The sequence below is a fragment of the Bacillus paralicheniformis genome (genome assembly GCF_001042485.2).
GTDB classification, from domain to species: Bacteria; Bacillota; Bacilli; order Bacillales; family Bacillaceae; genus Bacillus; species Bacillus paralicheniformis.
Map to the genome: position 1 here is coordinate 288,358 of NZ_LBMN02000004.1, position 56,272 is coordinate 344,629.

The following is a 56,272-nucleotide window of genomic DNA, read 5'->3' on the forward strand; positions in this document are numbered from 1 at the left end:
TCGCGCCGCCGTGCAAATGTCCTTTAAGCGATGCAGCGGCGCCTGTGAAAGCACCGTATATGTCTGTGTTTGTCGATGCGATGACTCTTGCGGCAAATGTGGAGTTCGGCATTTCGTGCTCGCTGTACAGCATTAATGTCTGATCAAAGACGGCTGTTTCTTCCGGAGTCGGTTCTTTTTCCGTCAGCATGTATAAAAAGTTCTGGCTGAATGAAAGCTGTTTATCAGGCGTGATGACATTTTTCTGGTGAAGGATGCGGTAGCTGTTGGCGGTAATATTCGGAACCTGTGCGATCAAGCGCAGCGCTTTGCTTCTGTTTGCTGATGGAGACCTGTCATTCAATTCAGGATCATATCCAGCTAAAGCGGAAATCCCGGTTCGGAGCGCATCCATCGGATGGGTGTTATTCGGAAGCGCCTTCAGAATGGTATAGATTCCGCCGGGCAGTTCATACGAATTTTTTATAGCGCTTTCAATTCCTTGCAATTCCATTGGATCAGGCAGTTTATTTTGAAGGAGGAGATAGACGAGGTCAAGATATGTTTTTTGTTCTGCAAGTTCGATTAAATCATAGCCTTTAATGACGATTTGTTCCGCTTCCGTATCTAAGAAGGAAATGTTCGTTTCCCCAGCAATAACGCCTTCTAATCCCGGTTTAAATACACCTTGTTTGCCCATTTTTCCACCTCTTATTCGTTTTTTAACTTTTGTGTCAAAAACGTGCTGTGAGAATGGCATTGGCTGTTCGGCGGATTAGTATGAACGTTCCAGCGTTTCTTCAATGGAACGCAAGCTTCGTTTAATGTGGGAACGCATGGCGGCTTCTGCCAAAACGCTGTTTTTTTCTTTGACGGCATTAAAAATGTCCAAGTGTTCATTGAAAGATACAGACGGTTTGTAGTCAGGATTTTTGTATCCGCTGATTCTGCGATACCGTTCGATCCTGCTTTCAAGCTGATCCAGAAAACGTTTTGCGGTTGCGTTTGTGCTGATGGCGTGCAAGATGGAATGAAATTCTGATCCGTATTTGACCGTATCTGTTTTGCGGCCCTTTACGGCAGCCAGTTTCATCAGTTCGATGCGGTCTTCAAGCTGATGAAGGCTCTCCGGTGTCACCAGCTGTGCGGCTTCGGCAGTGAGCAGTCCTTCAAGCGCTTCCCGAACTTTAAAAACCTCTTTCGCTTCAGCGAGCGAAATCGGGCATACGCGAAGCCGGCCGTTCGGCTGTTTACTGACCAATCCTTCAAGCTCCAGCCGGTAAAGAGCCTGGCGAAGAGGAGTTCTGCTGATGTTTAAACCCTTTGCAAGACTGTCTTCAGCAAGCTGTTCAGAGGGAGGGTATTCAAGTTCGATGATCTTCGTTCTTAATTCATTGTAAGCGTAATCACTTGCAGACTGTCTTTTGACTGGATTTGAAGAGTGCATGAAAAAAGCTTTCGCCTCCTTTTTTCAGAATATAATTATTATTGTATACAATAATACAGATATGTCAATGTCATCCATGAAAGACTGAAAAATAAAATCAATGGGAGATCCTCATCTTAATCAAGGCACCTTCATTTTCTGGCATCCCGTCTGTCGAAAATGGTAAAATATATCACAATCGACAAAGAGGCATTTCGCCTTTGAGCAAAAAGGAGGCCATCCAAAAATGAATCCAGCTCACGAACCTCTCCCGCTCGAATTTTATAGCAAACCAACAATTGAACTCGCTCAATCCCTGTTAGGCTGTCTTCTTGTCAAGGAAACAGAAGAAGGGACTGCTTCAGGATATATTGTGGAGACAGAGGCTTATAGAGGGCCCGGGGACAGAGCGGCGCACAGCTACGGCAACCGCCGGACGAAACGTACGGAAATCATGTTTCATGAAGCCGGCTTGGTCTATACGTACACCATGCACACCCACACACTCATCAATGTTGTAAGCGGAGGAGCCGATGAACCTGAGGCCGTGCTGATCAGAGCGCTTGAACCCCATGAAGGCCTCGCGCTGATGGAGAAGCGAAGGAGCGGAAAGAAACCGCGCGATTGGACGAACGGACCGGGAAAGCTGACAAAAGCGCTTTCCATCACGATGAACGATTACGGCAGACCGCTGACATCGCCGCCGCTTTATATCGCAAAGGGATATGAACCTCAGAACATTTTGTGCGGCCCGCGAATTGGAATTGACAACTCTGGAGAAGCGAGGGAATACCCTTGGCGTTTCTGGATAAAAGAAAACCGCTATGTCTCAAGATAGTTAAAAGGTTTGGCTCCCGTTCAACAGGGAAAACAATAAAAAAACAGGAGGGAGTCAAGCTATGAAAAAAGTGTTTAAAAGCGCCGTCAAATGGGCGCCTGTCATCTATCCGATCGCATGGAAAATCATCAAAAGCCGAAGAGAGAAAAAGAATCTGAAAGCCGGGTAAACCGGCTTTTTTTCTTGGAGAAAGGCCAAATTGACTTGAAAGCGCAGCCATAATAGAATTTACTTAACTATGAGACAAATTTCACAAAAAGAATGAATATACCTGAGTGTATGGGTTTGGTCTCGGTTCAAGTATCTTAGTGGGAGGGTCTTTTTCTATGCTCAATGCTCGGCTTAAGCTTATCCTCGGCGAATTGATAGGAGCAGAATCACCGTTAACCAGCACATATTTGGCCAATGAGCTAAATGTGACCTCTCGGACGATCAGGTCAGATGTGAAAGAATTAGACCGGCTTCTCTCCAAAAACGGCGCTGCCGTCCAATCGATCAGAGGTGCAGGCTATCGGCTCTCCATCAAGAATGACCGCCTCTTTCGCCAGCTTCTGCAGCACACATTTCATGAAGAGCTTTCTACTCCCGTTTTTCCGAATGAGCGTATTCTCTATTTATTAAAAAGGCTTCTCTTAACTGAGGAGTATGTCAAACTTGAAGATTTAGCCGGTGAGATGTTTATCAGCAAATCGACGGTCCAAAACGATATGAGAGATGTGAAGAAAAGGCTTAAACCTTACGACATCGAACTGGAGATCAAACCGAATTACGGCTTTAAGCTGAAGGGAGATGAGATGAAGCTGCGATCCTGCATCGCAGAGCACCTTTTTCCAAAGCGGGAAACGGATATTGATATTATGAACACCCGGATATCCATCCTCCCAAAAGAAGAGCTGGCTATGATCCGTCAGACGATTTTAGAAAAAATAAGCGAAGATCACATTTCTCTTTCAGATATCGGACTAAACAACCTTCTCATTCACGTCGCCATTGCATGCAAACGTATTCGAAGCGGCAAACATGTTTCTCTTTATTCCAAAGATGTAAAGGAGATTATGAATCATAAAGAATATGAAGTGGCGAAGGAGATTGTCCGCACTCTTGAACAAAAGCTGCAAGTGGCATTTCCGGATAAAGAAACGGCCTACATCGCTATCCATCTGCTTGGCGCGAAAAGGACGGTTATGGCCTCCATTCGCAGCGATGCAATCGAAAATATGATGGATGAAGAGACAGACCGGCTGACGAAATTGATCATGAAAGCCATCGATCAAAAATTTACCCTTGGCATTGGGAATGACAAAGAATTAAAAATCGGTCTCGGTCTTCACCTGAAACCGGCTCTGAATCGCTGCAGATACGGCATGAATATCAGAAATCCGATGCTGGACGCAATTAAAGCCAATTATCCCCTCGCATTTGAAGCCGGGATTCAAGCTGGTGAAGTCATCAAAAAAGAGACGGGATTTGACATTCAGGAAAGCGAGGTCGGCTATCTCGCTCTGCATATCGGCGCAGCCATGGAAAGACGAAACATGAACAGGCCCTCAAAACGCTGCATGATTGTCTGCGCGTCAGGAGCCGGAAGCGCCATGCTGCTTCAAGACAGACTGCGGGCTACATTCGGTTCAAAGCTTGAAATCCTTGGAACAGTTGATTACTACAAGCTGAATCAAATGTCTCTCCATGCACTCGATTTTGTCATCAGCACCATACCGCTGTCCGCTGATCTTCCTATTCCGGTGATTCAAGTTAACGCCATATTGGGAGGGGGAGATTTAACGAAAATAGAACAGGTGCTTGCTGAAGATGACGGAATCGCTTCGACCTATACGAAAAAACAGCTCGTCTTTTTGCAGGAAAGTCTGTCTTCCCGAGAGGAGGTCCTCCGCTTTCTGTGCGGAAAAGTGATGCAATCAGGGCTTGCAGACGCTGGGCTTGAAGCCTCCGTCTTTGAACGGGAGGCCGTTGCGCCCACTTGCTTCGGTAATCTGGTTGCAATTCCGCATCCGATGGCACCAAAAACCGATTCGACTTTTTGGGCGGTTTGTACGCTGCAAAAACCGATAGTCTGGGAGAATAAGAGGGTTCAATTCGTTTGCCTTCTTTGCGTGGAAAAGGACAATACAGCAAATTTGCAAGAGATGTACAAATTTTTGGGCCGTGTTTTAGATGACAGGGTCATTGTCCGGGAGCTTCTGAAATGCAAAACGTACGGGGAGTTTATGTCCGTCTTCAAAAAAAGCAGGCCGGCTCATCGATATGCAAAATGAAGATGTCCCCTTGTCTTTTTTCCTCTTCACTGAGGAAAATCATTAAGTGTATATGAAAACGGTTTCATTGTATGATGGAACTGTAAAAGAGATCATACACGATACGTAAAAGGGGGACATATGAACATGAATATCTTACTAGCTTGCGCTGCAGGAATGTCAACGAGTCTGCTTGTGACGAAAATGGAAAAAAGTGCAGAGGAACAAGGCAAAGACTATAAAATCTGGGCCGTTTCCGGAGGAGAGGTTCAGAATCATATCGATAAAGCCGACGTATTGCTTCTTGGCCCGCAAGTCCGTTACATGCTCCCGCAATTAAAAAAATTAGGAGAATCGAAAGGTGTACCCGTCGATGTCATCAATACGGTCCATTACGGAACTTGTAATGGGGCAGAAGTGTTAAAATCCGCCGAACAGCTTGCCGGCTCTTAAAGGAGGCGGCACAAGTGAATAAGTTTAATGCGTTTTTAGAGGAGAAGGTCATGCCGGTTGCCGGCAGAATTGCCGCCCAGCGCCATTTGCAGGCACTCAGAGACGGTATTATTCTGACCATGCCATTAATCATTATCGGATCGCTGTTTCTCATCTTAGCCAATTTGCCGATTCCGGGATATCCGGAATTCATGGCGGGGATTTTCGGCGAGCAATGGGCTGATAAATTAAGCTACCCGGTTAATGTCAGCTTTGACATTATGGCGCTGATCGCAACGTTCGGCATCGCCTACCGGCTGGCCGAAAAATACGACATTGATGCTCTGTCATCAGGTGCCATTGCCGTAGCAGCTTTTCTGCTTGCGACCCCCTACCAGATTCCGTTCACACCGGAAGGCGCAACAGAGGAAATTTTAGTGTCGGGCGGCATCCCGATTTCATTAATGGGAAGCAAAGGTCTGTTTGTCGGCATGCTGATCGCGATGTTCTCGACTGAGGTTTACCGCTGGGTCGTTCAAAAGGATATTGTCGTCAAAATGCCGGACGGCGTACCGCCGGCTGTCAGCAAATCATTTATCGCTCTGATTCCGGGATTCGCCGTTATCGGCTCGATTTGGGGGGCGCGCCTTTTAATTGAGATGACGCCGTTTGGAAGCCTCCATAATGTCGTCAACGTACTTTTAGGCACACCTCTATCCATCCTTGGAGGCAGTCTCGGCGGAAGCCTTATAGCCGAAACTGTGAAAATGCTGCTGTGGTCCTGCGGCCTTCACGGAGCAAACATTGTCGGCGGAGTGATGTCGCCGATCTGGTACGGTGCGATGGACGAAAACCGCCTCGCTTTCCAAGCCGGTGAAGCGCTCCCAAACATATTTACGACACAGTTTTTTGAGATTTGGGTTAACATCGGCGGAAGCGGCGCCACTTTGGCTTTGGTCATTACGATGTTTGTTAGAGCGCGAAGCAAACAGATGAAACAGCTCGGCAGATTAGCCATCGGTCCCGCTATTTTTAACATCAACGAACCGATTATTTTCGGCATGCCGATCGTCATGAATCCGATGCTGCTGATTCCGTTCATCGTGTCGCCGCTGTTAATGTTAACGGCAACCTATATTGGAATGAGTACAGGTCTTGTCGCAAAGCCGGCTGGGATTGCGGTGCCGTGGACAATGCCGCCCGGCTTTTCCGGATATTTAGCAACAGGAGGGAAAATTTCCGGAGCGGTCATGCAGTTGATTAATTTGTTGATCTCGTTTGTCGTATACTATCCGTTCTTTAGAATGTGGGATCTACAAAAGCTGAGAGAAGAGAGCGAACTGGAGGCCGGAACGGCCGTAAGCGATGGTCAACAGGCCAGTGTATAGAAAAGGGGTGCCAAGATGTCCGAGGAATTGGAACGAACGATATTTCAAATTATCCTTCACGGAGGAAACGGCAGGAGCTTTTGCATGGAAGCGATAGCCGAAGCCAAAAAGGGAGATTTCGCCGCTGCAAAAGAAAAGATCCGGGCGGCTGACGAAGAACTGATCAAGGCGCATCATTTTCAGACAGCTTTGATTCAAAATGAAGCGAAGGGGGCGAAAACCGAACCCTCACTTCTCATGATTCATGCCCAAGATCATTTAATGAATGCGATGACCATGAAAGATTTGGCCGCGGAGATTGTCGAGCTGTATGAAAAAATGAATGTCCACGGAGGTGTCAATTGATGAAAAAAGGATTGAAAATCGTAACAATTGGCGGAGGTTCTAGTTATACGCCCGAGCTTGTCGAGGGATTAATCAAACGGCATGACCAACTTCCGGTCAGCGAGCTCTGGCTCGTCGATATACCGGAAGGGGAAGAAAAACTCAATATCGTCGGCACGCTGGCGAAGCGAATGGTCGAAAAAGCGGGCGTCCCGATCGAAGTCCATCTGACGCTCGACCGCAGGGAGGCTTTAAAAGACGCTGATTTTGTCACGACGCAATTCCGTGTCGGTTTGCTCGAAGCGAGGGCAAAAGATGAACGAATTCCATTAAAATACGGGGTGATCGGACAGGAAACAAATGGACCGGGCGGTCTTTTCAAGGGGCTCCGCACCATTCCGGTCATCCTTGAGATTGCAAAAGACATCGAAGAACTGTGCCCTGACGCGTGGCTTGTCAACTTTACCAACCCGGCAGGCATGGTGACTGAAGCACTGCTCCGCTACTCTAATTTGAAAAAAGTCGTCGGGCTCTGCAATGTGCCGATCGGCATGAAGATGGGGGTTGCAAAAGCGCTTGATGTTGATGAAAGCCGCATAAACATTCAATTTGCCGGATTAAATCATATGGTGTTCGGACTCGACGTTTTTCTGGACGGCGTCAGCGTCAAAGACAAAGTGATCGAAGCGATGGCAGATCCCGAAAATGCGATGACGATGAAAAACATCTCCGGAGAATCGTGGGAACCTGACTTTATCCGGGGTCTCGGCCTGATTCCGTGCGGCTACCACCGCTACTACTACAAAACGCAGGAGATGCTTGAACATGAACTGGAGGCTTCAAAAACGGAAGGGACGCGTGCAGAGGTCGTTCAGCAAGTTGAAAAGGAATTGTTTGAGCTGTATAAAGATCCGGAGCTGGCGATCAAACCGCCCCAGCTTGAAAAGCGCGGCGGCGCATATTATAGTGATGCCGCCTGCAACTTGATCAGCTCGATTTATAATGATAAGCACGATATTCAGCCTGTCAACACGATGAATAACGGAGCGATCGCAAGCATTCCGGATGACTCCGCAGTGGAAGTCAACTGTGTCATGACGAAAAACGGGCCGAAACCGATCGCGGTCGGAGATTTGCCTGTCACCGTGAGGGGCCTTGTCCAGCAAATCAAATCATTCGAACGGGTTGCGGCTGAAGCGGCTGTTACAGGTGATTACAACACCGCGCTTGTCGCCATGACAATCAACCCGCTCGTTCCGTCCGACAAGATTGCGAAACAAATACTGGACGAAATGCTTGAAGCGCATAAAGAGCATCTTCCGCAGTTTTTTAGATCTGTAGAAGCATAGGAATAAAATTGAGGTTCCGGTGTGTCAGCCGGAACCTTTTAATAGATATAGGCGCCGCCGTGTCCGAATGGCCCGGCGAAACAGCGGCCGTCCCATTCATGCCTACATATTTGCGCTTGCTTCTTTTTCTTTGACCAGATCTGACTGCCGGGCTTTGGCAAGCTGAGTGAATATGAGGATGCCGATGCCCGCAATGATTTCGATGAAGCCGCCGATTGCGATCACGCTTCCCGCGCCAAGCGTTTTTGCGGCATATCCGCAGGCAATTGCTCCTAAAGGAAGCGATAGATTTGTGATCATATGGATGACTGCGAACACTTGAGGCTGGTCATCCCCTTCGACAGATGTCTGGATAATCGTGAATTCGGGGACATTGATCGAACTGATGGCTGCTCCGAATGCAAAGGCTGCGAGAAATACGAGCGGCAGGAAAGTATTCAGTCCAGCGATAAAATAAGCCGCACCTTCAAGTATGCCTGCCGTGATGAAAAGGAGTCCGTACCTGTTGATTTTTACTTTTGCAAGGATAAAACCAAGTAAAAATGCTCCTCCTGCCGTCGTAGCCTTCAGCAGCGAGTGGATGAACGGCGTTCCGTTTAAATCCTCTGCAACATATACCGCAGAAAGGGCTTCCCAGGGTGAAGCCGCCAGGTTCATGAAGATGCAGTAAATCGCCAGCGGATATAATATTTTGTGGTTTTTCACCAATGTAAATCCTCTTTTTAATCTCGCAAAATATGTACCTCTTTGAGCAAGAGACTTAGATTGTGATTGATTCCGGATGATGGTGTATTTGATGCAAAGCACGAATAGGCCCGATATGATATAAAAGATAAATGAAAAGACCAAAGTCGTTGCAGGACCGATAAAAGTCAGCAGCACACCGCACAATGTAACGGCTCCCAGCCTGATGATTTCTGAAGAAGACTGGAGAATCGCGTTGGCTTTTTGGATGAGATTTTCGTTCACGATCTGCGGAATCAGCGTAATCGACGCCGGGTTATAAGTCGCACCAGTTGCCGAATGGATGATCATGAGCCCTAAAACAAACCACATCGGTGAAAAGCCGTTTAAGTAGCAAATCGGTATTGTAATGACGACGGCTGCTCTTGTTAAATCCGAAAAATACATCCAGAATTTCAGGGCGCTTCTTTTGACTAAAGGCCCTGTAACTGGCGCCAAAAAGGCTTCGGGGAGGAAAGTGACGGCAAGAAGCAGGGAGGTGCCGATTGCACCTTTTCCGTCAAAAATTAAGAACCATAAAATAGAGTTGAAGGCAAAACAGTCAGCCGAGATTTTGATTAGCCTGGAGATGAAAAGGAACGTGTAATTCTTTTCCCAGACGCTCAATTTTGTTTGATCCATTGTTCAGCGTCCTTTCTTGATTTGCATGTTACATGAGAACGGATAATCTCTCCTTTCCGGTGTAGTTATTGATAATTTTAACATAAAATATATAAAATGGAATCGTTTTGTGCGGGGGATTGACTAGGCGGAATGAAAAAGAGGGGCGAGCGGTGTGGAAACAGAGCCTGCCGCCGGTACATTTCGCGATAAGGGTGCAAGCCCTCTTTTTTGCAAAAGAGAGCTTAAACCGCTTAGCAGGATTGGCTGACTTTATCAACTTCAACTGTCCAGCCGAATGTGTCAGGCAAAGCGCCTTTTTGAATACCGGTGATCGTTTGGTAGAGCCTTTTGGCGATTTCGCCTGTTTGTCCGCTGTTGATCACAAGGCTTTCGTTTTTCCAGATCAGCTCGCCGACCGGGGAAATGACAGCGGCGGTTCCGGTGCCGAACGCTTCTTCAAGCAGACCGTCTTTGTGAGCCTGAACCAGTTCATCAACTGAAATTTTCCTTTCGGTTACGGAAAGTCCCCATTGTTTTAATAGATGAATGACGGAATTTCTCGTAATGCCTTCCAAAATACTTCCGTTTAGAGCCGGAGTGACAATTTCACCGCTGATTTTGAAGAAGATGTTCATGCTGCCTACTTCTTCAATGTATTTCTTTTCTACTCCGTCAAGCCAAAGTACTTGCGAGAAGCCTTTGCTTTCCGCCACTTCCTGAGCCTTCAGGCTCGCCGCGTAGTTGCCGGCCGTTTTCGCATTGCCTGTACCGCCTGCCACAGCACGGACAAATTCGCTTTCAACGGCAATTTTCACAGGGCGGATGCCTTCTTTGTAATAAGATCCAACCGGCGATAAAATGATCAGCATTTTATACATATTGGACGGAGCGACGCCGAGGTACGGTTCCGTTGAAATAATGAACGGACGGATATAAAGGGATGTCCCCTCAGCTTGAGGAATCCACTCTTTGTCGATCTGAACCAGCTGCTTCAGCCCTTCCAGAACGGTGTCAGGGTCAACCCGCGGAATGCAGAGGCGGTCGTTGGATTTATTGAGCCTCTCGACGTTTTTTTCAGGTCTGAACAGAAGAACGCTGCCTTCGCTTGATAAGTAAGCTTTTAACCCTTCAAAAACGGACTGCCCGTAGTGGTAAACCATTGCAGCCGGGTCCATTTCAATCGGCTGATAAGGAACGATTCTCGGATCGTGCCAGCCGTTTTCAGCCGTATAGTCCATGATAAACATGTGGTCGGTAAAGGTCCGGCCGAATTCGAGCCGGTCAGCCTCTGGCTTTTGCTTTTTTGCTGTACTGAGTTGTACGCTGATCGTTTGTTTTGTCATATTCATTCTCCCTGCCGTTTCTAGTCTTTTTCCAAAAAATATTTATCTTCTATTTTAAACCTTCTCTTGATAATCGCAATAGATTTCAGAGAAATTTGTAAAATAGAATTTTTGGAAACTTTAAAAATTTAAATCGGACAAAAAAAGGACTCCCCATGGGGGAATCCTTTTTTATGATGACTTTTTATAAAAGGATTCGATCTCCTGATCGACGTAAACCCAGCCTTTCCAGCCAAGGTGGAGCGTATCTTTCAAGAAGTATGGATCATATTCATGATTCGTTAAATCAGCAACTTGAAAGCCTTCTTGTTCGATTTCTTTTTTAATCTTTTTATAGAAATCTGTCCGGCCTTTTTTAGGGAAGCCGGTATAGTCGTAAAACTTGCCGTGGACCGGAACCGAGATGAACAGCGGTTCTGCGCCGGATTCTTTCAGAACATCCATCATGAGATGGAAATCGTGGAACTCGACTGACTCGGCATAGTTCATCTTTTTATTGTGGCCTTTAAGCTTTTTCAGCTTCGGCTTCAATTTCTTATAAACGCCGTTTGAAATTTTAAACTCATTGTTGCGGGATTCTTTGGCGCCGACCTTTTCGGCCATCTGCTTTAATTCATCCCACGATTTGTTTTTTACATCCTGGGAAATGGTCCGCTTCGGTCCGTTTCCTTCAACCATGGAATAGTAGATGTCCTTTTTCTCCAGAATGCTCCGGTAAGCTTTTGCCGGCGGCGTCAGAAGGGACAGCGCCACTTTGTCCTGATCGAGCTCGGCTTTAAAAAGGGCTGAAAGCAGAGCGTCGTTTGTAACTGCATGAAATTTAAGCATGCGTTTGATGATTTTTTTCTTCAGCTCGGGATCGACATTTTGATTGAACACAAGATCGTATGCCTGCAAAGCCGAGAAGTTCGGCGCAAAGTGGGATTCGTCCGAGCCGTCTTTTTGAAACCACTGCGGAGAAATAATGAAAACGATTTTCTTGCCCTTTAATTGACCAGACTGCGCCGCAAAGTTGATTGCATGAATCAAGGACTGTGAACCGCCTTTCCCGACCAGGTAAGGCGTGAACCCTTGGTTGTTTACTTTAAAATAGTTAGACGGATGAAAGGCATCTAATCGGGACAATTCCGATGATCCGTAAATCGGCAGATATTTCGGATCTTCAAGCGCTTTGCCTTGAAGATACATACCCTGGAACATCATCGGGTTTATTTCTGTAGCTGAAGTTTCGACACGATCTTTAGGAACCAGTTTTGCCAGCCATGCATTTGGAATCAAGATCGCGGTGAAAAAAAGTAAAAATGCCAAGATGATTGGCCCGAATAAAAAACGCTTTTTCATTATCTCAACTCATTCAGCTGCTTTATGATTTGATTTGGCGTGTTCCATGCATCCCGGTCAAACTCTGTAATCGGCACTGTGATGTTAAAGTGGCTTTCGAATGCAAGCAGCAATTCCACCGTGCCGAAGGAATCGAGGATTCCCTCTTCGAAAATATCAATATCCGGATTTTCCTTTACGATATCGTCCTGACATACCTCTGCTAAAACTGAAAGTACTTCTTGATTAAAATCCATTATGAAAATCTCCTTTTAGTGTATTAGTTTCCCTGAGAAAATTAAAAATCCAAAACATACGAAGTGGAAGGTCACCACGACTGAGACGGCTGTCGTCCACTTATTGTTCGGCCACCACTTGTATTTCTTATTCCATTTTTCAAAGAAGTTAAAGCCGACCATGAGCAGCGCGTGATACAGCCCGTAGACGATGTACTGAGGGGCAAGGCCGTGCCAGACACCCATCAGAAGGAACAGCAGCACATATCCGATATTGGAAACAGCCATCCGGTTTGTGATCCATTTTTTCTTCGTCATCCAAAGGACAAAGCGCATGAACACGTAGTCTCTGAACCAGAATGAAAGCGACATATGCCAGCGGTTCCAGAAATCTTTAATATTGCGGCTGATGAACGGCTTATTAAAGTTTTCAGGGGATTTGATTCCCATGATATAGCTGACGCCGACCGCAAAAGCAGTGTAGCCGGCAAAATCAAAAAACAGATAAAGGCTGTACGCATACATGTATGCCAAGCCATGCGAGATGCTGCCGGAAGTCAAAAACGGCAGTTTCATAATGACATACGTATTAATACAATAGCCGATAATGAATTTATATAAAAAGCCGAGAAAGATTTTATTGATTCCTTTGTAAAGCAGTTCTTCGTATTGCTCCTTCGTCCATACCGTCTGATCGTCTTTTTCAAAACGGCGGTACCTGTCGATCGGACCTGACGAGATGGTCGGGAAAAAGAGAATAAAGTAAAGCAGTCTGCTGATTGGGAGCTGCTTTTTAATGAGACCGTCGCGGGTTTCAATGATGAGCTGAACCCCTTTAAAAGTTAAATACGAGATACCGAGAAATGTTGCCCAGTTGTCAACGGCGAAAAACGGCAGCAGCTTTGACAGTGCCAGAGGCAGGATAGAAGCTGCTGCAGCGAGACAAAATACGATGCCGCTGTTCGCTTTGAGACGGTAAGCGATATAGCCTTTGATCAGAACCATCTGCCAAAGCGTAAACAGGCACAGCATGATCAGCCCGTGCAGGCTGTTTGAAAAAATAAGCGCCAGAACCAGAACGGAAACCGCCATGTTATATAAGCGGAAGCTTTTTCCGTTCAGTCCGAGAATGATGGTCGGCGCCAGTAAAATTCCTAATATGATGAAGAAAAGAAATGAACCATAGGGTGTCATACGGTTACCTCTTCTTTTAATCTCTTGCGGTCAATTTTACCGTTTGCTGTCATCGGAATCTCTTTTTGATACATGAATTTTCTCGGAATCATATATGCAGGCAGCTTGCTGCCCAAATCTTTCTTAATCGCGCTGGTTAACTGGTATTCCTTTTCGAAATCGTGTTCGGCAGGCACGATCATGGCGATCAGATACTCGATTTTCTCCTCGCGGTAGTATGGAATAACGACCGCCGACTGCACGTATCGGGACTGATTGATTTGGTATTCGATCTCTTCAAGCTCAATCCGGTAGCCATGCAATTTGATTTGGAAATCGAGTCTTCCGAGGAAGAACAGCTGGCCGTTTTCTTTGTACCCTGCGTCACCGGTGCGATAAGCAGGGGCGCCGTTGTAAGAGAAAAACGCTTTTTCCGTCAGCGCTTTTTCGCCTAAATAGCCTTTGCTGACGCTGGCTCCGGTAATAATGATCTCGCCTTTTTCCCCTTCTTGGACGGCTTTTCCGTCTTCATCGATGATCACGATCTCGGTTTCCGGCTTTTCAGAACCGACGGGAAGAGAAGAATACTTGTTTAATACGTCGTCTGTTACTTCGATGGAAGTGACGGCAACAGTCGCTTCGGTCGGGCCGTATGTGTTAAAAACACGAGCCTTCGGAAATCTCTCTTTAAGTTGTCTGGCGACTGACGCGGGAAGCGTTTCTCCGCAGAACATAAACAAGCTCAGTTCAGGAAGCAGCTCTTCAGAATAAGACGGATCCATCAAGCACATTTGTGCGAATGAAGGCGTTGATGTCCAGACGTTGACGTTGGATTGTTTCAGCGCTTCAAACAACAGTTTCGGCCGGTTAATCATATCTTTCGTAACCGTCCATAATGTGCCTCCGGACTGCAGGCACGGATAAAGGTCCATCACCGATAAATCAAAGGAAAACGGGGCTTGATTTAAGAACACTTGGCCGCTTTCCACCGGAAAGTCATTCGTGATCCAATCTGTGAAGCTCTGAAGATTGGCGGCTGAGATTTGCACGCCTTTTGGATTTCCCGTGCTTCCGGATGTGTAGATAATGTAAAAGGTATCTTCACCGTGAACCCAGCGTCCGGGATCTGTCTCCGGCACCCCGTCTCCTTCAAGAACGCCCGGTTCCACAACGGAAATGAGGGCATCTCCCGTGTCAACCGAAGTGCCTGAGTTATTGAGTATAAGCTCGGCTTTTGAGCTGTTGATGATTTTCAGAATCCGGTCTGCCGGAATCGATACGTCAACTGGAATGTACGGATGGCCGGCTTTCACGCAAGCCAGGAAAGAAACCGCCATGACCGGTTTCATATGTCCGTAGACAATGATCGGAGAAGCCTCTGTTAATGCTTCGCTTTGAATCCGCGCGGCAAGGCGCTCAGATTGTGACCAAAGCTCTCCGTATGTCAGCTTTTCTTCTTCATTCACAAAAGCAAGGGTATCGGGTTGTGTTTGCGCGTATTTTTTAATAGTTTCTATCAGTTTCATTGTTTTTTTCTCCATTAAAAGTCATTATAAATATATGAACCTGTATTTGCTGTGTGGAATCCGTAAATTAAAAACAGCAGTACGAGAATAAGAAAGTAATAGGAAGTGTTGAGCAGCCACTTCATTGTTGTTTTTTCATACAACATTTTTAGCTTATTTAACATTGATCTTTTCCTTTCCGTTATTGAATTGCCTTAACAACAGTATAAGACGAAAATGTTGTATAAAAGTTTCATTTGTGGGAGAGTTTTATTTCTGAGCGTTGTCAGCTCAGAGCCTATCCTATTATAAACATTTTTTGTTATTGTGGAAATAACTTCTTTTTAAATCACAAAAAAACAGGCTCATATGAAAAGCGGAGCGCTTTTCGATATGAACCTGCAGTTTGTCGGAAGTGCGTGAAGGAATTAATACTTTACAAAAGCGGAACCCACAATGATCAGCAAAATAAATAATACAACGATCAAAGCGAAGCTATTAGAGTATGACATATTCTCACCTCCGAAAAGTGGTAATACAGAATATGAATGTTTTATGACTTTTGAAAGGGAAATAAATTTATAAAAGTGGAAAATGATCAACCAGACCACTTTTTGATCTTGCGATTTAAGTCGAAACTTTACCGTGGATGTGCCCGTCTACTAACTGAAAAAACGATATGATGTCATAAGGAGAAAAATATAATGGATATGGCGATAGATAAGATGATAGGACTGCCTGAAGCCCAGATAGAAGATTTAAGAAACCTGATGGAGGACTGGAAGAACGAACTCCTTGTCTATAAATTTGCCTTGGATCAAATGGATACGAAATTTTCGATTATCAGCCAGGAATATAATTTAATCCATGGCCATAACCCGATTGAGCATACGAAATCAAGGGTAAAAAGCTTTGAAAGCCTGATCAACAAGCTTGTGCGGAAGGGCTGCGATATTACCACAAAGGCCGCTAAGGAGCACATCAATGATATCGCAGGTCTCAGAATCGTCTGCTCGTTTTTATCCGATATTTACAATATGGTTGAAGTGCTGAAGGAACACGAAGACATCAAGATTTTAAACATGAAAGACTACATTAAAAATCCGAAGCCGAACGGATACAGGAGCCTCCATCTGATTGTAGAAGTGCCTGTTTACTTGACCAACCGCGTCGAGCACGCCAAGGTGGAGATTCAAATCAGGACGATCGCGATGGATTTCTGGGCGAGCCTCGAACATAAAATCTACTACAAATTGAACAATGAAGTGCCGAACCAGCTCACGGATGAGCTGAAAGAAGCGGCTGACATCGCGAACTATCTGGATGAAAAGATGCTTCATATTCGAACAAAAGCGGATCAATAAAAAGCAGCCGGGCATTTTTTAGCCCGGCTGCTATTTTTTTCTGCCGCTTGACCCGAAGTTGTCAATCCTTGAATATCAACCTCATATGTAATATCGGATTCGGTGAAAATCTCATCCCATTTCCCTTCCGCTTTTCGATTCCAGAATTTCAAGACGTCCGTCCGGTATTCACCCTGCAGTTTGCCGAGCGCGCTCTTCATCCACACTTTCACCTGATCTCCGGCAAGACGCTCGACTTCTTTCCGCTTTTTGTTTTGGAAATCATGGCCCGGCGATGCCTTCGCGCTCTTCTTTTGTGAACTTTTCACTATGCCAGCTTCGTCAAATATGTTTTTCAACTAAAAGAAAAGAGGAAGAACGCTCCTTTGTATCAAAGGTTATGACTGTCATGAATCGAAAAAAGAAAACAAGAAAATGATAAGAGCACGAGGAGGTCTAAAAATGAAATCGGATATTGAAAAACTTGCGGAATGCGGTTTGCAAAACGGAGCGGCAGCGATGATGAACCGGGAGTCGCAACGGCTTGATGCTGCTTTATACGGGACCGTCGGCAATGCTTTCGACCGTGATGCGGGTGCGGAAGGTAAAGCGGACGGAGCTGGCGAAAGGCTGCTTTACCCTAAGTAAATGGCCGGATTGAAAAAGAACCGCGCCCTGTTTTTAACAGCCGTTGCATCAGGGACGATGCTGAATCCGCTCAATTCTTCAATGATTTCTTTGGCGCTGCACAGCATCCAGCATGAGTTTCATCTTTCATTTGCAACCGTATCGTGGCTGATTTCATCTTTTTATTTAGCCAGTGCGGTCGCGCAGCCTGTCACGGGAAAAATCGGCGATTTAATCGGTCGGAAAAAGATGTTTTTGTCAGGGCTTGTTCTCGTTGCCGTATCGGCAATCGGCGCTCCTCTCGCACCGGCTTTTTCCGTCTTATTGATCATGCGTTTGTTTCAATCGATTGGGAGCGGCGCCATTTATCCTTCGGGAGTGGGCCTGATCAGAAGCCACATTCATGAAAAGCGGGCGTCAGCACTAAGTGTGCTGTCCATTTTTTCTTCGGCTATGACCGCTTTTGGACCGACTGTGGGGGGATTTTTAATCGTTCTCGGGGGATGGCCCGCCATTTTCCTTGTGAACTTTCCATTTATTTTGTTCAGCTTTTTGCTGGGGATGTACATGTTTCCGAAAGATGAGAAAAAAGCCGGCTTAAATGTCCGCGCCGTCATCAAGCGGCTTGATCTGACCGGGATTCTTCTGTTTGCGGGCGGAATCGTTCTCCTGCTGGCATTCCTGCTCTCATTGAGCACGGGCGAGCCCCGTTTTGCCGAGGGGATGTTCGGGCTTGTCTTGCTTTTGATGTTTGTTTGGTGGGAGCTGAGAGTGAGCAGCCCGTTTATTGATATCAGACTGTTGATCGCGCGCAGGACGCTAACTTCGGTCTATGCTCAATTTATTATGCTGAACATCTTTAACTACTGTTTGTTTTTTGGACTTCCGAGTTATTTTCAGGATGAAATGCACCTTTCCGTTCAAGCGAGCGGTCTTTTGATGCTGTTCATGTCCGGGACGAGCGTATTGATTTCACCTTTCGTCGGGAGATGGATTGACCGTTCAGGTGAAACGCAGCCTGTTTTCATTGGTTCTTGCATAATGGCGGCCGGCGCCATCCTGCTTACATTGTTTTTTGTCGATGCACCGATGTTGTGGAAAGGCATTATCCTCTCTTTGCTGGGGGTCAGCTACGGACTCGGCAATGTCGCCCTGCAGGCTGCCATGTTTACGGCAAGTCCGCCGGACATCGTCGGGACCACTTCGGGGCTCTTCCAAACATGCCGCTATCTTGGCTCGATCTTTTCGTCCGTCATTCTGGGTCTGTTGTTTGGAGAAGAAATAACCGCGGGTCATTTTCAGGATCTGGGGGTGGTCATGATTGTGGTTGCCATCGGCAGCGTTTTGATGAGCTTCCGGTTTATTAAGCTGATGAAGGATTGAAAAGAAGCGGTATAAAAAAAAGAGCAGATCAATTCGATCTGCTCCTTTTTAATATTATTGGGCGACTGAGCTGTAAGACGGTTTTCTGTTTTCTTTTTTGCTCAGGTTATACACGGCTGTTCCCGCGATTTGACCGGCTGTTTTCAGCCTGTCTTTGCTGATGTGTTCAATCGTGTCGTAAGGGGTGTGGTACCAAGGCTCCAATGCACCTGTTCCCGGCTCTCTCCAAATGAAGTTGGCCGAGTCGATGCCGGCTTCATGGAATGGGACATGGTCGGATGAACCGCCTTGATGTAAAAATAATACGTCTTTCCCAAGGCTTAAAGAAGCGGCTTTACTTAGCTCCCAGACGAGGTTTGCCGAACCGTCGGGTGTATTGATGTACAGCTGTGAAGCATTTTCCCAGCTTGTCGCCACCATATCTAAGTTAAAGTTGGCAACGCTCTGTTTGACTTCCCGCTCTGACAAGGTGCTGACATAATGGCGCGATCCGAGGAGACCGATTTCTTCGGCACCGAATGTAATAAAGCGAATTTCTTTGTCGGCTGGAACCGTCTTCATGATCCGGGCCAGTTCAAGGACGACTGAAGTGCCGGAGGCATTGTCATTGGCTCCGGGAGCATAAGGGACGCTGTCATAATGCGAAGTCACATACACGATGTCCGGATTTTTGACACCTTTTGCTTTGCGGACGCCGATCACGTTTTGCGATGTTTGATTTTTATGAGCCTTCAGCTTCAAGATCGCTTCTTGTTCAGAAAGCAGCTTTTCTCCGTCTTCCTTTTTGACGCCGACTACCGGAACATCGACTTTATTACCGCTGAGATTCGGAGTCAGAGGGACGAGACCGTCGACGTTATTATAAATGATCACTCCGCTTGCGCCTGCGTCAGCAGCGTTTTTTGCTTTTTCATAGAATGTCAGCTCGCCTCTTAAAATGACGGCGATTTTGCCTCTCGCTTCCTCGGTGAAGTCGCCGGGCAGGCCGAGGCCGGCATCATAGAGAGGAGCTGCCAGGCCTTCTGCTGCTGTCGGGGCGGAACCGGCGGCAGGCCGCGAAGGCACGTTATTTCCCTGAACGGTAAGCGTTCCTTCCAGCCGATCAGGTATGCTGAAGGTTTGTGTGGTCACTTTCAGATTTGATTTTTTCATCTGTGAGGCGATGAAAGCGGCGCTCTTTTTTTCTTCCGCCGTGCCTGTCACACGCGGTCCGATTGTTTCGCTTAAATGGTAAATCGTTTGATAGGCGCGATTTTCGTTGAATTTTTTGCTGAATTTTTCGACATCTTTTGCGATGGCTGTTTCCTGAGGCGCCGCTTGAACAGCATTTCCCGTTCCATCGGCGAACACGCCGCCTGCTATTACGGATAGCGCCAATCCGATCATCATCATTTTTCTCTTCATACATAAACCTCCTTGATGGTCTTGTTTTCCTGAGAAGAGATATTCGCAGCTGAGCGGGTGAATCCTGCATGCATCTGATAAATGATTCGATAGACCAGTAATTTGAAGTTTGATAAAAAAGTTTTTTTGTTTAATAGGATAGTTGACGTGAGCATTCTTTCTGTTTAGAATACGTCCGAATTATCAGGATCCTGATTTTGAATCACATATGTGAATGTTGGAGGGTGTCATGTCAGTAAAATCCGCGGTACGTGTTGTACGTATATTTGAATTGCTGTCAAATCATCCGGATGGATTAACCGTAAAGGAGATCAGCAAAGAATTGTCGCTGCCGCAGAGCAGTACATTCAATTTGGCCGCTACACTTTTGGATGAAGGATACCTTCAGCAGGATGCTATCAAGCGTTACAGGCTGGGGGCAAAACTGATCCAAGTTGGAACCGCTGCCATGGAGTCGATCGACATTTCGTCGCAAGGTGTTCCGTTTTTAAAACAGCTGATGGACGGCGTTCAGGAGACGGTGTTTATGGCCGTTCTATCCGATGATCAGCTCGTCTACATCGCAAAAATCGATAACAACAGGTCAATCAGAACAACCGCACAGCCCGGTTCGCGCAAGCCGCTATATTGCACCGGGCTTGGCAAGGTATTTTTGGCATTCATGCCGGAGGACAAAAGGGAAGGGCTGCTCGACCGCATGGAATTTATCCGGTTTACCGGGCATACCATCACCGCCAGAGATGAGCTGGAAAAGCAGCTGCAGACATTTTTGGAACAGGGATATGCCGTTGACAATGAAGAAAATGAAGAAGGTTTGTTTTGTCTGGCGGCTCCTGTCTATGGTCCGGATGGCGTAATGAATGCGGCGATCAGCACCGCCGGGCCAAAGGAGCGCATGCTCGCAAGAAAGGCGCTTATCGTTGAGCAGCTGCTTCACACAGCCGGAAAAATTACAGAAAGCATTGGCGGATTTAAAAAGCCGCTTTAGCAAAGGGGGAAAGTTCTGATGGATGTTATTAGCATAGGAGAGACAATGGCGCTGTTCACTCCGAATGAAGACGGCCCTCTCAGATACGCAAGAAACTATCAGGTGAGAATAGCGGGCGCAGAAACCAACACGCTGATCGGGCTTTCGAAGCTCGGGAAAAAAGCCGGCTGGATTACCCGGCTTGGAAAAGACGAGTTCGGGGCGATGATTCTTTCTGCTGTCAGAGGAGAAGGAGTCGATGTCAGCCAGGTGAAGCTCGATGACGCGGCGCCGACCGGTTTGTTTTTTAAAGAAAGGAAAAGCGCGGCTAAAGTCAATGTCTTCTATTACAGGAAGCTTTCAGCGGCGAGTTTTTTGAAAAAAAGCGATATTGATGAGCCATACATTGAGAAAGCGGGGTTTTTATACATTACGGGAATTACCCCGGCTTTAAGTGAAAGCGCTTCAGATGCAGTGTTTTATGCTGTGGAGCTCGCCAAAAAGCACAATAAATGCGTTGTATTTGATCCGAATTTTCGAAAAAAGCTCTGGGACGGAGAGCGGGCGCGGCAGACGATGTTTGATTTGATCAAACAGTCTGATATCGTGCTTCCGGGCTTGAGCGAAGGGCGTTTTTTGTTCGGCACCACTGATGAGAAAAAAATAGCGGAAGCCATCCGCGGGCTCGGGGCTGAAACCGCCATCGTCAAGCTTGGTGCAAAAGGCGCCTATTATGCCAGCGGGAATGAAAACGGCTATGCGGAAGGCTATCAGATTCAGACTGCAGCGGACCCTGTGGGTGCCGGAGACGGCTTTGCAGCCGGTGTATTATCGGGTTTGATTGATCATATTCCGCTTTCTGAAGCTGTCAAACGCGGCTGTGCCGTCGGCGCCATGGTAGCTGCGGTAAACGGTGATATTGAAGGGCTGCCTGACAGCGATTCACTGTTTGCGTTTATGGAACAATCTGATGAAGAAGATGTCAGCCGATAAAAAACCGTAAAGAAAGGGTGGCAGAAATGCATGTATTGTCACAAATCAAAGAACAAAAAGTGATTGCGATCATCCGCGGATACAATCCGGAGGAGGCAGTGAGCATTGCCGGCGCCTTAAAAGCGGGCGGCATCAGGCTTGTGGAAATTACGCTTAATTCCCCTCAAGCGATCAAAGCGATTGAAGCGGTTTCAGAAGATGTTGGAGACGAAATGCTTATCGGAGCGGGAACCGTTCTTGATCCCGAATCTGCGAGAGCGGCGCTTTTAGCCGGCGCGCGGTTTATCCTGTCGCCAACTGTTCATGAAGAGACGATCAAGCTGACAAAGCGATATGGAGCGATCAGCATTCCGGGCGCCTTTACCCCGACGGAAATATTGACGGCGTATGAAAGTGGTGGAGACATCATCAAAGTATTTCCCGGAACGATGGGGCCTGGCTATATCAAAGATATCCACGGACCGCTTCCGCATATTCCGCTGCTTCCGACGGGAGGGGTAGGGTTGGAAAACCTTCACGAGTTTTTACAGGCCGGTGCGGTCGGTGCTGGAATCGGCGGTTCACTTGTGAGGGCTCATCAAGATGTGAATGACGCGTTTTTAGAAGAGCTGTCCAAAAAAGCAAAGCAATTTGTTGAAGCAGCAAAACAGTAAAAGGGGAGATCAGAGATGAAAATAACGGGATTCGAGTGTTTCCAAATTCCACCGCGCTGGCTTTTCTTAAAAATCGAAACGGATGAAGGCATTACAGGGTGGGGAGAGCCGGTAATCGAGGGAAAGGCGGCGACAGTTAAGGCGGCTGTCGGCGAGTTAATGGAATATTTAATCGGCAAAGACCCGATGAACATTGAAGACCACTGGAATGTCATGTACAGAGGCGGGTTTTATCGGGGCGGACCCATTCTGATGAGCGCGATTGCAGGAATCGATCAAGCGCTTTGGGACATTAAGGGCAAGTTTTACAATGCGCCCGTGCATCAGCTGCTCGGAGGGAAGAGCAGGGAATCGATCAAGGTCTATTCCTGGATTGGCGGAGACAGGCCTCAAGACGTCGGCCTCGCTGCCAAGGAGGTGGTTGACCAAGGCTTTACAGCCGTCAAAATGAACGGCACGGAAGAGCTGCAATACATTGATTCACATGAAAAAATCGATCAGGTGATTGAAAGAATATCAGCCGTCAGAGAAGCTGTCGGCCCGTACATTGGAATCGGCATCGACTTTCACGGCAGGGTGCACAAGCCGATGGCGAAGATTTTGGCAAAAGAGCTTGAACCGTTTCGCCCGATGTTTATAGAAGAGCCTGTTCTGCCGGAAAACAACGAGGCGCTCCGCGATATCGCCAGCCTCGTCTCAATTCCGATTGCGACCGGAGAACGAATGTTTTCAAAGTGGCAGTTTAAAGATCTGCTGACTGACGGCTATGTCGATATTATTCAGCCTGACTTATCACACGCCGGCGGAATTACCGAATGCAAAAAGATCCTGTCGATGGCGGAAGCATTTGATGTCGCCGCCGCTCCTCACTGTCCGCTGGGCCCGATCGCTCTGGCGGCCTGCCTTCAGGTTGATGCAACGTGCCACAATGCATTTATACAGGAACAAAGCTTAGGAATCCATTACAACAAAGGCACGGATTTGCTTGATTATATAGTGGATCAAAAGGTGTTTTTCTATGAAGACGGCTATGTCCGGATTCCGGATGGCCCGGGCCTTGGGGTGGACATCAATGAAGATCATGTCCGGAAAATGGCTGATATCGGGCATAACTGGCGCAATCCGGTATGGCGGCACAAGGACGGAAGCATAGCTGAATGGTAAAAATGATACCGTTTTCAAAAGATGTCCGTCATTACAAACAAATAAAAGGAGAGGGCCTGTCATGAAACAAGCTGCTGTAAAAGAGAAGCCGACAAAGGTTAGAGTGCGGGTACTGCTGTTTATTTTTGTATGTGTCGTGATCAATTATATGGATCGAAGCAATATCTCCGTCGCAGCTTCTGCAATAGGAGACGATTTAAACTTGTCTGCCGTTCAACTAGGTTTGATTTTTTCCGCTTTCGGCTGGGCATACTGCGCCCTGCAAATACCGGGAGGCGGGCTTGTCGATCGGTTTGGCCCGAGGCTTGTCTACGGTTTTACCTTGGTTACTTGGTCGCTCGCAACATTGCTTCAGGGGTTTGTCCGCGGCTTCGGTTCTCTATTCGGGTTGCGTCTTGCGACGGGGGCGTTTGAAGCGCCGGCTTTTCCGACCAATAATCGGGTGGTGACTTCATGGTTCCCTGAACAGGAAAGGGCTTCAGCCATTGCATTTTATACGTCGGGGCAATTTGCCGGCCTTGCGTTTTTGACGCCGGCGCTCAGCGCCATCCAGCATGTCGTCGGCTGGCGCGGCCTGTTCATCGTAACTGGGGTGATCGGCATCATCTGGGGCCTTATCTGGTATACTTTTTACCGAGATCCCGACCGTCATCCAAAGGTAAACAAGGCTGAACTTGATCATATAGAAAAAGGCGGGGGGATCGTCCGCCGCGGCCGGACTTCCGAAAAGGAAAAATCGGCATTTAATTGGAAGCATTTTAAACAAGTGACCGCTCATCGCAAGCTGTGGGGTATATATATTGGACAGTTCGCCGTTAATTCGACTTTATGGTTTTTTCTGACATGGTTTCCGACATACCTTGTAAAATATAGAGGCCTTGATTTTCTCCAATCCGGTTTTCTCGCCTCGCTTCCGTTTCTTGCGGCGTTCATCGGTGTTCTGTTGTCCGGCTTCCTGTCCGACTTTCTGATCAAAAGGGGCGTATCGGCCGGGGTTGCCCGCAAAACACCGATTATTACCGGATTGATCCTGTCTATTTCCATTATCGGTGCCAATTATGTCGATCAGACATCACTGATCATTTTATTTATGACGCTTGCCTTTTTTGGAAACGGTCTGGCCTCCATTACATGGGTGCTTGTATCGTCTTTAGCGCCTAAGCATTTGATCGGACTGACCGGCGGAGTATTTAATTTTGTCGGCAGCCTCGCCTCCGTTATCGTTCCGATTGTCATCGGCTTTCTCGCAAACGGGGGAAGCTTTGCGCCCGCCCTCGTCTTTATCGGCACCCTTGCCCTTCTGGGAGCCCTTTCCTACATCTTTCTTGTCGGAAAGGTTGAACGGATTCAGGTCAATGATAATGTAAAAGAAAACGATTCTATTTCTATGTGACACCCGGCTGCCGGACATTCGGCGGCCTTTTTGAATAATAGATCATGGTTTGTCACAAAATAACGCTAAAATATTTTTGACGACAGGGTGTTCAGGATGAAGACATATTTTCAAAAAGATTATCAACTCGGCTCGTTTCAATTTTTTTCAACATCTCATATACTGACTTTGCTGGTGCTTGCAGCGCTCGGTGTTTGTTTGTTCGTCTTTCGCAAGACGCTGCAAAAACCGCGGTGGAACCGGATGCTTCGCTATGCGTTTGTGGCGGTTTTATTGATTTCTGAAATCAGCTACCACTCCTGGTTTATCTATGTAAATTCCTGGACGCCGCGTTATTGTTTGCCGCTTCACCTCAGCGACCTTTCGGTTTATCTTGTCATCATTCTGTTATTGACGAAAAATCTCACCTTGTTTAAATTTCTTTATTTTGCCGGTTTGGGGAGCGCTTTGCAAGCGATTCTGACGCCTGACTTGGGAAGGTACGGCTTTCCTCATTTCCGCTTTTTTGAATTTTTCATTTCCCACGGAATCGTCGTACTGGCCTGCCTTCTGATGATTGCAGCCGAGAAGTATAAGCCGACCGTGCGCTCTCTCTGGGTCACGTTTCTTCTCGTCAATATTTATGGGGCATTCATCTTTTTAATCAACCGTTTGCTGAAGTCGAACTATATGTACATGATGAAAAAGCCGGGCGGCGGAGCTTCGCTGTTAGACGTGCTCGGGCCGTGGCCATGGTATCTTTTATCAGCGGAAGCGGTCACGATCGTCTTCTTCTATCTTCTCTATCTGCCGTTTTGGATCGCCAGGAAGGTGAAAGAAAAAAAGGATCTTGCATGATTCCTGTATTTCTGAATAGGTTCGGCCGTATTCCATTGGCCAAGAGACTTTAAAAAATCAAAATGAGTGATTACGCCATGAGTGTCTCCTTTTTAACTAATCATTCACACCGTGATCAGGAATATGAAGAAAAAAGCAGATCTCGTAAAAGATCTGCTTTCTATTACATACTGATTTGTTTCTTTTGTTCATAATCTATTTCTGGCTGTATTTCCTTCGTGAGTTGATGCCCTTCTATGTCCACATTCGGAATAATCTTGTCCAGCCATTTTGGCAAGTACCAGGCTGCATTCCCCATCAGTTTCATGACACTTGGAATCAGTGTCATTCGTACAATAAAGGCATCAAAGAGCACACCAAAGGAAAGAGCCAACCCGTTGGCTTTAATAGAAGCTTCTCCAGCAAAGATAAATCCTGCAAAAACGAAGATCATGATCAGGCCGGCTGCGGTGACAACAGGACCGCTGTGTTTTAATCCGGCTTGAATCGCTTGTACTGGATTCTTTGTTTTCACATATTCTTCACGCATTCTGCTGACAAGGAATACTTGATAATCCATGGCTAATCCAAACAGAATTCCAATAGATAAAATCGGCAAGAACGCGAGTATCGGCCCTTTTTCTGGTATTTTGAAAAAGTCGACGAGATTCCCGTCTTGTAAAACAAATACACAGATCCCAAGAGTGGCAGTCATTGTCAATACGAAACCAGCAACAGCAACAAGAGGCACAAGCAGCGAACGGAATACGATTGTCAGCAATACAAACGCAAAACCTACAATGAGCACAGCAAACACCGGTATCGCATCATTCAGGCGATCTGAAATGTCAATATTCACGGCAGTCGATCCAGTAACGAGCAAATCTACCCCGTTTTTATCTGATAAGCTGCGTACTTCCTTTACCAAATCCTTCGTTGCCACATCATTTGGACCTGTTTCAGGAACGACCGTAATGATAGCAAAGTTCCCTTCTTTATTAGGCATTGCAGGAGTGACACTCGCTACATGGTCTAGTTCCTTTATTTCTTTCACTGCATCTGTGAAGGCTTCCGCCTTATTTTCTGTCACACTTGTAGCATCCGCTACGATTGTTAATTGACCATTAAATCCTTCTCCAAAACCGTCGGCAAGCAAGTCATATGCCCGGCGTTCCGGATTATCCTTCGCTTTCATCCCTGCATCAGGCAAGCACAGTTCCAAATGCATAGATGGAATACTAATGACGAGCAAAATGAGAATGCTGCATACACTTAGCATGATAGGGTTTTTTGTGACAAAGCGTCCCCAGACATTTGTTTCAGCGCTTTGTTTATCTTTTTTCTTGTTTGATTTCGGAACCATCCGTTTCCCCGCTATCGATAAGACGGCAGGAACAAGCGTGATTGAGGCGAGAACAGCTAACAATACACTAAGCCCTGCTGTCAGCCCCATTGCAGACATAAAAGGAATGTTAACAACCGTCAATCCGCAAAGTGCGACAATAACAGTAAGTCCGGCAAAAACGACTGCACTCCCAGCTGTTCCGGTAGCTCTGGCAATTGATTCATTCTTTTGTATGCCTTCGCCTAGAAACTGGCGGTGCTTCGTAAAAATAAATAAAGCATAATCAATCCCAACAGCAAGGCCAATCATTCCGGCTAATGAAAGACTGACGGAAGCAATATCGAAAACTTGTGTTCCAATCAAAACAAGTCCAATACTAACACCTAATCCAATCAGTGCAGTTAAAATCGGTAAGCCTGCTATTAATAAAGAGCCGAATGTAATGGCCAAAACGACAAAGGCCAAGACAATGCCGACAATTTCAGAGACACCGCCTATCTCCATCTCGGCTCCCGGTACATCTCCGCTTAGCTCAGTTTGCAATCCCTCATCATCAGCGATTTTCAAACTGTCTTTTAAGTGTTTGATAGAGTAATCCTTTATATCATCTGCTGATGATTTATACTTGATATCAGCATAGGCAACTGTGCCGTCTTTCGCGATTGTTCCTGTCACAAAAGGACTTGCAATCGAGTCAACAGAACCATCTTTATCGATTTCCTTTAACGTATTTTCTATTGCTTTTTTGGCTGACTCTGCAGTAAGTTTCTCTCCATCTTCAGCACCGAAAATCACCCGTATGCTCCCTTTATCAGGGCCGTGAGGAAATTCTTTTTGAATGACATCCATCGCTTTTTCCGAAGGTGTGTCAGGTATGGACATATCCTCAGAAAAATTTGGTTTTAATGTGGTTGCAAGGCTTATCGAAGCAACTAACACAACGATCCACGCGCATATAACTTTTATGCGATGGCGAGCAACCCATCCTCCTAATTTATATAACATTTTTGACATGATAATCTCCTTTCAACACATTGCTTGATCATATTCCTCCTCATTGTAGTGGACAATGAAATAAAAAAAACGTACATTCGGGTATGTACGTTTGGGCAAATTTCAAATTTGATGTTATTTGTCTAATGTCAGAATGCCTCTTTGCATGGCAATCGTTACGGCTTCAGTTCTTGAATTCGCGCCTAATTTATTGTAAATGGACGTTAACCTGGACTTTACTGTTCTCTCAGAGACGCCCAAATCAAAGGCGATCGCTTTGCTTTTAAGACCTTTAGCAATTGCTTTTAGAACAATGACTTCCTTTTCTGTCAGCTGCGTATCACTGCTCTGTTTTTTCATCCGCTCCAATTGGATTTCTTGCAGACGTTTTAAGATTTCAGGCTGCAACAGCACGTTTCCTCTTATTGCTGCATCCATTGTATGAAAAAGGGTTTCTGAACTCGTATCCTTCAATAGATATCCTTTCGCCCCTAATTCAATTCCTTCGATCATTAAGTGATCTTCATTATAAGTAGTCAAAATAATGATAGGGATGTCATGTTTTTCTTTTATTTGTTTAATGGCTTCTAACCCGCTCATCTCCGGCATATACAAATCCATGAGAATGATATCCGGTTTTAATTCATCTGCAAGACGGACTGCCGCTTTGCCATTTTCGGCCTCTCCTATGATGGTGTAATGATCATTCGTTTCAATTAAAAGCTTCAGACCTTCCCTCACGACAAGATGGTCATCAACGATTAAAACCTTATTCATCTTGCATCTCTCCCTGAATTGGTACTGTGATCTCAATTTGTGTTCCTTTTGATTTTGTACTCTTTATATTAAATTGGCCTTTCATGGCTCTGACGCGTTCTTCTATGCCGAGAAGCCCGTAATGTCCTCTCTTTTTCTTGCTCTTTTCAACATCAAATCCTTTCCCATTGTCCTTGACAGTTAAATGGAGCCTCCCCTTATCATCATCCCAAATGGATACCGATATCGTTTCTGCTTCAGCGTGCTTTGCTGCATTCGTTATGCATTCTCCAATGATGTAATAACAGTTTTCAGCTGTACGAACGTCTAATATCTGATGTAATCGATAGTCTAAAAAACCACCCATGCCTGTCGACTCTTGAAAATGATCCATTAGTGAGGTAATTCTTTCTTTTAGAAAACCGATTTCCTCTGATTTGCTGCGCAGATCGTCAATCGCTGAACGCGCGTCGGCCAATGTACCTCTCACTCTTTTCATTGATTGTTGAATGATTTCTATTGCTCTCTCTGTGTTGCCTTTGGCGAGATGAACATGAATAGCATCGAGCTGCATATTTAAACTGACCAGCCCTTGAGCAAGCGTATCGTGTAAGTCCCGGGCCATACGCTGCCTTTCGTTTTGCAGCGTCAGCTGTTCGACCTGCTGATGAGCCAGCTCCAGCCGTTCAAGAGTCAGCTGAGCTTTTATCTTTTCATCGACTTGGGCAAATAATGTAGCGGCATAAGTAATAATCACGATCATAATAGGTACGGCAATGACAAGAAAATGCAAATAATCACCTTTGTGAATCTGATGTGTTGCATTGATTGACAGCAGAAGCAGTAAATACAGTATGAGGAAAGTCCTTCTTCTGTCTGCTATTCCTGCAATCTGTCCCATCAAAAATGCATAAAGGCCGATGATGACCAGCACTAAGAAGCCAGTCATGATATTAGCCAGTGTAAAAGTGATCAAACCTTGCAGCACAAAATATAGAATGACCCTTTTCTTAACCCAGCGATATGAATGCCAATGCAGCAAAGCAAAAATGGCGGTCAATACTGTAAACACGTTAAGCAATAAAATGGACCAGCTCCCAATAATAAATTGCAGCACGACAGAGGCTACATAGATCATGAGAATAAAAGCCAGGCCCGGCACTCTGAGCGCAAGCATATTTAATGCCCGTCTATCATGTGAGTAATGCTTTTCTTTAAAAGGATTCAAACCTCATCCACTTCCTTTAACAGTTTAACCGAACAGAGATTCATGAAATTTATTGAAAGTGAACATACATTTATCCAATCATTTTATAGGAAGAGAAAGAACACAACAATACCGAGGTGCAGTGAACCATTAGATGTTCCCAAACATATGATCATTGCCCAAACGTACATAAGCGTTCTGCCTTTATGTACGTTTTATCTTTTCAAATTTACATTTAAAATCATGAGGAACTCACTATTTATTAAAGGAATGATCAACATTGAAATCGATTGATCTCACAATTTTATCATTAAAAAGAAAAGGAATCAGAACTGAGAAAGTGTCAAAAAATCAGTGCCCTGATCGATTAAGCAATACGAACGAAAAAACAGACAAACATAGAAACAAAAATAGTCAATCCAAGAACATGTGTAAAGAAAAAGGGGAATGAATATGTATTGGTTTTTAGGTGCTTTATTATATTTTCTCATCGGTACTTGTATATTTATTGGAGTCATTAGAGACATTCACTCAGGCTCATGGATGCTCCTTACATTAGCAGCTCCAATCATCATTATTGGCTACCCTTACTTTTATTCAAAGAAGCTTTTTGCCAAAAGATAGTGAAATAGACTCCATACAATCAGAGGATCTTGCATGATCCTTTTTTTTCAGCCTATCGACGGTGTTTATTTTTTAAAAAAAGGGAATAGAACAAAAAAAGAAAAGGAGATGGAAGACATATGAAAAGCGACCGAACCATGCATATTATTTCATGTACAGACAATAACTACGCACAGCATTTAAGCGTGATGTTCGCATCATTGCTGACGAATATGGATCAGACGCGCGATGTGAAACTGTATGTCATCGACGGAGGGATTGAACCGGAAAATAAAAAGCGTCTGGAAGAGACGCCCCTTCAATTCGGAGCCCCCATTACATTTCTGAATGTAGAAAAAAGCCAGTATGACCGTGCGGTCGAAAGCAGCCATATTACAAAAGCGGCATACTATCGGATTTCCATCCCCGATCTGATTGATGACGATTCCGTCAAACGAATGATCTATGTCGATTGCGACGCCTTAGTGTTAGAGGATATATCGAAGTTGTGGGACAAGGACATTTCACCTTATTTCGCAGCGGCAGTAGAAGATGCAGGCCAGCATGAACGGCTGAAAAAGATGAACATCAGCGACGAAGCAAAATATTTTAACTCAGGTATCATGATCATCGATATGGAAGCCTGGAGAAAAAACAACATTTCGAAAAAAGTCATCGACTTCATCAATAACAACAATGAAGACATGTTTGTGTTTCATGACCAAGACGCGCTGAATGCGATTCTTTATGATCAGTGGCTCGAACTTCATCCGAGATGGAACGCCCAAACACACATTATTTTAAAAGAAAAAACACCGGCTTCCCTCATCGATCAAAAGCGCTATATGGAAACAAGGGCAAACCCGGCAATCGTTCATTTCTGCGGCGGAAACAAGCCTTGGAATTCAAACACCTCACACCCGTACGCCCGTCAATATTTTAAGTATTTGCAGTCCACAGCCTTTAACCAGCCGGCCAAATTGTCTAAAAACCATGTCAGCTAACATGCCAATCTCATTTTAAATCGCAGGATGAATCGATATAATGACAACAAACCCTGACGTATCCCCATATTCGCTTGTTTCCTTTCGGAAACAAGCATTTTTCTTGGCTGCAAAAATTTTTTACGAATGGAGGAGCGCTTTTGGTTAAAGTGCTGTTGACACTTAACGGACTGTTTTACCGCGCAGCACCGCTGTTGAAGGAAAGGGTCGAACGGCTCGGCGCCGAATTTGCATTTTTGGATTCCAATCGGTTGACGAGACAGGATTTACTGACTCATATCAAGGATGTTCATATTTATATCGCCGGCGTTGAAAAAGTGGACCGGGAGCTGATCGACGCTGCCCCGGAACTAAGATATATCATGAAATTCGGTGCGGGAATCGACAATATTGATGTAGAATATGCAAGCGAAAAAGGAATCCTCGTCACGAATGCACCCGGCCAAAACGCCTCGGCAGTCGCCGATTTGGCATTCGGCCTTCTGCTGTCTGGCGCCCGTTCGATCCCGCAGTCAAACGCCGCAGTCAAAGCCGGTTTGTGGCAATCCGAGATGGGCTATGAGCTCGATGGAAAAACGCTGGGGCTTATCGGTTTTGGGGAAATTGGCAAAAAGGTTGCAAGACGGGCTTCCGGGTTTCATATGAACGTTTTGGCGTACGGCACATACAAAGACTACAATGCAGCCAAACGGCTGAATGTACGGTTTGCAGAGCTTGACGATCTCCTGGCAAAATCTGACTTTATGTGTATCAGCACGTCATTAAGACCTGCCACCTATCATTTGATCAATCAAGAAAAGCTGGCAAAAATGAAGAAAACCGCGTACCTGGTCAACATTGCCCGCGGAGAAGTGGTAGACGAAAGCGCGCTCATTCAAGCGCTTGAACAAAAACAGATCAGAGGTGCAGCATTGGACGTCTTTGAAACCGAACCGCCGGCCGCCCGGATCACTAGTCTCGGCAATGTCATATGCACGGCGCATATTGGTGGCGCTACGTATGAGAGCATCAGGCGCATCGAAGAGGTGACATATCAAAACATCAAAAGGTTTATCGAAAACCAGCCGCCGGCTTTCCGCGTTTCTTAAAGACTGGAAACGGCGAAAAGCCGCATCCGGTTATGTTCTTTGAAAAAACTCAATTATTTCTCCTTCGGGCCCAAAAAGAAAAAAATAGCGGAAGCCGTTTGGCAATACGGTGATCTCGTCTTCCATCAGCTTGATGCCGGCGCTTTTTACGCGGGCGAATTCAGCCTCGATATCATCGGTTGAGACGGCAAAATGATGTACTTTTCCTTCCTGAGGAAGACTGTCGTTATATCCCTCGATCAATTCAAGCTCTGTCTCGTCTCTGTTCTCAAAGCCTAAAAAAGCCAGCTTCATGATGCCGTTTGTATGGGTCATTCTGCCTTTAAGCGTCATTCCGATCACATTCTGGTAGAATGTGATCGAAGCATCAATGTCTTTCACCATCAGTCCTACGTGGTCAATTCGCGCCATTACGCCATTCCTCCTTTTGTTTCTCCATCATTTTAGAAAGGTCGGAATCATCTGTCAATTATCTCGATTACATGATGAATAAGAATATTGATCAGGCGTTATGGTAGGATAGAGAAGACTTTAAAATAAGGACTGAAATCAAATGCATACATTAAAAATAAAACATCCATTCGCTGCAAAAATGAAAAAGGGCTATCCCTTAATTGAAAAAGAAGCTGTTTCTTCGCAAGAAAACGGCATAAAAGAAGGTTCGCTGATCAGGGTTGCCGATGAAAACGGTACGTTTTTGGGAAAGGGCTACTATGGCGAGCAAAACAAAGGGATCGGCTGGATTCTGACCCGAAACGAAGAGGAATCAATTGATCAATCATTCTTTTTAAGCAGGCTGGCGAACGCCTTTCAGGCCAGAAAATCGCTTTTTCAAGACCCGGATACGACCGCTTTTCGTTTGTTTAACGGGGAAGGCGACGGAATCGGCGGCTTTACGATTGATTATTATGACGGCTACTATTTGTTCCAATGGTACAGCAAAGGGATTTATACGTTTAAGGAAGCGATTATGGAAGCCCTCGATGAATTGACAGACTATAAAGCCGTATATGAGAAAAAACGGTTTAATACGGCCGGGCAGTATGTAGAAGATGACGACTTTGTCAGAGGAGAGAGAGGGGAATTTCCGATCATTGTGAAAGAGAACGGCATACATTTTGCCGTTTACCTCAATGACGGTGCGATGACAGGCGTTTTTCTCGATCAGCGCCATGTCCGCAAGGCGGTTAGGGACCGGTATGCGGAAGGAAAAACCGTGCTCAACACCTTCTCATATACAGGTGCATTTTCTGTGGCGGCGGCGCTTGGAGGCGCTGAAAAAACGACGAGCGTTGATGTTGCAAACCGCAGTTTAAGCAGGACGATCGAACAATTCAGCGTGAACGGGCTGGATTATGAAGCTCATGATATTAAAGTCATGGACGTTTTTAAATATTTTCAATACGCGGCCAAAAAAGAACTCGCCTTTGACCTCGTCATCCTTGATCCGCCTTCATTTGCGAGAACAAAAAAGCATACATTCAGCGCGGCAAAGGATTATAAAAATCTGTTGAAAGACGCGATTCGAATCACTAAAGATCAAGGTGTGATCGTCGCTTCGACGAACAGCAGCGCTTTTGGGATGAAAAAATTCAAAGGTTTTATCGAAGCGGCATGCAAAGAAACGGGGACGCGCTTTACAGTGCTTGAGGAGCATTCGCTGCCCGAAGATTTTAAAACGGTGAAAAGCTATCCTGAAGGCGATTATTTAAAAGTTGTCTTTTTGCGGATCCGCCGCCGTTAATGTTAAGGGCGGGGAAAAATTTTGCGATAAAAACAATACCTGTCGATCAATTATTCATGTATATTGATATTACGCGAAAAACTCAGGCAGGGGGAAGTTATGGATTACGGAATTTTAATATCGATAGGTATTTATATGGCAGGAATGCTTTTTATCGGATATTTTGCATATCGAAGAACTTCAAATTTGACCGACTACATGCTTGGCGGAAGAAATCTGGGCCCCGCCGTCACCGCGTTAAGCGCAGGTGCTTCCGATATGAGCGGCTGGCTATTAATGGGGCTGCCTGGTGCGATGTTTCTGAACGGATTGAGCAGCGGCTGGATCGTTGTCGGTCTGACAATCGGCGCGTATTTGAACTGGGTGTATGTTGCGCCGAGGCTGAGAACGTATACGGAAACGGCCGGCAACAGCATTACCATACCCGATTATTTCGAAAACCGTTTTAAAGACGGTTCAAGGCTGTTACGGGTGACGTCGGCTTTCGTTATTTTAGTATTTTTCACTTTTTATACATCATCCGGAATGGTGGCGGGCGGAGAGCTGTTCAGAACAGCATTCCACCTTGATTATCGGATCGGCATCTGGCTGACGGCCGGGGTTGTCATTCTTTATACGCTCTTCGGGGGCTTTCTGGCTGTCAGCTGGACCGATTTTGTTCAAGGGACGATCATGTTTATTGCACTCATCTTAATGCCGATCGTCGTATTTGTCCAATTGGGGGGAATTGCGCCGGCGTTTTCGGAAGTGAACGCGGTCAACCCGGACCTCCTCCGTCCGTTTCAAGGAACAACCGCAATCGGTATTGTTTCTTTACTGGCGTGGGGGCTCGGCTACTTTGGACAGCCTCATATTATTGTCAGGTTTATGGCGATTTCAAGCGTGAAAGAGTTGAAGAGTGCCAGAAGAATCGGCATGGGCTGGATGATCTTTTCGATTTGCGGCGCGATGCTGACAGGACTCGTCGGCATCGCCTATTTCAGCGCAAATCATCTTTCGTTAAAGAATGCCGAGACGATATTCATTAAGTTGGCAGACCTTTTGTTCCCATCGATGATTACGGGATTTTTGCTGGCTTCCATTTTAGCAGCTGTCATGAGCACGATTTCTTCACAGCTTCTTGTAACCTCAAGCGCGCTGACAGAGGATTTTTATAAAGCGTTTGTCCGGAAAGGGGCTTCTGACAAAGAACTTGTTCTTGTCGGAAGGCTGTCTGTCCTCGCGATTTCACTGATCGCCCTCATGATGGCGCTTCACCCGAATGAAACGATATTGAATCTTGTCGGCTATGCGTGGGCAGGTTTCGGAGCAGCATTTGGTCCTGTCGTTCTGCTGAGTCTGTATTGGAAACGAATGACGAAGTGGGGCGCGCTTTCAGGGATGCTGTCCGGGGCGCTGACTGTTATTGTGTGGGAGCAAGTAAAAGCTTTTGACCCGGTTTATGAAATCATTCCCGGATTTATTGTTTGTACAGTCGTGATCATCGTTGTCAGCCTGATGACAAAGAAACCGTCCGTAGAGATTGAAAAGGAATTTGAGACGGCGGTTGAACAGCTGAAAGGTTGAGAATAGGGTGATGGTCTTTGTCAAAGTATTATGGACAATCACTTTTCTTACAGGGGCTTTCGCAGGATTTCTGTGGACATTTTCCAAAGAAAAAAGCGATGAATTTTTCTCGGAAATGACGGCGGATGGATCGGGAATCTTCACACTTTTCGGTTTGATTGGTTTGCTGTTCGCCAAGCTGTTAAAAGCAATTTCTCCAAAACTGCCGCATGACTGGGCTCTCAGGTGTATTTCTTTTATTCTGGCCCTTATATTATTGATAATGTCCATATTCATATGGCTGCTCGATGTCTAAATGAAAAAAACCAAATTGGCGGAAAAAAACTTCCCCAATTTGGTTTTTTTATTTTTCGGCTATGACACTGCAATAAGGGAAATGAGAAACGGCGCTGCGCAAAGCGTGATGATCGCAGCCAGGATCATCGATACGCTTGAAATCGTTCCGGACACGGAGCTGAGCTCAAATGCTTTTGATGTACCTGCGCCGTGGGCGCTTGTGCCAAGCAGCACGCCCCTTGCGATTTCATTATCAATCCGGAAGTAGCGAATGACCATCGGTCCGATCACTGACCCGGACAGGGCGGTCAATATAACAAAAACAGCGGTCACCGCGGGCATTCCGCCGATCATTTCAGAAACGCTCATTGCAATTGGCGTTGTGACCGATCTGGGAACGAGGCTCTCAATCAGGTCTTCATTCAGCTTGAAAAGTTTTGCGATAAACGCTGTTGACAGGATCGCGATACAGCAGCCTACAGTCACGTTGATAACGATCTCAACCGCGTATTTTTTCAAGACTGGAAAGTATTTGTACAACGGAATCGCAAAAGCCACGGTTGCCGGCTGGAGCATGTCTGTCAACAAGCGACCGCCCGCATTGTACGCTTCAAAGGGCACATTGATGAAAAGCAGCAGGCCGACAAGTATCACCGGCGTGACCAATAAAGGTGACGCATACACCTTTGGATGGCGTGAATACACCGCTTTTGCGCCCAGATAAATTAACACTGTTGCGATCAGGCTTAAGCATCCGATGAGCATGTTTTTTTCCTTTCCTTTCTTTTGGCAATCAATTGAGTCAGCATTCCGGTCGACACCATGACGACGAATGTACTGATGAGGACAACGAGTATAATGCTTGTGCCGAATTCAGCCAGAATATCTCCGTAGTTCATAATCCCGACGGCTGAAGGGACAAAGAACAAAAGCAGCTCCGCGAGCAGCCACAAGGCGCCGATTTCAATCCATTCCAGCTTAATGATTTTGAAATGAAGAAGCGCAAAAATGACGATAATCCCGAGAATGCTGCCGGGAATGTTTATATGAAGAACCTCGGCAATCAGATTCATGAAACGCGCGAATAAAAACAAAAGAGCGACCTGACCTAATCCTTTAATGAATGTTTTCATGTCATTATCCCCCTTTCTAAACATGAGTGTACATGAGTTTTAAGTATAGGTAAAATACATATACAGAATAGATATTATTCATTTTGTCTATAGTTAAAAGCGCAAATCAGGTCAAAAGAAACAGTTTCCTGACTAAAATTAGAAATTGTCGTCCGGAATCATTTGGCGATTTTTTGTGACCATTAAACTGCCGTATTCCCGTGCCTTTAGACTTGTCCGCGATGAAAGCGGTGTACAGATGATTCAAAAAGACGGGTTATATGTCCTTGAAATGCGCTGTGAGGAAGATGATGAACTGTGTATATATCCCTAAAAACAGTATTTACAGCCTATTCAACATCCGTGATTTTCGACTTAAACTATAAATATTGGAAATGAGAGCAAGTCCAGTCAAAGATGTGAATCTATGAAAAACCAACCGAATCATAATTTGACAAGGAAACAATCCATGCGAATCATACTGCAATTTCAGAGGTGACAATAATGGACTACTCAGACACGCTGCAAAAAATACACGGTGTCCTCTCTCATAAGGCGGCAGAGCTGGAAGAACAAATTGCAAGGCTGGAGCGGGCAAAGCGCGATGTAGAGCGGGAACAAAACCTCGGAATCGAAGAAATCAGGCAGATTTTGCGTCCGAACCTTGATGAGTCGTGGACCGGAAGCAGGGCAGCCGATTTTGACGAAGCACGTGATGAAGCGCACACGGCAATGTACAGAATTTTCACCGATGAATATGATCGGTATATTCATAAAATTGATTTAAAGATATTTGCTTTAGATTCTGAAAAAGGGGCTGTTCAAGCTGCAAGCTGGTCAGCCGACCGGGCGGACTTTCTGATGGAAAAAGGAGAGGAGGCCGTCGACGCTCTGCACAGCACAATCAACGGTTTAAAAGGGTGGTTGAAATGAGCAAAACGATTAAACTTAACCATGCAGCGGTTATGAAGCAGCTGGAGCAAGTAAGCAGCACGCTTCAAGCCGTGTCTTTAAAAAGCCCGTCAGCCGGAGCGCTCGGGCGGAACAACCTTGATTTTACGAAAAAGTGGCTTGAACGCGAAGCCGAAATTTGCAATATGGTCGAACAGTATAAAGAGGCTGTTCGTAAAAACATTGAGGACACCCGCTCCAATGTGGACACGCTGAAGGAACAGGATGAAGCGATTGCCCGAAGATAGGCGCTGCCGGCTGTATGCCGGCGGCGTTTTTTTATGTTGATGTAGAAGGGTGCTCCACGGGGGTGCAGAAAACAATGAAATTGGTTTAGAATATGAATACAAGCAGGAACTCTGAAAGGGTGTCAAACAAATGGACATACGCCACTTAACCTATTTCTTGGAGGTAGCCCGTCTGAAAAGCTTCACAAAAGCCGCTCAGTCATTATACATATCTCAGCCGACAATTTCCAAAATGATTAAAAATCTTGAAGAAGAGCTCGGGATTGAGCTGTTTTACCGGCGGGGGCGTCAGATCGAGCTGACTGATGCGGGGCAAAGCATGTATGTGCAGGCCCAGGAAATCACCAAGTCGTTTCAAAATTTAACTTCAGAGCTGAATGACTTGATGGACGTCAAAAAAGGGCACGTGCGGATCGGTTTGCCGCCGATGATCGGCTCCGGCTTTTTTCCGAAAGTGATAGGGGATTTCAGAGACAAATATCCGAACGTCACCTTTCAGCTTGTTGAGCACGGCTCTGTGAAAGTGCAGGAAGGAGTGGAAGACGGATCGCTTGATATCGGCGTTGTCGTCTTGCCTGCAAAAGAGGAGATTTTTCACTCCTTTACAATCGTAAAAGAAGACTTGATGCTGATCGTCCACCCGTCTCATCGTTTTGCCGATGCGGATGAGATCGAGCTTCGGCAGTTAAGCGAAGAACCGTTTATCTTTTTCCGGGAAGACTTTGTTCTTCACGAACGGATCATTACGGCTTGCTTGAAGGCTGGATTTCAGCCGAATGTCATTTATGAAACCTCGCAATGGGATTTCATCAGCGAAATGGTTTCCGCTAACCTTGGAATCGGGCTTTTGCCCGAAAGAATCTGCCGCGATCTTGACCCGGAAAGAGTGAGAATCATTCCGCTGGTGAGGCCGGCCATTCCTTGGCATGTCGCCGTCATTTGGAGAAAAGACCGCTATCTGTCGTTCGCGGCGAGGGCGTGGATTGATCATACAAAATCGTATATATATGGAGCGAAAATTCAAAAACAGAAGGGAATGCAGCCGAATGAATCTGGAAGATGCCGCAAGAGGAATTGAAAAAGTCAGAAAGCAAAAACCGCTCGTACACAATATGACAAACAATGTCGTCACCAATTTTACGGCGAACGGTTTACTGGCTCTCGGCGCATCGCCGGTGATGGCGTATGCGAGGGAAGAAGCCGCCGACATGGCAAAGATCGCCGGAGCCCTTGTGCTGAACATCGGCACGCTCAGCCGGGAATCTGTTGAATCGATGATCATTGCAGGAAAGTCCGCCAATGAACACGGTGTGCCGGTTATTTTTGACCCAGTCGGTGCTGGGGCGACGCCGTTTCGAACAGAATCGGCTCAAGCGATTATGCGCGAAGTGAAGGTTTCCGCCGTCAGAGGCAATGCCGCGGAAATTGCCAACACGCTTGGAGAGGACTGGCTGATCAAAGGCGTGGATGCAGGCGAAGGGAGCGGCGACAGAAAAGAGCTCGCCAAAAAAGCCGCGAAATTATGGGATACAGCCGTCATCATAACCGGAGCTGAAGATGTCATAACGGATGGAACAAAAACGTATACCGTAGGCAACGGACATCAACTGTTAACGAAAGTGACGGGGACAGGCTGTCTGTTTACCTCTGTCATCGGTGCGTTTTGCGCCGTTGAAAAAGACGTTTGCCATGCCGCTGTATCTGCAGCCGCTTTTTATGGAACGGCGGCCGAGTTGGCCGCGGAGAAAACGGAAAACCTGGGGCCCGGAAGCTTTCAAATCGAGTTTTTGAATCAGCTTGCCGCTGTTGAAGCGATGGATATAAAAGAACGCGGCAGGATCAGAGAGGTGGAATAAGATGACGCGAGTCTCAAAAGAAACGATGAAAGATCTGTTGTCAGTCTATTTTATTATGGGTTCAAACAATACTGCAGGCGATCCTTTAACTGTCATTGAACAAGCCTTAAAAGGCGGTGCGACACTTTTTCAATTCCGCGAAAAAGGCGAGGGCGCGTTAAAAGCAGGAGATCAAAAGGCGTTTGCTCGACAGGTGCAGGCTCTTTGCAAACAGTTCAATGTTCCGTTTATCATCAACGATGATGTAGAACTTGCGCTTGCGCTTGACGCCGATGGTGTGCATATCGGGCAGGATGATGATAAGGCCGCCGACGTCAGAGCGAGAATCGGGGACAAAATCCTCGGCGTTTCCGCGCATACACTTGAAGAAGTCGTAAAGGCGGAAAAGGATGGAGCGGATTATATCGGTGCAGGGCCGGTTTACCCGACTGAAACAAAGCGGGATACAAAAGCTGTGCAGGGTGTCTCGCTCATTCAAGAGCTCCGCAGGCAGGGGATTGGCATACCTGTGGTCGGAATCGGCGGGATCACGGCCGAAAACTGCGCCCCCGTCATCGAGGCCGGCGCTGACGGCATCAGTGTCATCAGCGCCATCAGCAAAGCTGCCGATCCAAAGGCGGCCGCCGAGGCGTTCAGCAAGAAAGTGCAAGCTGCTAAACAAAGCGCGCATTCCTAAATGGAATATGCGCTTTTTGATATAAAAATTAAAATCTCTCGTTCATAAACCGTTCCAGAAAATGCCCGATCACCAGGGAGGACATGCCGAGCGATGAGGCAGTGCGGCCAAGTGAGGAGATTTTCAAATGATAATTAGACAAGGCTTCTGCAGCACTTCTTGAGGCAATCGTTTTTTTAATCGCATCGACGATGATCGGATAGGATTCCACAATGGTATTCCGCAAGATAATCGTATCGGGATTCAACGTCTTCAAGATGTTGAGAAGTCCGATGCCGATATGAAAACCGAATCTTTCAAACGTCTCCATCATCCCCGGATCACTGCGGTCTGCAAGTTCTTTAACGGTTTCGTAAAGCGAGGCTTCGGAATTCGCTCCATAGTGAGAGAAGACGGCTTTTTCCGAAGCGTAAAGCTCCCAGCAGCCTCTATTCCCGCACCGGCACAATGGGCCGTCAAAGTGAATGGACATGTGCCCGGCTTCTCCGGAAAAACCTTGCACACCTCTAAACAGTTTTCCATTCATTAAAATCCCTAAACCAATCCCGGTATTAATGCTGACAAACACGGCATGCTCCAGCTGTCCGGCTTCTCCGTATTTCTTCTCGCCAACGGCGCCGGCGTTTGCTTCGTTTTCAATTAAAATGGGAACGCCGAACCTTTCTTCCAGTTTTTCCTTTAACGGAATCAAATGGATTGGCTTATTTGGCGTAAACACCACCTGCCGTTCGTTGTCTACCAAGCCGGGTACGCAAACGCCGATTCCGGTCAATCCGTATGGGGAAGGCGGTATTTTGTCAACGGCTAGCCCTGTCAATTCGATTAATGCCTCTTCTGTCGCCTGAATGTCTTCTTCATCCAGCGTCCGTTCGAATTGTTCAATCAAATGCCCTTCAAGATCGGTTAACACAACAATCAGATAATTGGTTCCGATATCTATACCGACCGCATAGCCGGCTTTTCGATTGAATTTCAGCATCACGGGCCTCCTGCCGCCGCTTGACTCGCCGGGGCCGGTTTCATAAATGATGTCCTTTTGAAGCAAGGAAGATACTTGGGAGGAAACGGTCGCTTTATTTAATCCCGTTATTTCCGAAAGTTTTGCTCTTGAAATGGGTGCGTTCTCAATAATCTGCTCAAGAATCAGAGCTTTGTTCATTTTTTTTACAAGGGCTTGATCCGCTGTATTCAATGTCAATCACTCCATTGTTTTGAAGCTGTGAATTTATTATAGTATAACAAATTTAGAAAACTCAATTTTTTCCTTCGTTTCCATTGAAAGCGGTTGATTCATCTTGTAAAATAAATACAAGGGAGTTAGTTTAATGGTTAAACAAACTTATTTTTTAACGTTTGCTTTGCAAGGAAAAGTGAAGGGGGAGATCGGAATGTTTTTTAGAAATGTCGGAGTGATTGAGTATGAAGGAGCCGATTCGGAAAATCCTTACGCATTTAAATATTACAACCCTGATGAATACGTCGGCGGCAAAACGATGAAGGAACATCTTCGCTTCGCTGTTGCGTATTGGCATACCTTTGATGCGGACGGGAAAGACCCTTTCGGTGACGGGACGATGTTCCGGCCGTGGAACCGGATGACACATCCTTTGGATAAAGCAAAAGCCCGGGCGGAAGCGGCTTTTGAATTCTTTGAAAAGCTCGGCGTGCCCTATTTCTGCTTTCATGACGTTGATATCGTTGATGAAGGAGCAACGTTGCGTGAGACATTTACGTATTTGGATCAAATGTCGTCTTTTCTTAAAGAAATGATGGAGACTAGCCGTGTTCAGCTGCTTTGGAATACAGCCAATATGTTTACCCATCCGAGGTATGTCCACGGGGCCGCAACTTCCTGCAATGCGGATGTCTATGCCTATGCGGCCGCAAAAGTGAAAAAAGGACTGGATATCGCCAAGGAGCTTGGAGCGGAAAACTATGTGTTCTGGGGCGGAAGAGAAGGTTATGAAACATTGCTGAATACAAATATGAAGCTTGAACTCGAAAACTTGGCTTCATTTTATAGAATGGCGGTTGAGTATGCGCGCGAAATCGGTTTTGACGGCCAATTTTTGATCGAGCCGAAGCCGAAGGAGCCGACGAAGCACCAATACGATTTTGATGCGGCCACAACGATCGCTTTTTTAGAAACTTACGGTTTAAAAGACCATTTTAAACTCAATCTTGAGGCGAACCATGCGACCTTGGCCGGGCATACATTTGAGCATGAACTACGGGTGGCTGCCTTGCACGACGTGCTGGGTTCCATTGACGCCAATCAGGGCGATTTGCTCCTGGGCTGGGATACTGATGAGTTCCCGACCGATCTGTATTCTGCAGTACTTGCGATGTATGAAATTTTGAAAGCAGGCGGGTTTAAAACCGGTGGTATTAACTTCGATGCTAAAGTAAGGCGCCCGTCTTTTGCGGATGAAGACTTATTTCACGCTCATATCGCAGGAATGGATACGTATGCAGTCGGCTTGAAAGTCGCCTCCCGTCTGCTTGAAGACAAAGCCCTCGACCAGATCATTGAAGAGCGTTATGAAAGCTATACGAAAGGGATCGGGCTTGAGATCAAAGAAGGCCGCACCGATCTGAATAAGCTTGCCGCATACGCTCTTGAACACGACCAAATTGAAAATCAGTCAGGCCGCCAGGAACGACTGAAAGCGACCGTTAACCGTTACTTATTGAACGCTTTGCGCGAAGCGCCGGCAGAAAAGGAGACACGCTAGTGGAATACGTGATCGGGGTCGACCTCGGCACCAGCGCGGTTAAAATCATCCTTGTCAATCAGCGGGGAGAGCTGTGCGGCGAGGTCTCCAAACCATTTTCCATCATTCAGCCCCATTCCGGTTATTCTGAACAGGATCCCGCAGAATGGGCGGTAAAAACGAAGGAAGCCATTAAGGAATTAGTTATGCATTTCCCGGGAAAAGCATCTCAGATTAAAGGGATCAGCTTTTCCGGACAGATGCATGGATTGGTACTTTTAAACGGCAAAGGAGAGGTTTTGCGAAACGCGATCCTGTGGAACGATACACGGACAACCGAACAATGCCGTCTGATTAACGAGAAAGTCGGAAAGGAGCGCCTGCTCGAGATCGCGAAAAACCCGGCGCTCGAAGGCTTTACCCTTCCGAAGCTTTTATGGGTGAAAGAACATGAAAAAAAGTTGTTTGAAAAGGCGGCCGTTTTTTTGCTGCCGAAAGACTACGTCAGGTACACGATGACGGGGCGTCTGCACAGCGAATATTCAGATGCGGCCGGAACGCTCCTGCTCGATGTGAAACATCAGACATGGAGCGGGGAAATCTGCAGCAAGCTCGGCATCCCGGAGTCCTTATGTCCGGATCTGATTGAGCCGTGCGCCTGTGTCGGCGGCGTCAGTCCGGAATTCGCGGCCGAAACCGGTCTGGCTCCTGAAGTCAAGGTGTTTGCCGGCGGCGCTGATAATGCATGCGGCGCGGTCGGCGCCGGTATTTTAAGAGAAGGAACGGCCCTTTGCAGCATAGGCACCTCAGGGGTTGTTCTCACATATGAATCAAACCGAGATCAAGCGTTTGATGGCAATATTCATTTTCTGAACCACGCCGCCCCCAATGCGTTTTATTCAATGGGAGTGACGCTTTCCGCAGGACGCAGCTTCAGCTGGTTTAAAGATGTATTTGCCGGGCAAACGTCATTTGACGAATTAATTAGCGATATTGACCATTCCCGTCCCGGTGCCCGGGGGCTGCTGTTTACCCCTTACTTGTCAGGGGAGAGAACCCCTCATGCCGACGCAGATATTCGCGCCAGCTTCATCGGGATGGACAGCGCACATACACGGGCGGACTTCGTCAGAGCCGTCATTGAAGGCATCACATTCTCCCTACACGAGAGCATTGAACAATTCCGTGCCGCGGGAAAGGATATCAGCCGCGTGATTTCAATCGGCGGAGGCGCCAAAAGCGATCAATGGCTGCAAATCCAGGCGGATATCTTCAACGCCGACATCATCAGACTCACAAGCGAACAGGGGCCGGCATATGGAGCAGCCATGATCGCGGCCGTCGGGTGCGGCTGGTTTCCGTCGCTTGAAGCTTGTGCAGACCGATTCGTTCTCATCAAAGAAACCTTTTCACCCCGCCGTGAATACAGCAGACAATACAAAGCTCTGTTTCAAATTTACAGAGATGTCTACCGGCACACGAAAGCGCTGAACGAGCGGCTGGCGAGCTTTCGGGAATAAAAAAACTTATGAGCCGGCCGGCTCATAAGTTTTTTTCGGGTGTGCATCCAGTTTAAGATTGATCCATGTGAATGCCTGTATGCGCTTTGACCTGAATTTCTGCAAATGCTTCTTGATCAGGGGTTTTTGAAGACAGAATCGTCCCGAGATAAGCGCCTAGAAAGCCGAGCGGAATGGAGATGATACCCGGGTTGGAAAGCGGGATCAGCGGTTCCCCAACAAAGATAGCGTTTCCGGCCGGGTCCCAGACACTCGGGCTGATGGAGACGAGAATCAGCGCGCTTAAAAGACCGGTCAGACTGCCGGCCAAAGCGCCGGCCGCATTAAATCTTTTCCAGAAGACGGTGAAGATAATGAGCGGCAGATTGGCGCTTGCCGCCACGGCAAATGCAAGCGAGACAAGAAACGCGACATTCAGCGATTGGGCGAAGACAGCAAGCAGAATCGAAAGGACGGATACGCCGATGGAAGCCCATCTTGCAGCGATCATTTGCTCTTTTTCCGTAGCCGCGCCTTTTCTGATAATCTGGCTGTATATATCATGCGCAAAAGCGGATGCCGCCGACAGCACAAGGCCTGTGACCACCGCCAAAATCGTTGCGAACGCGATGGCTGAGACGAAGGCGAACAGAAAATCTCCGCCGAGCGCCTGAGCAAGCAGCGGTGCAGCCATGTTCCCCGCTTTATCGGCAGCTAAAATGTTTTCAAAACCGACAAACGCGGCAGCACCAAAACCGAGAAAGACCGTCATAATATAAAATATACCGATAATCCATGTAGCCGAGATTACCGATTTCCTTGCCGTTTTGGCATCTTTTACTGTATAAAACCGGATGAGAATGTGAGGCAGGCCGGCTGTCCCGAGGACGAGTGCCAAATTGAGTGAAAGTGTTTCAAGAGGAACTTTATACTTATTGCCGGGGTTCAAAAAATCAGCCCCAAGCGGAGTAGCTGTTTTCATTTGTTCAAACATGTTCGTCAGGCTGAAGCCGAATTTTGAAAAAACGATGATTGAGATAATGAGCGTCCCTGCCATCAAGAGAACGGCCTTGATGATCTGGACCCAGCTGGTTGCGATCATTCCTCCGAATACGACGTATATGGTCATCAAAACCCCGACAATGCACACGGCCAGCGTATAATCGATGCCGAGCAGAAGCTTGATCAGCGCACCGGCGCCGACTAACTGTGCAATCATATAAAAGGTGGAGATCGTGATCGTGTTTAATGCGGCGACACCGCGAATTTTCTTTTGTTTAAAACGAGAGGCAATCATGTCCGCCATTGTAAATTTGCCGAGGTTTCGGAGCGGCTCTGCCACAATGTAAAGCACGACTAAATAAGCGACGAGGAAGCCGATGCTGTAGAAAAAACCGTCAAACCCGTTCAAAGCGATCATCCCGGCAATGCCGAGGAAAGAAGCCGCTGACATGTAATCTCCCGCAATAGCCAGTCCGTTTTGAATGCCGGTAAGCCCTCCTCCCGCCGTGTAAAACTCATTGGCCGTTTTTGTCTGTTTGGCCGCGAAATACGTAATGACAAGCGTGAGAGCAACAATGGCAAGAAACAGAATAAAGGCTGTGGCACTCATGAATCAACGCCTCCAATCTTCTTTTTGAAATCGCTTGCAATTTGATCGAATTGACCGGCTTTTTTTGTATACATAATGCACAGCGTCCATGTCATAACAAACTGAGCTATCGCAAAAACCCATGCCCATGTGATGGCTCAGACTGCCGGCTGATTCAAAAATGTGAAGTATGATGTCATAACCGGCAGCAGGAAATAAAAGAGCAGAAAGAAAATCGTCATCGGTACAATAAAAGCCCGTTTCCGTGATAACAACCGCTGGAACTCCGGAGATGCCGCAGCTTTGCTGTAATCTATTTTGCCTTCTCTCATTTGTTCTTTGCCCCTCCTTGTGTTTGTCTGAAAAGATACAACAAAGGTATGTAACACGCTCCGGATTTATTCTTCAATTTTCACACAGCGTTTTATTTATATAAGATGAAAGACCTGATCATCTCGAATAAATGTTTTTTCCATAAAAGAAACCGTTTGTTCACCTTTTTCTTCTCATTTGTCATGCCTTCCGCCTCGTTTCCGCCTCTGTCAGCTTCCTTCTCAGTTCATTTGCAGACGCAATCGCTTCCCGGTCTGTTATCACGCCGCCGGGCTTGTTTCCTTTGCCGAGCAAATAGCCGTCGAATGTCATGTTCATAAAATCAAATATGTAGTGAAACTGTTGAATGAGCGGCAGCCCTTTCAAGCGGGGATCATCGTCTCCGACAGCTGCCACGTAGACCGTTTTTTTCGCCATTTGCTGTTTAAATGCAGATCTTCCATGCTCTATCAATGTCTGTGACCAGCGGTCAATAAAATTTTTCATCAGACCCGACATGCCGTACCAATAGATCGGAGTGGCGAAAACTAGGATATCCTTCTCCAGCACCCGGCTGATCAGGTCTCTGTAGTCATCATCAGGGTAAAAAGGGGCTGTATTGCTGTGCCTGTAGTCCGATACGGGCTGAATGTGATAGTTTCGCAGAAATATCTTATCGGCATCAAGTCCGTCTACTAATCGATTCATCAGTTCTTCCGTATTTCCATTTTCACGGGAGCTTCCGCAGATTGCTGCTATCCCCATATTGTTTCATCCTCCTTTGGAATCGGTCATGAATTCAGTTTAAGATAACAACAATCATCAGTAAAATTGATATTTTAGATATTTACCATCGGAAAAATCGATTATATAAGCGAACTTAACAGAAAAGAGAGAATGGAAAGGAAGCATGAGGATATTATCAGAAGGATCAAGACGAAAAGCTCCGCCCCCCTTCGGGAGAAAGGCAATCGAAACCGATGCAGAAGAAAGTGAATGGGACTGCTGGCGTCAGCGTTGGTTAGCAATGGCTCTAAAACGCCTTATTCAATCCGGTCTGGTACCCCTTAAGAGAGTGAAGCTGGAAAAATGAAACGACCTATGTACAGGGCAAAGGTAAGGCTGCTCCTTAAAACGCGCGTTTCTATGGAGCAGACAGAATCTATACACAGGCAGCAGGCCTGCTGCTCAAATACGTCATTATCAATTAAAACACTCGTTAAAACAGCCGGTTGGATCATCTTGATAGATCAAGATTCAACAGAACCGCCTGTTTTTTTGGATAACTGATGCTTCTAAACGCTTACTGCTTTATCGGTTTTTCAGCATCGCTTTGGACGGGCTGACTGTGAAGAAATTCTTTCACATCTTCAATTTGCAGCCCAAGTTTTTTCGCCTCCTTCATCAAAATCACCCAATCTTTGTCCAACTTGTGTTTCGTTTGAGTATTCATAGCTTCCTCCAATATGATAAGACGTTGTTCACCTCAAAGAAAAAAACGGTTTTTCCTTGAGATGCAATAAAAGTTATAAAACAACAGCCATGTGAAAACAATGACAAATTTCATAAAAAATTCACAAAGTCATCTTTGATAAACCTACCTATTCCCTAAATAACTGACTAAAAAAACCAAAAAATCTTAGATTCTTACTTATAATAATAAACAATCAATTACTGACTGGATAGTATTCAATTAAAAATGATCATTTTTCCCTATTAAGAATTTCTCAATTGCAGCCGAATATCCTTTGAATATTCTAAAAATAAGAAAGAGATTTTTGGCAGATTATTACGAAAAAGTATTGGAAAATCAATGGTTTCAAGGAATGATTTAGAATAAAGACATGGTGGGTAGGGAGGGTCCTTTCGGCTTAGTTGCTGTATGGGTTAAAGAAGGGTAATGCGAAAATACTATTATCGACCAGTATTAAGTGGAAAAAAAGAACATTGGTTTCAAATGCAGAGAAAAAAGTATAGCTTTTGCCTCAAAATCGCTTTAATTCACCAGGATGAAACCATTGTAATGGATAAAAACCCGAACTATTCCTTGTAAGGCATTTAATGGAACAGAAACCTTTCCACTTGTTTTGCCCCTAGTTTTTATTTGAAGAAATGATGAAAATACGAGCTGGAAAATGCTGAAGGTGGTAAAATGAAAAAGCGAATATATCATCTTAGGATTAAAAAAGAGATTCACAGGCGTTTTATAGATTTAAAATGGAAGAATAACGCCGCTGAAAGGAGAGAAATGAATTGGCAATATTAGTATGCGGAGGGGCGGGCTATATTGGAAGCCATGCTGTAGCGGAACTGTTAAGCCGCAATGAAGAAGTCGTGATTATTGATAACCTGCAAACTGGACATCAAGAGGCGGCTTTAAAGGGAGCTTCTTTCTATAATGGAGATCTGCGCGATGAAGCATTCCTAAGAAAAGTGTTTCAGGAAAACGAGATTGAGGCTGTCATGCATTTCGCGGCCGATTCTTTGGTTGGAGAAAGCGTAACAGATCCTCTCAAATATTATGACAACAATGTTTACGGAGCCGTTTGCCTGTTAAAGGTCATGAAAGAGTTCGATGTAAAGCAAATTGTCTTCTCATCAACGGCTGCAACATACGGAGAACCGGATCGTGTGCCGATTATGGAAACAGATCCGACAGATCCGACAAACCCGTACGGGGAAACGAAGCTCGCGATTGAAAAAATGCTGAAGTGGTCTGAAAAAGCATATGGAATCCGTCATGTCGTCCTTCGCTACTTTAATGTTGCCGGTGCGCATGTAGACGGATTGGTCGGCGAAGATCATCAGCCTGAGACGCACCTGATCCCGATCATTCTTCAAGTCGCGCTTGGCAAACGCGACAAGATTATGATTTTCGGCGACGACTATCCGACTGCAGATGGTACGTGCATCAGAGACTACATCCATGTAATGGATCTGGTCGACGCGCATATTCTCGCTGTCGAAAGGCTTCGAAAGGGCGGAGAAAGCACTGTATACAATCTCGGAAACGGCACGGGCTTTTCGGTCAAAGAAGTCGTTGAAACAGCCCGGAAAGTGACAGGCTGCCCGATACCGGCGGAGGTTGCAGAGCGGCGTGCTGGAGACCCGGCACAGCTGATCGCCTCTTCTGAAAAAGCAGTGAAAGAACTGGGATGGCAGCCGAAATACGCCGAGCTGGAAACGATCATTGACAGCGCGTGGAAGTGGTTTAAAGCACATCCGAACGGCTATCAAAGCTAGAATGCGGTGACGCCTATTAAATAGGATGAAAAAGAGCTTTCAGTTACAGAAGGAAGCTCTTTTTTGATGTTTTGAAGTTTAAAGCGTGCTGTCAACAGGGAAAAGGAATGGAGGAAGATAATGATTCACTATGAAAAAATTTAACAATGTTAAATTAATGATTGACCAAAGTTTTTTATTGTGGTAAACCTAAATTTGACAGATTTTTTGTTTCGGAGGGATTTGTCAGCTCTTGCTATGTGTGTAAAAAGAACTAAAAAATTACCAGTCTATTTCCTTCATTATTCATAATATCATGAACAAATTTTGACGATTTTGTGACATTTGGGTGAAAAAAAGGTGAACAATCGAAAAAAATAAGGCTAATTGGTGAAGATTTTGATAGCATAGCAAGGTAGAAGAAAAAAGTTTTTCAGAATCCTTTTATCTTAGATATTCTGACCAAATTTTAGACATCATTTAAGGAAGGATGGTGATCCTCTTGTTCAGAGCATTTAAACCACTGATTATGCTGACTCTACTTTCCTCCATTTTTTTATTGGGCGGCTGCAGTCAAATCGCGGTATTGGATCCTAAAGGACCGGTTGCTTCGCAGCAAAGAGATCTTATTCTATTATCGATTGGATTTATGCTGTTTATCGTAGCGGTCGTATTTGTCCTTTTTACTGTGATGATTGTGAAATACCGTGAGCGTAAAGACAGAAAGTCTCCTTACAGCCCGGAAGTAGAAGGCAATACATTTTTAGAAATCGTCTGGACAGTGGTTCCGATTTTAATTGTTATTGCGCTGTCAGTGCCGACAGTTCAAACAATTTATTCTCTAGAAGAGGCTCCAAAAGCATCAAAGGACAAGGAACCTTTGGTCGTATATGCGACATCTGTCGATTGGAAATGGGTATTCAGCTACCCGGAACAGGATATCGAAACGGTCAACTATTTGAATATCCCGACAGACAGACCGATCTTGTTTAAAATCTCATCTGCCGATTCTATGGCGTCACTGTGGATTCCGCAGCTTGGCGGGCAAAAATATGCCATGTCCGGAATGGAAATGGAGCAATATTTGCAGGCAGACCATGAGGGTACTTATAAAGGCCGAAATGCAAACTTCACAGGTGAAGGTTTTGCAGAACAACAGTTTAATGTCAAAGCGGTATCTGAAAGCAAGTTTAACGACTGGGTGAAGAAAACGCAGAAAGAAGCTCCTAAGCTGACGAAAAACCAGTACGATGAACTGATGCTTCCTCAGCATGCGGACGAAATGACGTTCTCATCGACACACCTGAAGTATGTTAACCACGGAAATGATGCGGAATACGCCATTAAAGCGCGCGAAAGATTGGGCTATAAACCATTGTCTCCGCACTCAAAATCAGATCCGTTTGAAAACGTGAAGACAAACAAAGATCAAAAACAATCTGAAGACCAAGATTCTCACTAGGAAAGGAGGAAGCTTGCATGAATTTGAAATGGGACGAATTCATAATTACAGGTGACCCATTAATTCTTGGAGCACAGATTTCCATTTTGCTTACATCCATTGCAATCGTATTTGTGCTGACATACTTCAAAAAATGGAAATGGCTTTGGAGAGAATGGATTACCACCGTCGATCATAAACGTTTAGGAATCATGTACCTCATTGCCGCAGTCATTATGTTCTTCCGCGGCGGCGTCGACGGGTTAATGATGCGTGCCCAGCTCACGCTTCCTAATAACAGCTTTTTAGATTCAAACCACTATAATGAAGTGTTTACGACACACGGTACGATCATGATCATTTTCATGGCGATGCCGTTTCTTATTGGATTAATGAACGTCGTCGTACCGCTCCAAATCGGTGCGCGCGATGTTGCATTCCCGTATTTGAACAACTTGAGCTTCTGGACCTTCATGGTCGGAGCGATGCTGTTTAATATTTCATTCGTCATCGGCGGATCGCCGAATGCAGGATGGACGGCTTACATGCCGCTTGCAGGCAATGAGCTGAGTCCTGGGCCTGGGCAAAACTATTACTTGCTCGGACTTCAGATCGCGGGTATCGGTACGCTTCTCACCGGGATTAACTTTATGGTGACCATCCTGAAAATGCGTACAAAAGGCATGACCCTATGGCGGATGCCGATGTTCACTTGGACAACGTTGATTACTTGTGTGATTATCATTTTCGCCTTCCCTGTCTTGACAGTGGCTTTGGCGCTGATGACATTTGACCGCTTGTTCGGAACAGCCTTTTTCACCTTGGCGAACGGCGGTATGCCGATGCTGTGGGCGAACTTGTTCTGGATTTGGGGACATCCTGAGGTTTACATCGTTATTTTGCCTGCTTTCGGTATTTTTTCAGAAATCATTGCGACATTCGCAAGAAAGCAGCTGTTCGGCTACAAAGCAATGGTTTATTCAATTGTTGCCATTTCGGTTCTCAGCTTCGTCGTTTGGCTGCACCACTTTTTCACAATGGGCAACAGTGCGGCGGTCAACTCGTTCTTCTCGATTACGACGATGGCGATATCGGTGCCGACCGGAGTTAAAATCTTTAACTGGCTGTTGACGCTGCATCGAGGCAGAATCAAAATCACAACGCCGATGCTGTGGTCGCTTGCATTTATTCCGAACTTCGTCATCGGCGGTGTTACGGGCGTTATGCTTGCGATGGCAGCTGCGGATTATCAATATCACAACACATACTTCCTCGTATCGCACTTCCACTATGTGCTGATCGCGGGTACTGTGTTTGCATGTTTCGCCGGATTGATCTTCTGGTATCCGAAAATGTTCGGTCACAAACTGAACGAACGCATCGGAAAATGGTTTTTCTGGCTGTTCATGACGGGCTTTAACATCTGCTTCTTCCCGATGTATTTCCTTGGATTGCAAGGAATGCCTCGCCGTATTTACACATACGGAGCAGAAGACGGCTGGACTGCATTGAACATGATTGCGACATTCGGCGCATTGCTGATGGCCGCAGGATTCATCGTTCTCTGCTACAACATTTTCTACAGCTTCCGTCATTCAAAACGCGAAGAATCAGGAGATGCTTGGGGAATGGGTCGTACACTTGAGTGGGCTACATCTTCTGCGATCCCGCCGCACTATAACTTTGCGGTTCTGCCTGAGGTTACATCACCTGACGCATTTGCGCAAATGAAGGAAGACAATGTCGAGATTCATCCTGAAAGCAAGTTTAAAAAGATTCATATGCCGAGCAATTCAGGCCGTCCGTTTCTCATGTCATTATGCTTCGGATTTGCTGGATTCGGGCTTGTCTTTGAATGGTTCTGGATGGGAATCGTCGGTCTGATCGGTGTATTCCTCTGTATGATTCTTCGTTCATTTGAATATGACGACGGCTACTATGTAAGTGTTGAGGAAATAAAAGAGACTGAACGAAAGAATGCCAAGTAAAGGAGGCGGGATTGATGGAACATGCAGAACACAGCAATTCTAACGCTCCTATGGAATACCGTTCTGAAATCGGAAGGTTGAATATCCTTGGCTTTTGGATTTTTCTTGGAGCGGAGATTGCTTTATTCTCTACGTTATTTGCGACCTATGCTGTTCTTCATAACAGAACAGCGGGGGGCGTACTGCCGGCAGAACTGTTCGACGCAAAGCTCGTTTTAATCATGACGTTCCTGCTGTTAACGAGCAGTTTCACATGCGGCATCGCAGTGCATGAGATGCGCCGCGGCAGTTTGAAAGGCGTGATGATCTGGATGATCATTACCCTGTTGCTCGGTGCTGGGTTTGTCAGCTATGAGCTTTATGAGTTCAATCATTATGTACACGAAGGTGCCACTTTATCGACAAGTGCTTACTGGTCATCTTTCTTTGTTCTATTGGGAACACACGGACTGCACGTATCGATCGGTATCTTCTGGATTATCGGCATTTTGCTTCAGACGAAAAAGCGCGGCCTAACCCCGCAAACGTCTGCTAAGCTGTTTATCTCAAGTTTGTATTGGCACTTCTTAGACGTGGTATGGATTTTCATCTTTACCGGCGTCTATTTGATAGGGTTGGTGAATGTATAATGGCAGCAAAACAATCGGCTGAACACAGCCACTTTCCTTGGAAGCATATTGTCGGGTTCGTGTTGTCCATTGTGCTGACCTTACTGGCCTTGTGGGTGATTTATACGGATTTAAGCATGGCTGCAAAGCTGTGGATTATTTTCGGTTTTGCGATCATCCAAGCTGGACTTCAGCTCTTAATGTTTATGCATATGACTGAAAGTGACAGCGGCAAAATCCAAGTCGGGAATACGCTGTTTGCCGCATTTATTGCGGTTGCGATTATTGCCGGTTCCGTCTGGATCTTTGCTGCTCACAACTATCACGGAGACAACCCTGAGGGCGGTACTCCAGGTGCAAAGCATTCTGAGCACAGCGGACATTAATTGATTGGCAAAAGAGTGCGGATTTCAACGATCCGCACTCTTTTTTGGTTGCTGAACGGAAAAAGAGAGAGCCACAGGCTCTCTCTTTCTCATACACTCTTAACCGCGTTTTACGCCGCGGCCGAATTTGCCGTCGCCCGGCTTGCTCTTTTTAGAAAGAGTAACAGTCAGGAATGTACCATAGTTTTTAACTTGGGCAGTTTCCAATTTGCGCATCTGTGTCACCTCCTTATTACTTCCAGTTGATTACATATTCATGCTATCATAGAATAAAGTGGTAAAAACCACAAAAAGGCACGAAAACCCGACATCATCCTTCAATTCTATTCATAGGGTTTTTATTGCGGTATTTGTTCGGAGGAAACTGATTTAAGGAGAGTGTTACTGATGATACGCGTGTTGTTAGTAGACGACTACAGGGTTCTGACATCCGGAATGAAGGAAATATTAAAAAAATATAATATGGATGTCATCGTTTGCCACGAAGGAAATGAAGCTCTCGACCTCTTAAAAAATCAAGAGGTACATATAGACGTTTTTCTTTATGATTTAAAAATGCCGGGAATGAACGGGTTGGAGCTGTCTCTTAAAACGCTGGAAACCGCACCTCAATCCAAAATTATCATTATGTTTTCGGGAGATGAAATTCACTCATATTTTAATAAGCTGATTGAGGCCGGAGTTAAAGGGTTTATCGATAAATCGTATACAGACAGCATGATTGCTTCGAGTATTTTATTGTGTTTAAAAGGGGCTGTGTTATTTCCCGACGGCTTGCTGCAAAAACTGAGGCTTGATTCCGATCTCGCGGTGGACGAGCATTTAACAGACACAGAACTGGATATTTTGCAGAAGGTGGCCAGCGGTAAAACAAATAAAGAGATCGCAGCAGACCTACAAATGTCGACGCGCAACGTAGAGTATCACTTGAGCAAAATCTATAAAAAGCTCAAAGTAACGTCACGGTACTGCGCAGTAAAAAAAGGAACGATGCTTAATTTGATCAAGCAGAAAGTTTAGACAAAGTATATATTTGCTTTTCCCTGCAAAAGAGAGTCGATAGGCTCTCTTTTTCTTTTTCCTCCGAATAAATCCCGTAATAATGGCCCATTGATGCCATTGGCTATTCATGTCGGTTTTCGGTAGTTTTTTGCGGTTTTTTTGATATTGTCCTGTGATAATCTGATTCATGTGGTCAGTTGGTAAATTCAGGGGTATCGTCGCATTGCAGGCTCTTTTTAAAACGCTCCAAAGCTGAAATGATAACGGCATTCGCCAAGGGCGTGGAAAGAACATCATGCATAAAGTGCTGAAAGAGAGCTTGCCGGCTCTCTTCTCCTTTATTTTTCTGAAATCATGCATACCGGGGAGGTCTAATCTTTGAAAATTATTCGAAATCAAGAGACAGCGACAACCGTGTTGGAAAATGAA

General features: G+C 45.8%; 59 protein-coding genes and 1 pseudogene (2 of these 60 running past the window's edge). 36 read left to right on the top strand and 24 right to left on the bottom strand.

Going from position 1 to position 56,272, the window contains the following annotated elements; all coding sequences use genetic code 11:
* Positions 1-679, bottom strand: the 5' portion of a protein-coding gene (gene mmgD / locus ACH97_RS03720; RefSeq protein ID WP_020453408.1) for a citrate synthase. 437 nt of this gene lie to the left of the window's left edge; only the first 679 of its 1,116 coding nucleotides appear in the window; it begins with the start codon at positions 677-679; its stop codon lies off the left edge, out of view.
* A gap of 75 nt (positions 680-754) precedes the next feature.
* Positions 755-1,426, bottom strand: a complete 672-nt coding sequence (locus ACH97_RS03725) for a GntR family transcriptional regulator (protein ID WP_003186304.1) — start codon at positions 1,424-1,426, stop codon at positions 755-757.
* Between the two features lie 226 nt (positions 1,427-1,652).
* Here ACH97_RS03725 and ACH97_RS03730 point away from each other — a divergent pair, with 226 nt between their 5' ends.
* The 6 genes from ACH97_RS03730 (at position 1,653) to licH (ending at position 7,988) form a co-directional block, all read left to right on the top strand.
* The gene (locus tag ACH97_RS03730) at positions 1,653-2,243 is read left to right on the top strand and encodes a DNA-3-methyladenine glycosylase (RefSeq protein ID WP_020453407.1); all 591 of its coding nucleotides are present in this window, start codon (positions 1,653-1,655) and stop codon (positions 2,241-2,243) included.
* 326 nt (positions 2,244-2,569) lie between these two features.
* Positions 2,570-4,516 (top strand): BglG family transcription antiterminator, encoded by a 1,947-nt coding sequence (locus ACH97_RS03735; protein ID WP_020453405.1) that lies wholly within the window; start codon positions 2,570-2,572, stop codon positions 4,514-4,516.
* Between the two features lie 126 nt (positions 4,517-4,642).
* Complete coding sequence (gene licB / locus ACH97_RS03740; protein WP_003186297.1) at positions 4,643-4,948, top strand: PTS lichenan transporter subunit IIB; 306 nt, start codon at positions 4,643-4,645, stop codon at positions 4,946-4,948.
* A 14-nt stretch (positions 4,949-4,962) separates the two neighbouring features.
* Positions 4,963-6,315, top strand: coding sequence for a PTS cellobiose transporter subunit IIC (celB, locus tag ACH97_RS03745; RefSeq protein WP_020453403.1), 1,353 nt, complete (start codon positions 4,963-4,965; stop codon positions 6,313-6,315).
* Positions 6,316-6,330: 15 nt separating this feature from the next.
* Positions 6,331-6,660 carry a PTS lactose/cellobiose transporter subunit IIA gene (locus tag ACH97_RS03750; RefSeq protein ID WP_020453402.1) on the top strand — a complete coding sequence of 110 codons (330 nt, stop codon included), beginning with the start codon at positions 6,331-6,333 and terminating at the stop codon, positions 6,658-6,660.
* Entirely contained in the window at positions 6,660-7,988 is a 1,329-nt protein-coding gene (gene licH / locus ACH97_RS03755) for a 6-phospho-beta-glucosidase LicH (RefSeq protein ID WP_020453401.1), read from the top strand. Before ACH97_RS03750 ends, licH begins: the two co-directional genes overlap by 1 nt.
* Positions 7,989-8,090: 102 nt before the next feature.
* Here licH and ACH97_RS03760 read toward each other — a convergent pair whose 3' ends face one another.
* The 8 genes from ACH97_RS03760 to ACH97_RS22700 form a co-directional block, all read right to left on the bottom strand.
* Positions 8,091-9,353 carry an MFS transporter gene (locus ACH97_RS03760; protein ID WP_020453400.1) on the bottom strand — a complete coding sequence of 421 codons (1,263 nt, stop codon included), beginning with the start codon at positions 9,351-9,353 and terminating at the stop codon, positions 8,091-8,093.
* Positions 9,354-9,586: 233 nt separating this feature from the next.
* Complete coding sequence (locus tag ACH97_RS03765) at positions 9,587-10,678, bottom strand: branched-chain amino acid aminotransferase (protein WP_035337973.1); 1,092 nt, start codon at positions 10,676-10,678, stop codon at positions 9,587-9,589.
* Between the two features lie 171 nt (positions 10,679-10,849).
* Complete coding sequence (gene dltD / locus ACH97_RS03770; RefSeq protein ID WP_025810589.1) at positions 10,850-12,019, bottom strand: D-alanyl-lipoteichoic acid biosynthesis protein DltD; 1,170 nt, start codon at positions 12,017-12,019, stop codon at positions 10,850-10,852.
* A complete protein-coding gene (gene dltC / locus ACH97_RS03775) occupies positions 12,019-12,255 on the bottom strand; it encodes a D-alanine--poly(phosphoribitol) ligase subunit 2 (protein ID WP_003186284.1) in 237 nt (78 codons plus the stop codon). The genes dltD and dltC overlap by 1 nt, the downstream gene beginning before the upstream one ends.
* Positions 12,256-12,270: 15 nt before the next feature.
* Positions 12,271-13,428, bottom strand: coding sequence for a D-alanyl-lipoteichoic acid biosynthesis protein DltB (dltB, locus tag ACH97_RS03780; RefSeq protein WP_023856957.1), 1,158 nt, complete (start codon positions 13,426-13,428; stop codon positions 12,271-12,273).
* Complete coding sequence (gene dltA, locus ACH97_RS03785) at positions 13,425-14,933, bottom strand: D-alanine--poly(phosphoribitol) ligase subunit DltA (protein ID WP_023856958.1); 1,509 nt, start codon at positions 14,931-14,933, stop codon at positions 13,425-13,427. The genes dltB and dltA overlap by 4 nt, the downstream gene beginning before the upstream one ends.
* Before the next feature lie 14 nt (positions 14,934-14,947).
* Entirely contained in the window at positions 14,948-15,097 is a 150-nt protein-coding gene (locus ACH97_RS03790) for a teichoic acid D-Ala incorporation-associated protein DltX (protein WP_023856959.1), read from the bottom strand.
* A gap of 243 nt (positions 15,098-15,340) precedes the next feature.
* Entirely contained in the window at positions 15,341-15,424 is an 84-nt protein-coding gene (locus ACH97_RS22700; protein WP_016885663.1) for a YjcZ family sporulation protein, read from the bottom strand.
* 213 nt (positions 15,425-15,637) lie between these two features.
* Between ACH97_RS22700 and ywaC the strand changes: the two genes are divergently transcribed.
* On the top strand, positions 15,638-16,276 hold the full coding sequence (ywaC, locus tag ACH97_RS03795; protein ID WP_031305127.1) for a GTP pyrophosphokinase YwaC: 639 nt from the start codon (positions 15,638-15,640) through the stop codon (positions 16,274-16,276).
* On the opposite strand, the gene ACH97_RS23350 is transcribed toward ywaC, so the two are convergent.
* Entirely contained in the window at positions 16,270-16,584 is a 315-nt protein-coding gene (locus tag ACH97_RS23350) for a Ger(x)C family spore germination C-terminal domain-containing protein (RefSeq protein ID WP_161513289.1), read from the bottom strand. The genes ywaC and ACH97_RS23350 overlap by 7 nt on opposite strands.
* A 133-nt stretch (positions 16,585-16,717) precedes the next feature.
* Here ACH97_RS23350 and ACH97_RS03805 point away from each other — a divergent pair, with 133 nt between their 5' ends.
* Both ACH97_RS03805 and ACH97_RS03810 read left to right on the top strand, forming a co-directional pair.
* Positions 16,718-16,903: a hypothetical protein gene (locus ACH97_RS03805; protein ID WP_023856963.1), complete on the top strand. Its 186-nt coding sequence runs from the start codon at positions 16,718-16,720 to the stop codon at positions 16,901-16,903.
* Positions 16,904-18,265, top strand: a complete 1,362-nt coding sequence (locus ACH97_RS03810) for an MFS transporter (RefSeq protein ID WP_023856964.1) — start codon at positions 16,904-16,906, stop codon at positions 18,263-18,265.
* A gap of 54 nt (positions 18,266-18,319) precedes the next feature.
* On the opposite strand, the gene ACH97_RS03815 is transcribed toward ACH97_RS03810, so the two are convergent.
* Complete coding sequence (locus ACH97_RS03815) at positions 18,320-19,669, bottom strand: M28 family peptidase (RefSeq protein WP_035337966.1); 1,350 nt, start codon at positions 19,667-19,669, stop codon at positions 18,320-18,322.
* A 229-nt stretch (positions 19,670-19,898) separates the two neighbouring features.
* On the opposite strand from ACH97_RS03815, the gene ACH97_RS03820 reads away from it, so the two are divergent.
* The 6 genes from ACH97_RS03820 (at position 19,899) to ACH97_RS03845 (ending at position 25,676) form a co-directional block, all read left to right on the top strand.
* Positions 19,899-20,657: an IclR family transcriptional regulator gene (locus ACH97_RS03820; protein ID WP_035337962.1), complete on the top strand. Its 759-nt coding sequence runs from the start codon at positions 19,899-19,901 to the stop codon at positions 20,655-20,657.
* 18 nt (positions 20,658-20,675) lie between these two features.
* Positions 20,676-21,629 carry a sugar kinase gene (locus ACH97_RS03825; protein WP_035337959.1) on the top strand — a complete coding sequence of 318 codons (954 nt, stop codon included), beginning with the start codon at positions 20,676-20,678 and terminating at the stop codon, positions 21,627-21,629.
* 26 nt (positions 21,630-21,655) lie between these two features.
* On the top strand, positions 21,656-22,282 hold the full coding sequence (locus tag ACH97_RS03830) for a bifunctional 4-hydroxy-2-oxoglutarate aldolase/2-dehydro-3-deoxy-phosphogluconate aldolase (RefSeq protein ID WP_023856968.1): 627 nt from the start codon (positions 21,656-21,658) through the stop codon (positions 22,280-22,282).
* A 15-nt stretch (positions 22,283-22,297) separates the two neighbouring features.
* Positions 22,298-23,446 carry a galactonate dehydratase gene (gene dgoD, locus ACH97_RS03835; RefSeq protein ID WP_023856969.1) on the top strand — a complete coding sequence of 383 codons (1,149 nt, stop codon included), beginning with the start codon at positions 22,298-22,300 and terminating at the stop codon, positions 23,444-23,446.
* A gap of 61 nt (positions 23,447-23,507) precedes the next feature.
* Positions 23,508-24,839: an MFS transporter gene (locus tag ACH97_RS03840; RefSeq protein WP_023856970.1), complete on the top strand. Its 1,332-nt coding sequence runs from the start codon at positions 23,508-23,510 to the stop codon at positions 24,837-24,839.
* A 96-nt stretch (positions 24,840-24,935) separates the two neighbouring features.
* On the top strand, positions 24,936-25,676 hold the full coding sequence (locus ACH97_RS03845) for a YwaF family protein (protein ID WP_023856971.1): 741 nt from the start codon (positions 24,936-24,938) through the stop codon (positions 25,674-25,676).
* Between the two features lie 163 nt (positions 25,677-25,839).
* Here ACH97_RS03845 and ACH97_RS03850 read toward each other — a convergent pair whose 3' ends face one another.
* The 3 genes from ACH97_RS03850 to ydfH all read right to left on the bottom strand — a co-directional run bounded on the left by ACH97_RS03850 (position 25,840) and on the right by ydfH (position 29,926).
* The gene (locus ACH97_RS03850; RefSeq protein WP_035337956.1) at positions 25,840-28,014 is read right to left on the bottom strand and encodes an MMPL family transporter; all 2,175 of its coding nucleotides are present in this window, start codon (positions 28,012-28,014) and stop codon (positions 25,840-25,842) included.
* Between the two features lie 114 nt (positions 28,015-28,128).
* Positions 28,129-28,770, bottom strand: a complete 642-nt coding sequence (gene ydfI, locus ACH97_RS03855; RefSeq protein WP_035337953.1) for a two-component system response regulator YdfI — start codon at positions 28,768-28,770, stop codon at positions 28,129-28,131.
* Complete coding sequence (gene ydfH / locus ACH97_RS03860) at positions 28,763-29,926, bottom strand: two-component system sensor histidine kinase YdfH (protein WP_035339288.1); 1,164 nt, start codon at positions 29,924-29,926, stop codon at positions 28,763-28,765. Before ydfH ends, ydfI begins: the two co-directional genes overlap by 8 nt.
* A 310-nt stretch (positions 29,927-30,236) precedes the next feature.
* Here ydfH and ACH97_RS23920 point away from each other — a divergent pair, with 310 nt between their 5' ends.
* The 4 genes from ACH97_RS23920 (at position 30,237) to ACH97_RS03870 (ending at position 32,651) form a co-directional block, all read left to right on the top strand.
* On the top strand, positions 30,237-30,407 hold the full coding sequence (locus tag ACH97_RS23920; protein WP_023856975.1) for a hypothetical protein: 171 nt from the start codon (positions 30,237-30,239) through the stop codon (positions 30,405-30,407).
* Entirely contained in the window at positions 30,404-30,580 is a 177-nt protein-coding gene (locus tag ACH97_RS23355) for a hypothetical protein (protein WP_095291354.1), read from the top strand. Before ACH97_RS23920 ends, ACH97_RS23355 begins: the two co-directional genes overlap by 4 nt.
* A gap of 119 nt (positions 30,581-30,699) precedes the next feature.
* A complete protein-coding gene (locus ACH97_RS03865; RefSeq protein ID WP_035337950.1) occupies positions 30,700-31,563 on the top strand; it encodes a glycosyltransferase family 8 protein in 864 nt (287 codons plus the stop codon).
* 149 nt (positions 31,564-31,712) lie between these two features.
* A complete protein-coding gene (locus ACH97_RS03870; RefSeq protein WP_229129363.1) occupies positions 31,713-32,651 on the top strand; it encodes a phosphoglycerate dehydrogenase in 939 nt (312 codons plus the stop codon).
* Between the two features lie 30 nt (positions 32,652-32,681).
* On the opposite strand, the gene ACH97_RS03875 is transcribed toward ACH97_RS03870, so the two are convergent.
* Positions 32,682-33,062, bottom strand: a complete 381-nt coding sequence (locus ACH97_RS03875; RefSeq protein WP_035337948.1) for a VOC family protein — start codon at positions 33,060-33,062, stop codon at positions 32,682-32,684.
* Between the two features lie 142 nt (positions 33,063-33,204).
* Here ACH97_RS03875 and ACH97_RS03880 point away from each other — a divergent pair, with 142 nt between their 5' ends.
* The 3 genes from ACH97_RS03880 (at position 33,205) to ACH97_RS03890 (ending at position 36,256) form a co-directional block, all read left to right on the top strand.
* Entirely contained in the window at positions 33,205-34,395 is a 1,191-nt protein-coding gene (locus ACH97_RS03880; protein WP_023856980.1) for a class I SAM-dependent rRNA methyltransferase, read from the top strand.
* Positions 34,396-34,494: 99 nt separating this feature from the next.
* Positions 34,495-35,961 carry a sodium/proline symporter PutP gene (gene putP / locus ACH97_RS03885; protein WP_035337945.1) on the top strand — a complete coding sequence of 489 codons (1,467 nt, stop codon included), beginning with the start codon at positions 34,495-34,497 and terminating at the stop codon, positions 35,959-35,961.
* A 10-nt stretch (positions 35,962-35,971) separates the two neighbouring features.
* The gene (locus tag ACH97_RS03890; protein ID WP_048350642.1) at positions 35,972-36,256 is read left to right on the top strand and encodes a hypothetical protein; all 285 of its coding nucleotides are present in this window, start codon (positions 35,972-35,974) and stop codon (positions 36,254-36,256) included.
* A gap of 59 nt (positions 36,257-36,315) precedes the next feature.
* Here ACH97_RS03890 and ACH97_RS03895 read toward each other — a convergent pair whose 3' ends face one another.
* Together ACH97_RS03895 and ACH97_RS03900 are read right to left on the bottom strand one after the other, a co-directional pair.
* Positions 36,316-37,002 (bottom strand): CidB/LrgB family autolysis modulator, encoded by a 687-nt coding sequence (locus ACH97_RS03895; RefSeq protein ID WP_035337942.1) that lies wholly within the window; start codon positions 37,000-37,002, stop codon positions 36,316-36,318.
* Positions 36,984-37,370 carry a CidA/LrgA family holin-like protein gene (locus ACH97_RS03900; RefSeq protein ID WP_020453376.1) on the bottom strand — a complete coding sequence of 129 codons (387 nt, stop codon included), beginning with the start codon at positions 37,368-37,370 and terminating at the stop codon, positions 36,984-36,986. Before ACH97_RS03900 ends, ACH97_RS03895 begins: the two co-directional genes overlap by 19 nt.
* Before the next feature lie 483 nt (positions 37,371-37,853).
* On the opposite strand from ACH97_RS03900, the gene ACH97_RS03905 reads away from it, so the two are divergent.
* The 5 genes from ACH97_RS03905 to thiE all read left to right on the top strand — a co-directional run bounded on the left by ACH97_RS03905 (position 37,854) and on the right by thiE (position 41,080).
* Positions 37,854-38,282, top strand: a complete 429-nt coding sequence (locus ACH97_RS03905) for a YwqH-like family protein (protein WP_020453375.1) — start codon at positions 37,854-37,856, stop codon at positions 38,280-38,282.
* Entirely contained in the window at positions 38,279-38,548 is a 270-nt protein-coding gene (locus ACH97_RS03910) for a YwqI/YxiC family protein (protein WP_020453374.1), read from the top strand. The genes ACH97_RS03905 and ACH97_RS03910 overlap by 4 nt, the downstream gene beginning before the upstream one ends.
* Positions 38,549-38,678: 130 nt before the next feature.
* Complete coding sequence (cidR, locus tag ACH97_RS03915; RefSeq protein WP_048350643.1) at positions 38,679-39,626, top strand: cidABC operon transcriptional activator CidR; 948 nt, start codon at positions 38,679-38,681, stop codon at positions 39,624-39,626.
* On the top strand, positions 39,595-40,404 hold the full coding sequence (gene thiM / locus ACH97_RS03920) for a hydroxyethylthiazole kinase (RefSeq protein ID WP_035337939.1): 810 nt from the start codon (positions 39,595-39,597) through the stop codon (positions 40,402-40,404). Before cidR ends, thiM begins: the two co-directional genes overlap by 32 nt.
* 1 nt (position 40,405) lies before the next feature.
* On the top strand, positions 40,406-41,080 hold the full coding sequence (gene thiE / locus ACH97_RS03925) for a thiamine phosphate synthase (protein ID WP_025810599.1): 675 nt from the start codon (positions 40,406-40,408) through the stop codon (positions 41,078-41,080).
* Between the two features lie 28 nt (positions 41,081-41,108).
* Here the strand turns inward: thiE and ACH97_RS03930 are convergent, their stop codons facing one another.
* The gene (locus tag ACH97_RS03930; RefSeq protein ID WP_035337936.1) at positions 41,109-42,272 is read right to left on the bottom strand and encodes an ROK family transcriptional regulator; all 1,164 of its coding nucleotides are present in this window, start codon (positions 42,270-42,272) and stop codon (positions 41,109-41,111) included.
* A gap of 196 nt (positions 42,273-42,468) precedes the next feature.
* Here ACH97_RS03930 and xylA point away from each other — a divergent pair, with 196 nt between their 5' ends.
* Together xylA and xylB are read left to right on the top strand one after the other, a co-directional pair.
* Positions 42,469-43,815, top strand: a complete 1,347-nt coding sequence (xylA, locus tag ACH97_RS03935) for a xylose isomerase (protein ID WP_023856988.1) — start codon at positions 42,469-42,471, stop codon at positions 43,813-43,815.
* On the top strand, positions 43,815-45,314 hold the full coding sequence (xylB, locus tag ACH97_RS03940; protein WP_035337931.1) for a xylulokinase: 1,500 nt from the start codon (positions 43,815-43,817) through the stop codon (positions 45,312-45,314). The genes xylA and xylB overlap by 1 nt, the downstream gene beginning before the upstream one ends.
* Before the next feature lie 52 nt (positions 45,315-45,366).
* Here xylB and ACH97_RS03945 read toward each other — a convergent pair whose 3' ends face one another.
* The 4 genes and pseudogenes from ACH97_RS03945 to ACH97_RS03965 all read right to left on the bottom strand — a co-directional run bounded on the left by ACH97_RS03945 (position 45,367) and on the right by ACH97_RS03965 (position 48,649).
* Positions 45,367-46,905 (bottom strand): solute symporter family protein, encoded by a 1,539-nt coding sequence (locus tag ACH97_RS03945; RefSeq protein ID WP_025810602.1) that lies wholly within the window; start codon positions 46,903-46,905, stop codon positions 45,367-45,369.
* Positions 46,902-47,216: pseudogene (locus ACH97_RS03950) on the bottom strand (DUF485 domain-containing protein). Before ACH97_RS03950 ends, ACH97_RS03945 begins: the two are co-directional and overlap by 4 nt.
* 181 nt (positions 47,217-47,397) lie before the next feature.
* On the bottom strand, positions 47,398-47,961 hold the full coding sequence (locus ACH97_RS03955; protein WP_025810603.1) for a flavodoxin family protein: 564 nt from the start codon (positions 47,959-47,961) through the stop codon (positions 47,398-47,400).
* Positions 47,962-48,499: 538 nt separating this feature from the next.
* Positions 48,500-48,649, bottom strand: a complete 150-nt coding sequence (locus tag ACH97_RS03965; protein WP_023856995.1) for an anti-repressor SinI family protein — start codon at positions 48,647-48,649, stop codon at positions 48,500-48,502.
* Between the two features lie 800 nt (positions 48,650-49,449).
* Between ACH97_RS03965 and galE the strand changes: the two genes are divergently transcribed.
* The 5 genes from galE (at position 49,450) to qoxD (ending at position 54,841) form a co-directional block, all read left to right on the top strand.
* On the top strand, positions 49,450-50,439 hold the full coding sequence (gene galE / locus ACH97_RS03970; protein ID WP_023856996.1) for a UDP-glucose 4-epimerase GalE: 990 nt from the start codon (positions 49,450-49,452) through the stop codon (positions 50,437-50,439).
* Positions 50,440-50,911: 472 nt separating this feature from the next.
* Positions 50,912-51,880 (top strand): cytochrome aa3 quinol oxidase subunit II, encoded by a 969-nt coding sequence (gene qoxA, locus ACH97_RS03975; RefSeq protein ID WP_095291511.1) that lies wholly within the window; start codon positions 50,912-50,914, stop codon positions 51,878-51,880.
* Positions 51,881-51,897: 17 nt separating this feature from the next.
* A complete protein-coding gene (qoxB, locus tag ACH97_RS03980; RefSeq protein ID WP_025810604.1) occupies positions 51,898-53,847 on the top strand; it encodes a cytochrome aa3 quinol oxidase subunit I in 1,950 nt (649 codons plus the stop codon).
* A 14-nt stretch (positions 53,848-53,861) separates the two neighbouring features.
* Complete coding sequence (qoxC, locus tag ACH97_RS03985) at positions 53,862-54,476, top strand: cytochrome aa3 quinol oxidase subunit III (RefSeq protein WP_023856999.1); 615 nt, start codon at positions 53,862-53,864, stop codon at positions 54,474-54,476.
* Positions 54,476-54,841 carry a cytochrome aa3 quinol oxidase subunit IV gene (gene qoxD, locus ACH97_RS03990; protein WP_023857000.1) on the top strand — a complete coding sequence of 122 codons (366 nt, stop codon included), beginning with the start codon at positions 54,476-54,478 and terminating at the stop codon, positions 54,839-54,841. The genes qoxC and qoxD overlap by 1 nt, the downstream gene beginning before the upstream one ends.
* A gap of 99 nt (positions 54,842-54,940) precedes the next feature.
* On the opposite strand, the gene ACH97_RS24570 is transcribed toward qoxD, so the two are convergent.
* Positions 54,941-55,057, bottom strand: coding sequence for a lariocidin family lasso peptide (locus ACH97_RS24570; RefSeq protein WP_423734433.1), 117 nt, complete (start codon positions 55,055-55,057; stop codon positions 54,941-54,943).
* Between the two features lie 171 nt (positions 55,058-55,228).
* On the opposite strand from ACH97_RS24570, the gene ACH97_RS03995 reads away from it, so the two are divergent.
* Positions 55,229-55,861: a response regulator transcription factor gene (locus ACH97_RS03995; protein ID WP_026580278.1), complete on the top strand. Its 633-nt coding sequence runs from the start codon at positions 55,229-55,231 to the stop codon at positions 55,859-55,861.
* 360 nt (positions 55,862-56,221) lie between these two features.
* Positions 56,222-56,272: the 5' portion of a PqqD family peptide modification chaperone gene (locus tag ACH97_RS04000; protein WP_026580277.1), read on the top strand. Its footprint extends 222 nt past the window's final position; only the first 51 of its 273 coding nucleotides appear in the window; the start codon lies at positions 56,222-56,224; its stop codon lies off the right edge, out of view.

What these genes read in the sequence shown, in the direction of transcription:
- ACH97_RS03725 (WP_003186304.1), bottom strand. Translation starts at nt 1,426, where the DNA reads ATGCACTCTTCAAATCCAGTCAAAAGACAGTCTGCAAGTGATTACGCT.
- ACH97_RS03730 (WP_020453407.1), top strand. Translation starts at nt 1,653, where the DNA reads ATGAATCCAGCTCACGAACCTCTCCCGCTCGAATTTTATAGCAAACCA.
- ACH97_RS03735 (WP_020453405.1), top strand. Translation starts at nt 2,570, where the DNA reads ATGCTCAATGCTCGGCTTAAGCTTATCCTCGGCGAATTGATAGGAGCA.
- licB (WP_003186297.1), top strand. Translation starts at nt 4,643, where the DNA reads ATGAATATCTTACTAGCTTGCGCTGCAGGAATGTCAACGAGTCTGCTT.
- ACH97_RS03750 (WP_020453402.1), top strand. Translation starts at nt 6,331, where the DNA reads ATGTCCGAGGAATTGGAACGAACGATATTTCAAATTATCCTTCACGGA.
- licH (WP_020453401.1), top strand. Translation starts at nt 6,660, where the DNA reads ATGAAAAAAGGATTGAAAATCGTAACAATTGGCGGAGGTTCTAGTTAT.
- ACH97_RS03760 (WP_020453400.1), bottom strand. Translation starts at nt 9,353, where the DNA reads ATGGATCAAACAAAATTGAGCGTCTGGGAAAAGAATTACACGTTCCTT.
- ACH97_RS03765 (WP_035337973.1), bottom strand. Translation starts at nt 10,678, where the DNA reads ATGACAAAACAAACGATCAGCGTACAACTCAGTACAGCAAAAAAGCAA.
- dltD (WP_025810589.1), bottom strand. Translation starts at nt 12,019, where the DNA reads ATGAAAAAGCGTTTTTTATTCGGGCCAATCATCTTGGCATTTTTACTT.
- dltC (WP_003186284.1), bottom strand. Translation starts at nt 12,255, where the DNA reads ATGGATTTTAATCAAGAAGTACTTTCAGTTTTAGCAGAGGTATGTCAG.
- dltB (WP_023856957.1), bottom strand. Translation starts at nt 13,428, where the DNA reads ATGACACCCTATGGTTCATTTCTTTTCTTCATCATATTAGGAATTTTA.
- dltA (WP_023856958.1), bottom strand. Translation starts at nt 14,933, where the DNA reads ATGAAACTGATAGAAACTATTAAAAAATACGCGCAAACACAACCCGAT.
- ACH97_RS03790 (WP_023856959.1), bottom strand. Translation starts at nt 15,097, where the DNA reads ATGTTAAATAAGCTAAAAATGTTGTATGAAAAAACAACAATGAAGTGG.
- ACH97_RS22700 (WP_016885663.1), bottom strand. Translation starts at nt 15,424, where the DNA reads ATGTCATACTCTAATAGCTTCGCTTTGATCGTTGTATTATTTATTTTG.
- ywaC (WP_031305127.1), top strand. Translation starts at nt 15,638, where the DNA reads ATGATAGGACTGCCTGAAGCCCAGATAGAAGATTTAAGAAACCTGATG.
- ACH97_RS03805 (WP_023856963.1), top strand. Translation starts at nt 16,718, where the DNA reads ATGAAATCGGATATTGAAAAACTTGCGGAATGCGGTTTGCAAAACGGA.
- ACH97_RS03810 (WP_023856964.1), top strand. Translation starts at nt 16,904, where the DNA reads ATGGCCGGATTGAAAAAGAACCGCGCCCTGTTTTTAACAGCCGTTGCA.
- ACH97_RS03815 (WP_035337966.1), bottom strand. Translation starts at nt 19,669, where the DNA reads ATGAAGAGAAAAATGATGATGATCGGATTGGCGCTATCCGTAATAGCA.
- ACH97_RS03820 (WP_035337962.1), top strand. Translation starts at nt 19,899, where the DNA reads ATGTCAGTAAAATCCGCGGTACGTGTTGTACGTATATTTGAATTGCTG.
- ACH97_RS03825 (WP_035337959.1), top strand. Translation starts at nt 20,676, where the DNA reads ATGGATGTTATTAGCATAGGAGAGACAATGGCGCTGTTCACTCCGAAT.
- ACH97_RS03830 (WP_023856968.1), top strand. Translation starts at nt 21,656, where the DNA reads ATGCATGTATTGTCACAAATCAAAGAACAAAAAGTGATTGCGATCATC.
- dgoD (WP_023856969.1), top strand. Translation starts at nt 22,298, where the DNA reads ATGAAAATAACGGGATTCGAGTGTTTCCAAATTCCACCGCGCTGGCTT.
- ACH97_RS03840 (WP_023856970.1), top strand. Translation starts at nt 23,508, where the DNA reads ATGAAACAAGCTGCTGTAAAAGAGAAGCCGACAAAGGTTAGAGTGCGG.
- ACH97_RS03845 (WP_023856971.1), top strand. Translation starts at nt 24,936, where the DNA reads ATGAAGACATATTTTCAAAAAGATTATCAACTCGGCTCGTTTCAATTT.
- ACH97_RS03850 (WP_035337956.1), bottom strand. Translation starts at nt 28,014, where the DNA reads ATGTCAAAAATGTTATATAAATTAGGAGGATGGGTTGCTCGCCATCGC.
- ydfI (WP_035337953.1), bottom strand. Translation starts at nt 28,770, where the DNA reads ATGAATAAGGTTTTAATCGTTGATGACCATCTTGTCGTGAGGGAAGGT.
- ydfH (WP_035339288.1), bottom strand. Translation starts at nt 29,926, where the DNA reads ATGCTTGCGCTCAGAGTGCCGGGCCTGGCTTTTATTCTCATGATCTAT.
- ACH97_RS23355 (WP_095291354.1), top strand. Translation starts at nt 30,404, where the DNA reads ATGAATATGTATTGGTTTTTAGGTGCTTTATTATATTTTCTCATCGGT.
- ACH97_RS03865 (WP_035337950.1), top strand. Translation starts at nt 30,700, where the DNA reads ATGAAAAGCGACCGAACCATGCATATTATTTCATGTACAGACAATAAC.
- ACH97_RS03875 (WP_035337948.1), bottom strand. Translation starts at nt 33,062, where the DNA reads ATGGCGCGAATTGACCACGTAGGACTGATGGTGAAAGACATTGATGCT.
- ACH97_RS03880 (WP_023856980.1), top strand. Translation starts at nt 33,205, where the DNA reads ATGCATACATTAAAAATAAAACATCCATTCGCTGCAAAAATGAAAAAG.
- putP (WP_035337945.1), top strand. Translation starts at nt 34,495, where the DNA reads ATGGATTACGGAATTTTAATATCGATAGGTATTTATATGGCAGGAATG.
- ACH97_RS03890 (WP_048350642.1), top strand. Translation starts at nt 35,972, where the DNA reads ATGGTCTTTGTCAAAGTATTATGGACAATCACTTTTCTTACAGGGGCT.
- ACH97_RS03895 (WP_035337942.1), bottom strand. Translation starts at nt 37,002, where the DNA reads ATGCTCATCGGATGCTTAAGCCTGATCGCAACAGTGTTAATTTATCTG.
- ACH97_RS03900 (WP_020453376.1), bottom strand. Translation starts at nt 37,370, where the DNA reads ATGAAAACATTCATTAAAGGATTAGGTCAGGTCGCTCTTTTGTTTTTA.
- ACH97_RS03905 (WP_020453375.1), top strand. Translation starts at nt 37,854, where the DNA reads ATGGACTACTCAGACACGCTGCAAAAAATACACGGTGTCCTCTCTCAT.
- ACH97_RS03910 (WP_020453374.1), top strand. Translation starts at nt 38,279, where the DNA reads ATGAGCAAAACGATTAAACTTAACCATGCAGCGGTTATGAAGCAGCTG.
- cidR (WP_048350643.1), top strand. Translation starts at nt 38,679, where the DNA reads ATGGACATACGCCACTTAACCTATTTCTTGGAGGTAGCCCGTCTGAAA.
- thiM (WP_035337939.1), top strand. Translation starts at nt 39,595, where the DNA reads ATGAATCTGGAAGATGCCGCAAGAGGAATTGAAAAAGTCAGAAAGCAA.
- thiE (WP_025810599.1), top strand. Translation starts at nt 40,406, where the DNA reads ATGACGCGAGTCTCAAAAGAAACGATGAAAGATCTGTTGTCAGTCTAT.
- xylA (WP_023856988.1), top strand. Translation starts at nt 42,469, where the DNA reads ATGTTTTTTAGAAATGTCGGAGTGATTGAGTATGAAGGAGCCGATTCG.
- ACH97_RS03945 (WP_025810602.1), bottom strand. Translation starts at nt 46,905, where the DNA reads ATGAGTGCCACAGCCTTTATTCTGTTTCTTGCCATTGTTGCTCTCACG.
- ACH97_RS03955 (WP_025810603.1), bottom strand. Translation starts at nt 47,961, where the DNA reads ATGGGGATAGCAGCAATCTGCGGAAGCTCCCGTGAAAATGGAAATACG.
- ACH97_RS03965 (WP_023856995.1), bottom strand. Translation starts at nt 48,649, where the DNA reads ATGAATACTCAAACGAAACACAAGTTGGACAAAGATTGGGTGATTTTG.
- qoxB (WP_025810604.1), top strand. Translation starts at nt 51,898, where the DNA reads ATGAATTTGAAATGGGACGAATTCATAATTACAGGTGACCCATTAATT.
- qoxC (WP_023856999.1), top strand. Translation starts at nt 53,862, where the DNA reads ATGGAACATGCAGAACACAGCAATTCTAACGCTCCTATGGAATACCGT.
- qoxD (WP_023857000.1), top strand. Translation starts at nt 54,476, where the DNA reads ATGGCAGCAAAACAATCGGCTGAACACAGCCACTTTCCTTGGAAGCAT.
- ACH97_RS24570 (WP_423734433.1), bottom strand. Translation starts at nt 55,057, where the DNA reads ATGCGCAAATTGGAAACTGCCCAAGTTAAAAACTATGGTACATTCCTG.
- ACH97_RS03995 (WP_026580278.1), top strand. Translation starts at nt 55,229, where the DNA reads ATGATACGCGTGTTGTTAGTAGACGACTACAGGGTTCTGACATCCGGA.